Source organism: Pseudomonas sp. XK-1 (assembly GCF_038069885.1).
In the GTDB taxonomy this organism is placed as follows: Bacteria; Pseudomonadota; Gammaproteobacteria; order Pseudomonadales; family Pseudomonadaceae; genus Aquipseudomonas.
This window is the reverse complement of sequence record NZ_JBBPES010000002.1, coordinates 512,648-566,206: the sequence shown is the minus strand read 5'-3', so window position 1 is coordinate 566,206 and position 53,559 is coordinate 512,648. Positions and strand designations below refer to the sequence as shown.

The window sequence follows — 53,559 nt, the reverse complement described above, 5'->3', positions numbered from 1 at the left end:
CGAGGAACTGCTGCGTTATAGCCGGCAGATCCTTCTGCAACAGATCGATATCGCCGGCCAGCTACGGCTGAAACACAGCCGCGCGCTGATCATCGGCCTCGGCGGCCTGGGTTCGCCGGTGGCGCTGTATCTGGCGGCTGCCGGGGTTGGTGAACTGCATCTGGCGGATTTCGATACGGTTGATCTGACCAATCTGCAGCGGCAGATCGCCCACGACACTGCCAGCATCGGCCTGAGCAAGGTCGACTCGGCCAGCAAGCGCCTGCTGGCGATCAATCCGCAGCTACGTCTGCAGGCTCATCGCCAGGGCCTGGACAGCGATTCCCTGGCTGCAGCGGTTGCCGCGGTGGACCTGGTGCTGGATTGCTCGGACAACTTCGGCACCCGCGAGGCGGTCAACGCCGCTTGTGTGGCGGCCAAGGTGCCGCTGGTCAGCGGCGCGGCGATTCGCCTGGAAGGCCAGCTCTCGGTCTTCGATCCACGCCGCGCTGACAGCCCCTGCTACCACTGCATCTACGGTCATGGCAGCGAAGCCGAGCTGACCTGCAGCGAAGCCGGGGTGGTCGGCCCGCTGGTGGGCCTGGTCGGTAGCCTGCAGGCGCTGGAAGCCCTGAAGCTGCTGGCGCAGTTCGGCGAGCCGCTGGTCGGTCGCCTGTTGCTGATCGATGCTCTGGGCAGTCGTTTCCGTGAGCTACGGGTCAAGCGCGACCCGGGCTGCAGCGTCTGTGGCGGCCATGCCGAGTAACGTATCAAGAGGCGCGCCGATTGGCGTGTTCGACTCCGGCGTTGGCGGCCTGTCGGTGCTGGGCGAGATTCGCACGCTGCTGCCCAATGAGTCGTTGCTTTATGTGGCCGACAGCGGCCATGTGCCCTATGGCGAGAAGAGCCCGGAATTTATCCGCGAGCGCTGCCGGCTGCTGGCCGAGTTTCTCCTGGCCCGGGGGGCCAAGGCCCTGGTGCTGGCCTGTAATACCGCCACGGTGGCGGGGGTGGCCGAGTTGCGTGAGTTGTACCCGCAGCTGCCGATTATCGGCATGGAACCGGCGGTCAAGCCGGCGGCAGCGGCGACCCAAACGGGCGTGGTCGGCGTGCTGGCCACCACCGGCACGCTGAAAAGCGCCAAGTTCGCCGCACTGCTCGACCGTTTCGCCAGCGATGTACGGGTGATTACCCAGCCCTGCCCGGGATTGGTCGAGCGTATCGAGGCCGGTGAGCTGGACAGCGCCGCCACCCGCGAATTGCTCCAGGGCTTTGTCGCACCGCTGTTGGCCGAAGGCTGCGACACGCTGATCCTCGGTTGCACCCACTACCCCTTTATCAAGCCGCTGCTGCGCAGCCTGGTGCCCGAATCGATCAGTCTGATCGACACCGGCGCGGCAGTGGCCCGGCAACTGCAGCGGCTGCTCAGCGAGCGCGAGTTGCTGGCTACCGGGCCGGCCGAGGCTGCGCGCTTCTGGTCCAGCGGCGAACCCCGGCTGATGCAGGCGGTATTGCCGCGGCTTTGGGGCCAGGCGGCCGAGGTTCAGGCGCTGTAACGACTGCTGCATGCGATGCATGAGTCGCCTTTTATTTAGATCAAAGATTTCTATACTTCAGGCAACGCAACACGGACTTCTTCTGATTTCGCTAAAAACAAAAGGACGATGCCATGAGCAAGTTGTTTTATTTGGCCGCAGTGGCGGCCCTATCCATGGGGAGCGTGGCTGCCGTACAGGCCGCCGATGTGACGTTCGCGGTCGGCCAGTCCGGTGAGTCGACCATGGTCTATCGCCTGGGCACCCAGTTTGATTTCGGGACCTTGCGTCAGTACGACAGCGGTCGCCTCACTGGCTATTGGGACGCCGGCTACACCTACTGGCAGGGTGACGAGACGGCCAGCAACCATAGCCTGTCCTTCAGCCCGGTATTGGTCTACGAATTCGCCGGTGAGACGTTCAAACCCTATGTCGAGGCTGGTATCGGCGTGGCTCTGTTCGCCAGCACCGAGCTGGAGGACAACGACCTGGGCTCGTCCTTCCAGTTCGAGGATCGCCTCGGTTTCGGGGTGCGTTTCGCCGATCAGGAAATCGGCCTGCGGGCCGTGCACTATTCCAATGCCGGGCTTAAGCAGCCCAACGACGGCAGCGAGGCCTATACCCTGCATTACCGCCTGAGTTTCTAAGCCACGGCGAATCCAGAAAACCGGGCGTTGGCCCGGTTTTTTTATCCTCTGCAGCGGCACGCTCAGCGATAGATGCTGCTCATGCCGCGCCGCTCGTCCAGGCATTCGGCCGAGGCGGTTTCGAATTCGCGGCAGATCAGCGGACGCACCTCATAGATGGTGCAGCGCATGCTGTCGCGATCCAGTGCGGCGCACCAGCCGTCGTCCAGGCGCAGCATCACTTCGCCGCCCCAGTCATCGGTGTCGATATAGCGTGGTGGCACACCGGTGTCGGTGATCAGCATGACTTCCAGCTGGCAGCAGCAGGCCGCGCAGTTGCTGCAGCTGACCGCCGGTTCGTCCGCGAGTTGGGTGTGGGGGATGTTCTGACTCATGCCGCGCAGTGTACGCCATAGAGGTTATTGCGGCGTCTGCTGCCGACGTAGGGTGGATGGAGCTTTACCCATCCACCATGGTTAGGCGGGCGGCGCTGGTGGAAAACGCTTCGCGGTTTTTCCACGGGGTGGCCATCCACCCTACGCAGCTTGGCGTGTGCGCAGGCTTTGCTCGTACTGCGCACGATAGAGCCTGGCGAAGCCGTGCAGCACGGGCATCACCAGGGCCCAGGTCGCGCCGATCAGCAGCAAACTTTGCCAGGCTCCATGGGGTAGGCCGACGCCAGCGATCTGTGCGCCTGCGTAATAGGACAGCGGCGCGGCCACGGCCCCCAGCAGGCTGCCGCGCCACCAGGGTTGTGCGGTCCAGGCCAGGCAGTGGTTGAGGGTGGTGGCCAGCAGCAGCCACAGGCAGGCCAGCCACAGGGGAATCAGCGTGCGCGGCGCGCCAAAGTCGAACACCCCGAGGTTGAGCAGGAAGCTGTCCAGCGCGCTGCCGGCGAGAAACACCGTGATCAGCAGTTTGCCTTCCGCCGCCCAGCTGCTGGTCCACAGTAGATGCACCGCCAGCACCGCTGCGACAATCAGCAGCCACAGGCTGTCGCCGCCGAACACGCAGGCGAACCAGCCGAGCTGAAACAGCAGGGTGTTGACGATCAGTTTGGCCATCCAGGGATCCTCGGGTAACGGGTGCTCAGGGCAAGCGGCCTAGCAGCGGTTGGGGTTGGGCCGCCGATTTGGCCAGCAGCAGTTGCGCGGTGCCGATGGTGCGCTCGATAAAGCCGCCCTCGCAATAGCACAGGTAGAACTCCCACAGCCGATAGAAGTAGTCGTCGTAGCCGAGCTGTTCGAGTTTGTGCCGCGCCTGGCGCAGGTTGTCGTGCCACAGGCGCAGGGTGCGGGCGTAGTGCAGGCCGAAATCCTCCATATGGTGCAGGTTCATATCGGTTTTGTCGGTGACTATTTCCAGCATCTTCTGCACCGAGGGCAGCGCGCCGCCGGGGAAGATATAGCGCTGGATAAAGTCGACGCTGTTTTTCGCCTGTTCGTAGCGCTGGTCGCGGATGGTGATGGCTTGCAGCAGCATCAGGCCATCGGGCTTGAGCAACTGGGCGCACTGTTCGAAATAGTTGCTCAGGAAACGATGGCCGACGGCCTCGATCATCTCGATCGATACCAGCTTGTCGTACTGGCCGGTGAGGTCGCGGTAGTCTTCCAGCAGCAGGGTGATCTGACCTTGCAGGCCCAGCTCGGCAATGCGCTTTTCGGTGTAGGCGAACTGCTCGCGCGACAGGGTGGTGGTGGTGACCTTGCAGCCATGGTGTCGGGCGGCATAGATCGCCATGCTGCCCCAGCCGGTGCCGATTTCCAGCAGATGGTCGCCGGGTTTGAGGGCGAGCTTCTGGCAGATACGTTCGAGCTTGTTCAGCTGCGCCTGCTCCAGACTGTCGTCCGGGCCCTGGAACATGGCCGCCGAATACATCATGGTCGGATCGAGAAATTGCTCGAACAGCTCGTTACCCAGGTCGTAGTGGGCCGAGATGTTCTTGCGCGAACCCTTGCGGGTATTGCGGTTGAGCCAGTGCAGGGCCTGCACCAGAGGGCGGCCAAGGCGAGCCAGGCCACCTTCCATGGCATCCAGCACTTCCAGATTGCTGACGAATACACGGATCACCGCGGTCAGGTCCGGGGTGCTCCAGTAGCCGTGGATATAGGCCTCGCCGGCACCGATCGAACCGTTGCCGGCCACCAGGCCCCAGACCGCTGAGTCGAGCACCTGAATCTCGGCGCTGAGGCTGGAATGGGCGTCGCCGAACTCCAGGCGCTCATCACCTTCGACTATCACCAGGTGGCCATGACGCAGCTGTTTCAGCTGACGCAACACCGCGCGACGCAACAGGCTGGCACCGATGCCGCTGCCGGCGCGCACGCTATCTTTGGCGGAGACAAGGCTAGAGCTTTTCATGGTGGACTTCCTTCGATACGGGGCGAGCGACGCGCAAATCGCCTTCAGCGGCCCGGTGGCTGAACAGGGGGATGCGTTTGAGCAGCAGGCGCAGGGCCTGCCAGTAGATGGCAACGAGGGTCTTGCCGGTCATCCAGGGAAACTGCAGCAGGTAGCGGTGCAGGCTGGCGCGGTTCAGTTCGGTGCGCTGCAGGCTGAGGCTGGCGTCGAAGACTTTCTCCTCGCCGCTCCAGTCGGCCATATGCAGGCCCAGGCGCTCGCCAACCGGGCTGAAGCTCATGCGATATTCCAGCTCACGCGGCAGAAAGGGCGAAACGTGAAACGCCTTGGCCACGGCGACGTGTTGATGGCCCGTGCCCTCGGCCGGCACCACATAGTGGTAACGCTCGCGCCAGGGCGTGTTGCTCACCTCGCAGAGAATCGCCGCCAGCTGGCCATCGGCTTCATGGCAGTAGAAGAAACTTGCCGGATTGAAGGCCAGGCCCCAGCTGCGTGGCTGGGTTAGCAGGCAGATATGTCCCAGTGGTGTATGCCCCAGTGCCTCGCCCACCCGTTGGCGCACCGCATCGATCAGCTTGATGCCCGCGCCGGTGAACTGCGGCAGGTAGTCGCTTTCGCGGAACGAGAACGGGGCGAAACGCCCGCGCCCGGCCAGCGGCGACAGCGCCAGCACCGCGTCCTGCTCGCTCAGGTCGAGATAAAGCAGGCCCATGCGATAGCGGAAATTGTGCAGGCGTGGGGCAAAGCGTCGGTGCTGCACCCAGCCGCTGTACAGGGCGCTGTTCATCACAGTGCCTCACCGAATTCGCGGGCCACGCGCAGCGCGCTGACCACGCCGTCTTCATGGAAGCCATTGGCCCAGTACGCGCCGCAGAAGTAGCTGTGGTTGGCACCCAGCAGCTCTTCCCAGCGCGCCTGCGCCGCCATGCCGGACAGGCTGTATTGCGGGTGAGCGTAGGTGTAGCGCGCGAGAATCTTGCTCGGGTCGATGGCGGCGGTCTGGTTCAGGCTGACGCAGAAGGTGGTGGCGCTCTGAATGCCCTGCAGGATATTCATGTCATAGGTCACGGCAGCCGGCTGATCCACGGGGCCGCCCAGACGATAGTTCCAGCTGGCCCAGGCCAGTGGCCGTTTTGGTAGCAGTCGGGTATCGGTGTGCAGCACCACGTCGTTATCGGCATAGGGCAGCGCACCGAGGATGTCCTGCTCGCTGCGCGTGGGCTCGGCCAGCAGGGCCAGGGCCTGGTCGCTGTGGCAGGCGAAAATCACCTTGTCGAAGCGTTCGGTTCCGGCGGCGCTGTGCAGGGTCACACCGTCGGCATCACGCTCGACGCGGGTTACCGGGCAGTTGAGGCGGATATGCTGTTTGAATGATTCGGTCAGCGGCGCGACATAGCTGCTGGAGCCGCCCTCGACCACGCACCACTGCGGCCGGTCACTGACCGACAGCAGGCCGTGGTTCTTGAAGAAGCGCACGAAGAACTGCAGCGGAAAACCGAGCATATCGTGCAGCGACATCGACCAGATCGCCGCACCCATGGGCACGATGTAATGCTCGATAAAGCGCTCGCTGTAGCCATTGGCCTTGAGGTAGTCGCCCAGGGTCATATCGCTGGCGATGCGCTGCTGGTTGAGATCGTTCAGCGCCTCGCGGTTGAAGCGCAGGATGTCGCGCACCATGCCGATAAATTTCGGCGAGATGAGGTTACGGCGCTGGGCAAACAGGGTATTGAGGCTATGCCCGTTGTACTCCACCCCGCTTAGCGGGTCGCTGACCGAGAAGCTCATCTCGGTGGCCTTGAAGCCGACACCCAGCTTGCCCAGCAGGCGAATGAAGTTGGGGTAGGTCCAGTCATTGAACACGATAAAACCGGTGTCCACGGCATAACGCTGGCCATCGACCTGCACATCCACGGTGTGGGTGTGCCCGCCAATCCAGTCGCCAGCCTCGAATACGCGGATATCGTGGCTGCGGTTGAGCAGATAGGCGCTGGTCAAACCGGCGATACCGCTGCCAATAATGGCGATCTTCATGAGTTGTCCTTGGTCTTGGCTTCGGTGCGGGCCATACGGGCACCCATGGCCACCTGCAGGCGCTTGGGCAGATGGCCGAGCAGCTTGAGCATGGCAATAAAGGGGCCGGGGAAGTTGATCTCGAACGGCTGCCGGTGCACGCGTTCGGCGATATGCCGGGCGGCTTTATCCACCGGCCAGCGCATGGGCATGGGGAAGTCGTTCTGTTGCGTCAGCGGGGTGTCGACAAAGCCCGGGCTGACCAGGGTCACGGCGATGCCCTCGGCGGCCAGGTCGATGCGCAGGGCTTCGATCAGGTAGCGTAGCCCGGCCTTGGACGCGCCATAAGCTTCGGCGCGGGGCAGCGGCAGGTAGGTCACCGAGCTGCCGACGGCCACCAGATGCGGCTTGTGGCCCAGGCGCAGGAGGGGCAGGGCTGCCTCGATGCAATAACTGGCGGAAAACAGGTTGGCGCGGATCACCCGCTCGACCATCGCCGCCTCGAAGCGTTGCACCTCGACGTATTCGCAGGTGCCGGCATTGAGAATCACGCTGTCCAGCGCGCCCCAGACCTGACCTATATGTTCGCCGATGCTGCGTACCTGGGCGGCATCGCTGAGGTCACCGGTGACCACCAGCACTTGCCCCGGGTAACGCTTGGCCAGGGCCTGCAGGGGCTCGATGGTGCGGGCGCTGAGGGCCAGGCGATGGCCTTGTTCGAGCAGCTGTTCGGCCAGGGCCGCGCCGATGCCGCTGCTGGCACCTGTGAGCCAGATGCGTCGTGGGTTTGTGCTCATGCCAACCTCCGTTTCAGCCAGCGAATCGCCGCGCCGAGCAAGGGCAGGTGCTCATAGAGCAGGCTGCCGGCGTCGAAGTAGTCGCGGTGACGATAGACCTTGCTGTGCCACAGCAGGTGCGAGCAGCCCTCTACACGGATCAGCTGGCCGCCGGCCAGGCGTGGGTGGCGGTAGCTCATGGTCCAGCGCAGGTAGCCTTCGCCTTCGCGCACCTGGTCGAAGCCGTAGAAGTCGAAGCGCAGTTCACTGACGTTAGCGTACAGCTCGGCAAAGTAGCGCTGCATATTGCTCAGGCCGCGCACCTCGTGCAGCGGGTCGCAGAACAGGGCGTCGTCACTGTAGAGCTGGCCCAGGCTGTCGAGGTTGTCCTTGTTCAACCCGGCAAAGCGCTGGGCGAACTGGCGCAGAAAGTCGCTCATAGCGCTGCCTCGCCCGCCAGGTGTGGCAGGCGCTTGAAGGCGGCCAGGGCGCGCCCGCGGCTGGCGCTCAGGTCGACCATGGGGCGCGGGTAGTCCGCGCCGCCAAACAGCCCGCCGCCACTGAGCAGCGCGCCGCTCGGCTGGTGGATATGTTTCTTGCTCAAGCCCTCGAGCTCGGGCAGCCAGTGACGGATAAAGCGTCCGTCCGGGTCGAAGCGCTCGGACTGGCTGAGGGGGTTGAAGATGCGGAAATACGGCACCGAATCGGTGCCGGTGGAGGAGCTCCACTGCCAGCCGCCATTGTTCGCCGCCAGATCGCCGTCGATCAGGTGGCGCATAAAGAAGCGCTCGCCTTCGCGCCAGTCGATCAGCAGATTCTTGGTCAGAAACATCGCCACCACCATGCGTAGGCGGTTGTGCATCCAGCCGGTGGCCAGTAGCTGGCGCATGGCGGCATCGATGATCGGGAAGCCGGTGCGGCCTTGCTGCCAGGCTTTCAACTCCTGCGGAGCGTTGCGCCAGGCCAGCGCCTCGGTTTCCGGGCGAAAGGCGCGGTGCATGGAAACCCGCGGATAGCCGACCAGAATATGCTTGTAGAACTCGCGCCAGAGCAGCTCGTTGATCCAGGTGATGACCCCGGGATTGCCGCTGTCGAATTCGCCCTGGTTGACCTGCAACGCCGCATGCAGGCACTGACGCGGCGAGATCACCCCTGCGGCCAGGTAGGCCGAAAGCTGGCTGGTGCCGGGCTGCGCTGGGAAGTCGCGGGCACTCTGGTAGAAGTCGATCTGCTGCGTGGCGAAATCATCCAGACGCCGCTGCGCTTCGCTTTCACCAGCGGGCCACAGCTCACGCAGTTCGGCAGCGGGCAGGGCGAAGCCTGCAACTTGTTCAGGAATGGCATCGCTTTGGATCGCGAGCGGGGGCTGCGCCTTAGGTGTGGCGATCAGCGCCGGCAGGGCGGTATGCAGGCGCTGATAGCAGACCTTGCGGAACTGGCTGTAGACCTGAAAGTAGCCGCCGGATTTGGTCAGCACGCTGCCGGGTTTGAACAACAGCTGATCCAGATGACTGCGAAAATTTACCCCCAGACCATCCAGCGCCTTGGCTACGGCCTGATCGCGGCGGGTTTCATGCACGCCATACTCTTCGTTGACCTGCACGCTATCGATCTGCAGCTGCTGGCACAGTTCGCCGATCGCCCGCGGTGCGGCACTCCAGTTATCGACTTCGCGCACCAGCAGCGGCACATTGAGTTTGCCCAGCTCAGTGGCCAGTTCCTTGAGGTTGCGCAACCAGAAGTCGACCTTGCTCGGCGCGTCATCGTGGCTCAGCCACTGGCCGGGGCTGAGCAGGTACAGCGCCACGGTCGGACCGCTGCTCATGGCGGCGGCCAGGGCGCTGTTGTCCTGCACCCGCAGGTCGGTACGAAACCAGATCAATTGCAGCATGGTATGTCCCATCAGCTGTTCAGCAGGTTCAAGTCGGTAAGGATTTGCAGCGCGGCCAGCGGATCGGCGGCCAGGCTCAGATCGGGATTCTGGTCGGCCATGCCGCTTAGCTCCTGCTGATGAATCTGCACCGCCTGACCGGTGATGAGGCAGGGGCAGTCGTAGCCGGCCAGCAAGCGTTGCAGGTGATTGGTATTGAGCGCCTGGCTGGAATACAGCAGCACCGCGCGGGGCTGGATATGTTCCACCGCCAGGGCCAGTTCGGCCGGCGACAGCGGCCAGTCGAAGACATCCACCGGGCAGTTGGCGCTGCTCGCCAGCCAGGCGGTCAGCCACATGCCAGGGGCCATGGGCAGGTCGGAGACATTGATCAGCAGCAACGGCGCGCCGCTGTACTGACGGTTGTTGTGGTACAGGCGTGCGCCCAGCTTGCTGCGCAGCCAGGAGTAGAAGAACACCCGCTCGGCCTGGGCCCCGAACTGGTTGCGCCAGCGCAGTTCCAGTTCTTCCAGCAGCGGCATCAGCAGTTGCTGGCACAGGGTGTGCGGCGGATAGAGCGCCAGTTCGCTGTTGAAGCAGTCGTCCAGGCGGCGCTCGCTGAGGTTGCAGATGCTCTCCTGCAGGCGCTGGCGTTTTTCCTCCCACTGCGAGCTGGCCTCAGCGAACGCCGGCTGGCCGCTGCGCAGCAGCCCCTTGACCTGGCTGACCGAGACTCCGCGGCCGAGCCAGGTGAGGATCGCCTGGATCCGGGCCACATGCTCGGCGGAATACAGGCGATGGCCCTTGGGCGTGCGGTGCGGCACGATCAGGCCATAGCGGCGTTCCCAGGCGCGCAGGGTGACGGCGTTGACCCCGGTGATGCGCGCCACATCGCGGATCGGCATAAAGCCTTGGGCGATGGCGGTCTGGTAATCGTCGCCGGCGGGGGCGTGGCTGTGGGTGAGTTCGTCCATGATCAGAGGGCGTTGCGCAGGCTGAGGTTTTCCGGGTGCGGCTGCAGGTAGACCTGCTGCGCGATATAGCGGTCGGGGTGACGGCGAAAGTGATGCTTGAGCAGGGTCATGGGTACCACCAGCGGCACCACGCCCTGGCGGTATTGGCCGATCAGTTGCTGCATTTCCTGCTTCTCTGCGCTGCTCAGCGCTTGCTTGAGGTAGCCGCTGATGTGTTGCAGCACATTGCTGTGGGTGCTGCGGGTGGCGCAGCTTTTCAGCGCGCTCATCAGTTCGCTGAAATAGCGCGGAGCCAGCTCAGTGATGTCGTGCTGAGCGAGGTTGCCGAGCATGCGCCCCAGGCTCTTGTACTGCTGCGGATGAGTGGCCATCAGCAGGTACTTGTAGCGCGAGTGGAAGTCGATCAGGCGCTTGCGCGTCAGGCCCTCGCGCAGCAGTTGTTGCCACTCGGAGTAGGCAAACACGCGGGTGATGAAGTTCTCGCGCAGGATCGGATCGTTGAGGCGACCGTCTTCCTCGACCGGCAGGTCGGGATGGCGGGCGCAGAAGGCCTGGGCAAAGATGCCGCGGCCCTGAGGTTCACTGGGGCGACCGTTGTCCTGGTAGACCTTGACCCGGTGCAGGCCGCAGGACGGCGACTGCTGCATAAAGATATAGCCACAGATATCGCCCAGCTCGCCGGCCATGCGCTCGCCGTAGGCGGCCAGGGGGGCGGTCACGTCCACCTCGCGGTTGACCGTGCCCACTGCCCGGGGGGCCTGTGGATCGCCGACCAGACGGATAGGCTCGCGAGGAGTGCCCAGGCCAATCGCCACTTCGGGGCACAACGGGGCGAACTCGAAGTATTCGGCGAGGGTGCGGCTGCACAAACGCGATTCCTTATGGCCGCCGTTGTAGCGTACTTCGGCCCCTAGCAGGCAGGCGCTGATGGCGAGTCTGGGTTTGGTGGCGGTGATCTGGGGCGTGTTCATGGCGCGACCTCTGATGGCGTCTTGTACATGCTGTGATGCGTGTACAACTTGTGTTCATCATAGGTTTGTTGTTGTACAAGTCAAATGTTTTGTACAGCTTATGTACTGGAATCGGCCGGATGGCGCAGCGAAACACCCCCTACGCTTGGGCCTTGGCGTTCGAGGTGAGGGCAGACGGGAGGGGCTTTATGCGGCAGGGACCGGCCGCTGGGCGGTGGGGCTTACTTCCAGCCCATCAGCCAGTGCTGGGTATTTTCCAGGGCTTGCCAATCCAGGCGCTGGTTGCGCTGGCTGAGTACCGCCTGTAATTCGACCTGCAGCACAGTGCCTTCTTCATCACAGAAGAGTTCGGTGACCAGGAAATGTTTCTCACGATTCAGTGGCTGTGCTGCCGTCCATTTCGACAGCAGCAGCTTGCGCGGATTTAGTCGGCGCTTGGCTGGCGCAGTGCGCGCCTGAGTGCTCATTGCAGGTGCTCGAGCAGGCGCCGGGCGGCCTCCTGGCCGCTGAGCCAGGCGCCTTCGACGCGGCCCGACAGGCACCAGTCGCCGCAGGCATACAGGCCCAGACCGGCATCGGACAGGGCCCCCCATTGGTGCGCCGTGGCCGGGCGGGCATACAGCCAGCGATGGGCCAGGCTGAAAACCGGTGCCGGCACGGCGCAGCCAATCAGTTCGGCAAAGGCCCCATGCAGTTGCTCGATCACCTCTTCCTTGGGCATATCCAGATGCTGCTTGGTCCACTGGCTGCTGGCATGCAGCACCCAGGTGTCCTTGGCGGTGTCGCGCCCGGGTTTGCTGCGGTTGCGGGCCAGCCAGTCGAGCGGGTTGTCGCGTACAAAGCAGCCTTCGACCCTGGTTTCCAGCGGGCTGTCAAAAGCCAGGGCCACGGCCCAGGTCGGGTCCATGGCGACGCTGGCCGCCGCGCCGGCCAGCTTCGGTGCACTGGACAGCAGGGCGGTGGCCTGGGGAGCGGGGGCGGCCACTACCACATGGCTGAACGGACCGTGGTTGTTGCCTTCGGCATCCTGCAGGTGCCAGTGCTGTTCGCCGCGAAACACTTCGGTGATGCGGCAGGAGAAATGCACCGGCAAGGCCCCGAGCATGGCCCGGGTGATGGCGCTCATGCGCGGGCTGCCGACCCAGCGTGTCTGCTCGTCTGGCGAGGCACTGAGCTGGCCGTTGTCGAAGTGGTAGAGGCTGGGCGTCCACTCGCTGACCCAGCCGCGGGCCTGCCACTGTTGCACCACCTCGACGAAGCGGCGGTCACGGGCGGTGAAGTACTGTGCGCCCAGATCCAGTGCGCCAGCGTCGCTGCGCTTGCTGGCCATGCGGCCGCCGCTGCCACGGCTCTTGTCGAACAGTTGCACCGCATGTCCGGCGGCATGCAGAGCCTGGGCTGCGGACAGCCCGGCGATGCCGGTACCGATGATGGCGATGGGGTTGATGGCTGTCATGGCTTACCTCGTGCTCCAGACCATTTAGGCTACGCTTTAGACAGAAGCTATACAATATCGATTTTATGTATAGGATGTGTGGCTGCAATCGCGCCTACCTATAGTTAAGACAACTGGCTGCCGTAATAAAGGCACGCCGGTCATAAAACTTGATATTGCGCATATTCACTGCCAGGCCATGCGAGGACGATGCCATGCACATACTTCTAACCGGCGGTACCGGTCTGATCGGGCGCGCGCTGTGTCGGCACTGGGCACAGCAGGGCCATCAGCTGACGGTATGGAGCCGCACGCCGCAGCAGGTCGAGGCCCTGTGCGGGAGAGGAGTGCGCGGCATCGCGCGCCTTGAGGAACTGGCCGAGGAACCGCTGGATGCCGTGGTCAACCTGGCCGGTGCGCCGATTGCCGACCGGCCCTGGACGCGCAAGCGCAAGGCGTTGCTGTGGGCCAGCCGCATTACCCTGACCGAACAGTTGCTGGCCTGGTTGGCGAGCCGCGAGCAGAAACCCCGGGTGCTGTTGTCCGGCTCGGCGGTGGGCTGGTATGGCGACGGCGGCGAGCGTGAGCTGCATGAAGACTCGATTCAGGTCACCGACGATTTTGCCGCGCAACTGTGCGGTGCCTGGGAAGAAACCGCACTGCGCGCCGAAGAGCTGGGCATCCGTGTGGTGCTGCTGCGCACCGGGCTGGTGCTGGCCCGCGACGGTGGCTTTCTCAAGCGTCTGTTGCTGCCGTTCAAGCTGGGCCTGGGCGGCCCTCTGGGCAGTGGCCGGCAGTGGATGCCGTGGATCCATATCAGCGACCAAATCGCCCTGATTGATTTTCTCCTGCAGCAGGAGCAGGCCCGCGGTCCTTATAATGCCTGCGCGCCGCAGCCTGTACGCAACCGCGAGTTCAGCCAGGCCCTGGGCCGCGAGCTGCACCGTCCGGCGTTTATGCCGGCACCGGCATTTGCCTTGCGTCTGGCCCTGGGCGAGTTGTCCGAGCTGCTGCTCGGCGGCCAGCGCGCCTTGCCGACGCGCCTGCAGGCCGAAGGTTTCAGTTTTCGTTTCACTCATTTGGATGTGGCCCTGGCGGATCTGCTGGGCCAACCTGACTAGGATTGCGCATGACCGATAACGCATTGCTGCTGGTAAACCTGGGGTCGCCGGCCTCCACCGAAGTCGCCGATGTGCGCAGCTACCTCAACCAGTTTCTGATGGACCCTTATGTCGTCGATCTGCCCTGGCCGCTGCGGCGCTTGCTGGTGTCGCTGATCCTGATCAAGCGCCCGGCCGCTTCGGCCCACGCCTATGCCTCGATCTGGTGGGAGGAGGGCTCGCCCCTGGTGGTGTTGAGCAAGCGTCTGCAGGAAGCCATGAAGGCACAGTGGGGCCAGGGCCCGGTGGAGCTGGCCATGCGTTATGGCGAGCCGTCGATCGAGACGGTGCTCCAGCGTCTGGCCGCCCAGGGCATCAAGCAGGTGACCCTGGCACCGCTCTATCCGCAGTTTGCCGACAGCACCACCACCACGGTGATCGAGGAGGCGCGGCGGGTGGTGCGCGAGCACAAGCTGCCGATCCACTTTTCGATTCTGCCGCCTTTTTATGAGCAGCCCGAATACCTCGAGGCCCTGGCCGATAGCGCCCGACCTTACCTGGAGCAGGACTTCGATCACCTGCTGCTGAGCTTCCACGGCCTGCCGGAACGCCACCTGCGCAAGCTCGACCCGAGCAAGCACTGCCTCAAGGGCCCGGACTGCTGCATGAGCGCACCCCCCGAGGTGCTGGCCAGCTGTTATCGCGCCCAGTGCATGCGCAGTGCCCACGCCTTTGCCCAGCGTATGGGGCTGCGCCCGGAGCAGTGGTCGGTGTCCTTCCAGTCGCGCCTGGGCCGGGACAAATGGATCGAGCCCTATACCGAAAGCCGCCTGGAGGAGTTGGCCGGGCAGGGGGTGAAGAAGCTGCTGGTGATGTGCCCGGCCTTTGTCGCCGACTGCATCGAAACCCTGGAGGAGATCGGCGACCGTGGCCGCGAGCAGTTTATCGAGGCCGGTGGCGAAAGCCTGCAGCTGGTGCCCTGCCTGAACGACCACCCAAGCTGGGTGGCGGCGCTAAAAGTACTGAGCGAGCGGGCACCCTTGATGCTTTGAAGCGGGCAGGCATTAGCTCGAAAGGATGCCTTGCATTCGCCTGACTGATAACACCTACGGGCGATACTCATCGCCCTGTATATCGACCTAAGCTGGCAGTTCTTTCAACCGTCGTGCAGCGCACCTGTGCTGCCGAGGAGACTGCCAGTGCCTCACAACAACAATAACGGCTATCCCTCCAGTACCCGCGCCTGGGCCACTGTCGCCATTCTGATGGTGGCCTATGTGCTGTCCTTTATCGACCGGCAGATTCTCAACCTGCTGGTGGGGCCGATCCGCCGCGACCTGATGATCAGCGATACGCAGATGAGTCTGTTGATGGGCCTGTCCTTCGCGCTGTTCTACACCGTCTGCGGGATTCCCCTGGGGCGGCTGGCCGATACCAGGAGCCGTCGTGGCCTGATCACCCTCGGCGTGCTGTTCTGGAGCGCGGCCACCGCCGCCTGCGGCCTGGCCAAGCTGTACTGGCAGTTTCTGATCTGCCGCATCGGCGTTGGCGTGGGCGAGGCGGCGCTATCGCCGGCGGCCTACTCGCTGATCGCCGACAGCTTTCCCGCCGAGCGCCGCGCCACGGCGATCAGCGTCTATTCCATGGGGGTTTATCTGGGCTCGGGTCTGGCCTTTCTGCTCGGCGGTCTGGTGATCCAGTTCGCCTCGGCCCAGGGCGATGTACTGCTGCCAATCGTTGGCGAGGTGCGGCCCTGGCAGTTGATCTTCCTGATCCTCGGCGCGGCCGGGGTGCTGTTTACCCTGCTGATGCTGGCGGTCAAGGAGCCGACCCGGCGTGGCGTCGGTGCTGGCGTCGCGGTGCCGCTGGCCGATGTCGGCCGCTATATCCGCGCCAACAAGCGCACCGTGCTCTGCCATAACTTCGGCTTCGCCGGCCTGGCCTTTGCCGGCTATGGCAGTGCGGCCTGGATTCCGACCTTCTTTATCCGCACCTACGGCTGGGACGCCGGCCAGGTGGGCATCGTCTACGGCAGTATTGTTGCGGTGTTCGGCTGCCTGGGCATCGTCTTCGGCGGTCGCCTGGCCGACTGGATGGCCAAGCGGGGTAGCAGCGACGCCAATATGCGTGTCGGCCTGTACGCGGCCATCGGCGCTGTGCCTTGTGTGCTGGCTTTCCCGCTGATGGAAACGGCACTCTGGGCTGCGATCCTGACCGCGCCGGCAGTGTTTTTCCTGAGCATGCCGTTCGGCGTGGCTCCGGCGGCAATCCAGGAAATCATGCCCAACTCGATGCGCGGCCAGGCCTCGGCGATCTACCTGTTCGTGATCACCCTGATCGGCCTGGGCATAGGCCCGACCGCAGTGGCGCTGGTGACCGACTATGTGTTCGGCGACGACATGGCGCTGCGCTACTCGCTGCTGATCGTTACCAGCATCGCCGTGTTCAGCTCCATCGTGCTGCTGAGCATGAGCCTCAAACCCTATCGGGAGAGTGTGGTGCGCCTGCAGCAGTGGGCGGCCGCGCCGGCTTGAGGAGCGGCCATGGCCTCTGGTGCGCGGTGTGCACCAGAGGCCATGCAGGTATCAGACCTGCTCTTCGCTCAGGGCCTTGCTGCGCCAGCCCTTGCCGCCCGGCAGCAGCAGGTTGAGCGCGATGGCGATGATGCCGCACAGGGAGATGCCTTTCAGGCTAACGTCGCCCGCACCTATGACCATGCCGCCGATGCCGAACACCAGGGTGACCGCAACGATGACCAGGTTGCGCGCCTCGGACAGGTCAACCTGGTGGCGGATCAGGGTATTCAGGCCGACCACGGCGATGGAGCCGAACAGCAGGCAGAGAATGCCGCCCATCACCGGCACCGGGATGCTCTGCAGCACCGCGCCGAACTTGCCGATAAAGGCCAGGGTCATGGCGATCACCGCCGCCCAGAGCATCACCTTGGGGTTGAAGTTCTTGGTCAGCATCACCGCCCCGGTGACTTCCGAGTAGGTGGTATTGGGCGGTCCGCCGAGCAGGCCAGCGGCCGAGGTGGCCAGGCCGTCGCCGAGCAGGGTGCGGTGCAGACCCGGCTGTTTCAGGTAGTTCTTTCCGGTGACGGTGCCGATCGCCAGCACGTCGCCGATATGCTCGATGGCCGGGGCAATGGCCACCGGCAGGATAAACAGGATGGCCCCCCAGTGCAGTTCCGGGGCGATGAAATTCGGCACGGCCAGCCAGGGCGCGGCGGCCACCGGGCTGAAGTCGACCACACCGAGCAGCCAGGCCAGCCCATAGCCGACGAAGATCCCGCAGAGAATCGGGATCAGGCGGAAGATGCCGCGGCCGACCACCGCAACGATCAGGGTGGTGAGCAGCGCCGGCAGGGAAATCATCAGGGCGATGTCATAGGGCACCAGCTGCGCGCTGGCGTCGCCGGCCTTGCCCATGGCCATATTGGCCGCCACCGGGGCCAGGCCCAGGCCGATGGCCATGATCACCGGGCCGATCACCACTGGCGGCAACAGGCGGTCGATAAAGCCGGTGCCCTTGAGCTTCACCGCGCCGGCCAGGAGCATATAGGCAACACCGGCGGCTACCAGGCCGCCGAGGGTGGCGGGCAGGCCGAAGTCGGCCTTGGCGGCGAGGATAGGGGCAATAAAGGCGAAGCTGGAGGCGAGAAACACCGGCACCTGGTTCTTGGTCACCAGCTGGAAGATCAGGGTGCCGAGCCCCGCGGTAAACAGCGCCACGTTGGGATCCATGCCGGTGATCAGCGGCATCAGCACCAGCGCGCCGAAGGCTACGAAGAGCATCTGCGAGCCGGCCAGGGCCTGACGCCAGGTGGCGTCCTGCATATGATCCTGCATGTTCAGGCGTCCTTCTGCTTGGTGCCGAAGATCTTGTCACCGGCATCGCCGAGGCCGGGAATGATATAGCCGTGTGCATTCAGGCACTGGTCGATGGAGGCGGTGAAGATGGTCACGTCCGGATGTGCGTCGTTGACCACCTTGATGCCTTCCGGGGCGGCCACCAGGACCATGGCGCGGATTTCCTTGCAGCCGGCTTTTTTCAGCAGGTCGATGGTGGCGACCATGGAGCCGCCGGTGGCCAGCATGGGGTCGATGATCATCGCCAGGCGCTCGTCGATTTCCGGCACCAGTTTTTCCAGGTAGGTGTGCGCCTGCAGTGTTTCCTCGTTGCGCGCCACGCCCACGGCGCTGACCTTGGCCCCGGGAATCAGGCTGAGCACGCCTTCGAGCATGCCGATGCCGGCACGCAGGATCGGCACCACGGTGATCTTCTTGCCGGAGATCTTTTCCACCTGCACGGTGCCGCACCAGCCTTCTATCTCGCAGTTTTCCAGGGGCAGATCCTTGGTCGCCTCGTAGGTCAGCAGCGCACCGACTTCCTGGGCCAGTTCGCGAAAATTCTTCGTGCTGATATCGGCGCGGCGCATCAGGCCGAGCTTGTGGCGGATCAGCGGGTGGCGGATCTCGAGGATGGGCATGGCGGGGTCTCCGGCAGGACGGGTAGAAAACTGGCCTAGATTAAAGCATTGGCGATTCCAATTGCTGCCTCGGGGCCGGGTGAAATCGGCAATTAGCGTCTAAATTTCGTCTGTTGCCGACAATTTGCCCTGTTTGTCTATAAGCCCTTGCTCTGCCTGCCGCAGATGGGTACCTTTGCCGGCTTTTATTTTGACGCATCGATCAGCTTTTCTGCTGCGTGTCGTCCCGCTTCCAAGAGGAAACAGCATGTCCGTCGATCTCGCGCACATCCGCCAAGTCATGGCCGAAGCCGATTGCCTGTACAGCAATGCCGAGGTCGAGGTGGCTATCGACACCATGGCGGCGGCCATCAACAGCGAGATGGCTGAGAGCAATCCCGTGGTGTTCTGCGTGATGAATGGCGGGCTGATCTTCTCCGGCAAGCTGCTGCCCAAGCTCAGCTTTCCGCTGGAGTTGTCCTACCTGCACGCCACCCGGTATCGCAACGAGACCAGCGGCGGCGAGCTGTTCTGGAAGGCCAAGCCGGAAATCTCCTTTATCGACCGCGACGTGCTGATCATCGATGACATCCTCGATGAGGGGCACACCCTCGGTGCAATCATCGATTTTTGCCGGCATGCCGGTGCCAGGAACGTGCGCATCGCCGTGCTGGTAGACAAGACCCACGACCGCAAGGCGCGCCCCGACCTCAAGGCTGATTACGTCGGCATGTCCTGCGTCGATCGCTATGTGTTTGGCTACGGCATGGATTACAAAGGCTACTGGCGCAACGCGCCGGGGATCTACGCGGTAAAGGGCCTGTAAAAGCTGCTCGGTAGGGGGCTGCCTCTGTAGGGGGCGCTGTGCGCACCGAGTCTGCATACAGGCCTCGAATCTGCATTGTTCTATCGTCGCCCGGATGCAATACCGGGAGCGTTTTATGCCGCGCTAAATCTCCCTGGATTGCATCCGGGCTACACGACCTCTGATCCCTCATCGGCCTTGGGCGTCAGCCAGCGCAGGGCCTTTTCCCGGGCCTGGGCAAGGTCGTGCACATAGGCCAGATGGCCTTCGACGCGCTGGATGCCGGCACGCCTTAGTTGCAGGCGCACATGGGGCACCGGGCCACTCAGGATCAGGCCGACGCCCTGGGCGCGGTAGTCGCGCAGCACGTTGTCCAGCGCCGCCAGGGCGGTCATATCCAGCAGCGGTACAGCGCTGATATCGACGATCACCACCCTGACCCCCGGGGTAAAGCGGCGCAGCACGCTCAGGGCCTTTTCCGCCGCGCCGAAAAACAGCGGGCCGCGAATGGCGTACACCAGCACATGCTCAGGCAGATCACTCAGGGCCTGGTGAAAGTCCCGGGGCAGGCTCTCGGTGTCGGTGAGGTCGCTCATGCGCTTGATAAACAGCCCCGCCGCCAGCAGCAGACCGACCCCCACCGCCAGCACCATATCGAACAGTACGGTCAGGATCAGGCAGGTCAGCAGTACCAGCACGTCGCTGCGCGGGGCGATGCGCAGGGTGTGCTGCACATGCCGCACCTCGCTCATGTTCCACGCCACCATCAGCAGCAGGGCGGCCAGGGCGGCCATCGGCAGGTAGCTGAACAGCGGCGCGAGAAACAGGATGGCGACCAGTACCACGGCCGAATGGATAATCGCCGCCAGGGGCGAAAAGGCACCGGCGCGCACATTGGCGGCGCTGCGGGCAATCGCAGCGGTGGCGGTGATGCCGCCAAACAAGGGCGCGAGCAGATTGCCCAGGCCCTGGCCGATCAGTTCGCCGTTGGGGTCATGCTTGCTGCCGGTCATACCGTCGGCGACCACCGCGCACAGCAGCGACTCGATGGCACCGAGCATGGCGATGGCAAAGGCCGGGGCGAGCAGCTGGCGGAACAGTTCGAAGCTGATTGCCAGCGGTTGTCCGTCGGGGCCGGGCAGCAGCCAGGGCCAGGCGAAGCTGGGCAAAAAAGGCGGGATGCCCGGATACTCGACACCCTCCAGGCTGTAGCTGAAACGCTCGCCGATGGTCGCCACTGGAATCTGCAGGCTTTCCAGCAGCAGGCCGAGCAGGGCACCCAGCGCCAGCGCCGCCAGATGCCCCGGCACCCTGGGCACCCAGCGCGGCCAGATCAGCAGCACCGCCAGGCACACCAGGGCCACCAGGCTATCGCCCAGTTGCAGGCTGGGCAGGGCCTGCCACAGCCCCTGCAGCTGCTCGATATAGTTGCTCGGCTGACCGGCCAGGCTCAGGCCGAGCAGGTCCTTGAACTGCAGGGTGGCGATCACGATGCCGATCCCGGCGGTAAAGCCCAGGGTCACCGGGTAGGGGATAAATTCGATCAGGCGGCCAGCGCGCATCAGGCCCAGGGCAATCAGAATCAGCCCGGCCATCAGGGTGCACAGCAGCAGGCCGCCGAGGCCAAATTGCTGGGTGATCGGCAGCAGTATCACCACAAAGGCCGCGGTCGGGCCGCTGACATTGAAGCGCGAACCGCCAAACAGGGCGATCAGGCTGCCGGCCACCAGCACCGTATACAGCCCGTGTTGCGGCGGCACGCCCACGGCAATCGCCAGGGCCATGGCCAGGGGAATGGCAATGATGCCGACGGTGAGGCCGGCACCGAGGTCGCCGCGCAGAGCGCGCCAGGAGTAGCCGGCACGCAGGGTTTGACGCCAGGCAGCGAACAGCGGCGGTAAGGGCAGCGACATGATGACTCCGTGGTGGATAGGGGAAGTATAGGAGCTGCTGCGGCGGCTCAGAGGTGACCTAAGTCGGCTATTCCGAGCCCCGTGGCCATGCTAAAAAGTTTGGCTGGCTGGCGATGCGTTGAGCCCTGGCCCGCGCCGGGGGTAAACTGCCGGCCCCCGAGGCCCGGTATGTTGGAGTTGATGATGCGCAAAGACAAGAAACAGGTGATTGGCGAAGAAATCGGTGACGAGCCGATCAAGCTGTTCCTCAGCGTGGAGCCGGCCGATGCCACGCCGCCCTCGCTGCACAAGCTGGTCAAGGCCTACCGCGGCCTGCGCATCGACGACTTCGCACGCTTTGTCGACTTCTTCGTCGCCGCCGGTTACGACCTGAACGCCAAGGATGCCCAGGGCAACGACTTTATCGCCCTGATCCAGGACCAGCGTTTTGCCGAGCCCTATATTGAAGTGATCAAGGCCGCCCGCGGCTGATCCCCCTCCGCCAGGCCGCCCATTTGGCCAGGCTTCGCGTTTTGCTCCATATAGAGCGCTGCGCTCCATTCTGTTGTCGCTTCTCAGCTATCGCGGGCCTAGTTCCATGCCCGCGAAATCGTATGGTCGCCAAATTACCCGCCCAACTTCTTGCTACTAATCACGCAAATCAATAGTGCTGGGCGGGGGAGACGACCGGTCATATTCTGCCCGGCATGAACTCAAGCATCCGACTCGACAAGCGTGACCTGATCCTCGCCAAAGGTGCCGAGGTGATGACCCGTCGTGGTTATCACGGTGCTGGCGTGCAGGAGATCGTTCAGGCGGCGGGGGTGCCGAAAGGCTCCTTCTATCACTACTTCGCCAGCAAGGAAGACTTTGCCCTGCAGGCCCTGCAGCAGGTCTATCAGCCGCGTCTGGCGCGATATGCCGAAGCCCTGGCTAATCCGGTCTTGAGTCCGCGCGAGCGCATCCTCGGTTATTACGCCGAACTGGTGGAGCACTTCGCTCGCCAGGAACGTCTGGAATACCACTGCTTTATTGGCAGCCTGAGTTTCGAGATGGCCGAGCTGTCGCCGATCCTGGGCGCACAGGTCGATGCAATCCTGCAGCGCTCGGCGGACATCCTTCAGGGTTGCCTGGAACAGGCCCAGGCGGCCGGCGAACTACCGGCCGACGAGGATTGCCGCAACCTGGCGAGCTTTATTGCCAATGCCTGGCAGGGCGCGCTGACCCGGCTCAAGGTGTCGAGCAACACCCGGGTGCTGGAAGACTTTATCCAACGTCTGCAACTGCTGTTGCAGGCCTGACATTCAACCTTCGACTAACCATGACCGGCCGCCAGGCCGGCTAGAGGAACGATGATGACCGATCCCGTTAAAGCGCTGTTCCAACCCTTTACCCTGGGCAACCTGGAGCTGCCGACCCGTGTGGTCATGGCGCCGATGACCCGTTCCTTCTCCCCGGGTGGCGTACCCAACAGCAAGGTCATCGAGTACTACCGTCGCCGCGCTGCTGCTGGCGTTGGCCTGATCGTCACCGAAGGCACCACGGTTGGCCACAAGGCTGCCAACGGTTACCCGAACGTGCCGCGTTTCTACGGTGAAGACGCCCTGGCTGGCTGGAAGAAGGTGGTCGAGGCGGTGCACGCCGAGGGCGGCAAGATCGTTCCGCAGCTGTGGCACGTGGGCAATGTGCGCAAGCTGGGCACCGAGCCGGACGCCAGCGTCCCAGGCTATGGCCCGAGCGAGAAGATTAAAGAGGGCAACGTGGTTGTGCACGGCATGACCCAGGACGATATCAAGGAAGTGATCGCCGCCTTCGCCCAGGCCGCCAAGGATGCCAAAGCCATCGGCATGGACGGCGTGGAAATCCACGGTGCCCACGGCTACCTGGTCGACCAGTTCTTCTGGGCCGGCAGCAACCAGCGCACTGACGAATACGGTGGTGACCTGGCGCAGCGCTCGCGTTTTGCCATCGAGCTGATCCAGGCCGTGCGCGCCGCGGTGGGCCCGGACTTCCCGATCATCTTCCGCTTCTCGCAGTGGAAGCAGCAGGACTACAGCGCCCGTCTGGTGGAAACCCCGGAAGCGCTGGAAGCTTTCCTCAAGCCGCTGGCTGACGCCGGCGTGGATATCTTCCACTGTTCGACCCGGCGTTTCTGGGAGCCGGAATTTGACGGCTCCGAGCTGAACCTGGCGGGCTGGACGCGCAAGCTGACTGGCAAGCCAACCATCACCGTCGGCAGTGTCGGCCTGGATGGCGAGTTCCTCCAGTTTATGGTCAACACCGACAAGGTGGCCCAGCCGGCCAGCCTGGAAAACCTGCTGGAGCGCCTGAACAAGCAGGAGTTCGACCTGGTGGCCGTAGGCCGCGCGCTGCTGGTCGACCCGGATTGGGCAGTAAAAGTACGCGATGGCCGCGAGCAGGACATTCTGCCGTTTAGTCGTGAGGCGCTGACCAGCCTGGTCTGATTTCCCGCTTTATCGTACGCGCCGCAAAACGGCGCGTTACCTCTCAAGCCCCGGCACATCGGGGCTTTTTTTCGTCTGCACAATTGCCGCGGCTGGGTGGCGTAACGGCCGGGGGAGTTTTCCGCGGGCCACCGGCTGCGGCTGCTTATATGCAAACGAAGTAAAAAGTTCCCGTGTCATCAAATATTTATATATCGGCAACGGCGCTGAAATATCCCGCCGCCAAGATTCCCTCCAGCACGAACGAGCCCTCAGCGCTCGGGTGTTTTCAACACTAAAAGTTTATTAGAGGAATCTTCGATGATCCGTAAGCACAGCTTTCGTGGAGTAATGGCCGGCTTCGCAACCAGCGCTCTGGCTCTGGCCGTTTCCGCCCAGGCTTTCGCCGGCACCGTTACCACCGACGGTACCGATCTCGTGATCAAGACCAAGGGCGGCCTGGAAGTGGCCACCACCGACAAAGAATTCAGCTTCAAGCTGGGCGGCAAGCTGCAGTGGGATGCCACCAACTTCGATGGCCTGATGGCTGCTCGCCAGAACGAACCGTTCGACGACACCTTCAACACTTACATCCGTCGCGGTGAAATCGGTCTGGAAGGTGTGGCCTACAAGGACTGGGGCTGGGGCGTGCGTTTGTCCTATGACGGCTTCGCAGATGGTACCGATGTCGATCGTGCCTATGTCACCTACACTGGCCTGGAAGTGGTCGATGTGACCATTGGCCGCTTCGGTGTTGATTACGGCCTGGAGGGCACCACCAGCTCGTCGTGGATCACCGCCATCGAACGCCCATTTATGTACGACTTTCTCCACGGTGATGAAGACGCCCAGTTTGGTGTGAACGTCAAACACTCCGGCGACAACTACGGCCTCATGGCCCAGGTTGCGACCTACGATGAAAGCGACAACAACAACAACTACGAAACCGATGGCAACGACGAGCTGTTCGGTTACACCTTGCGCGCTCACTGGGCTCCGTATCTGAACGGTACTGACGTTGTCCACCTGGCTGCCAACTACCACGACAGCAGCTCGGACGACGACCGTGCCCGCGCTCGTACCCGTATGGGCATTCGCAGCGATGACGATATGCGTCTGACTTTCGCTGATGTGGATGTGGCAGACAAAGACAGCGAATGGCTGCTGGAGTCGGGTGTTCAGTTCGGTGGCCTTCGTGCTCAGGCTGAATACTTCCAGCGCAGCATCTCTGGTGAAACAGATCTCGGTGCTGATTCCGATGCGGATCTGAGCGGCTACACCGCGCAGGTTTCCTACATGTTCGGCGCAGCTCGTGGTTACAAAGGCAGCGATGGCAAGTGGGACAAGCCGACCGATATGAAAGGCACCTGGGAAGTCTTCGCTCGTTATGAGAACACCGAGGTTGACTCCGATGCGAACGCCATTCCAAGCAACCTGGGCCTGACTGGCATCGTGGCTGCAGATACCAGCGATGAGTTCGAAGCCAGCGCCATGGTCGTCGGTGTCAACTACTTCGCTACTCCTGCTGTACGCATGAGCCTGAACTACGTTGACTACGAAGTAGACAACGTCAATACCTCTGCCAGCCTGACCAAGAATGGCAAGACTTACAAAGTGGAAGACGACGGCCAGGCCATCGTAGGCCGCCTGCAGTACGTATTCTAAGCAACACCGCTTAATCGCTGCTCCTTACTTTGAGCCCCGCCTTGTGCGGGGCTTTTTTCGTCGCGATTTATCTCCCGCCTGGCCTGCGGCTCGATCTGCGCGCGTTCGCCCATAGCGTCATGCGGGCTCTCTGACGCTATAGTGCAGCCTTGCCCGACTCGCCGAGCTGACGATGTTGCCGACCCGCCTGAACTCCATCCATGAGATTGCCGCCAGCCAGTGGGATGGCCTGCTGACCGAGGTGCAACCTTTTTTGCGCCACGCTTTTCTCTCTGCGCTGGAGGACAGTGGCAGTGTTGGCGGACGCAGTGGCTGGCAGCCGGCTCATGCGGTGCTGCCGGGTGAGCAGGGCCAGCTGCTGGCCGCCATGCCGGCCTATGTGAAAAGCCATTCCTACGGCGAGTACGTGTTCGACCATGGCTGGGCCGATGCTTGCCACCGGGCCGGTATCGACTATTACCCCAAGCTGCTCGGGGCCATTCCCTTCTCCCCTGTGACCGGGCAGCGCCTGCTTGGCGAGCCGCTGGCCGCCGGGCAGTTGCTCGATAGGCTAAGTGAAAGTCTGGCAGCGCAGGGGCTGTCGAGCCTGCATATCAACTTCACCAGCCCGGCCGACGATGCCCTGCTGCAGGGCCGCGACGGCTGGTTACAGCGCCTCGGTTGCCAATATCACTGGCACAACCGCAGCTACCGGGATTTCCAGGACTTTCTCGACGCCCTCAGTTCGCGCAAGCGCAAGCAGATGCGCAAAGAGCGCGAGCAAGTGGCGGGGCAGGGCATCGAGTTTGACTGGCGTGAGGGCCATCAGCTCAGCGAGTTGGAATGGGATTTCGTCTACCTGTGCTACGCCAATACCTACCGCGTGCGCGGCCAGTCACCCTACCTGACGCGCGCCTTTTTCAGCCTGCTGGCCGAGCGCATGCCCGAGATGATTCGCGTAGTGCTGGCCCATCAGGCCGGCCGCCCGGTGGCCATGGCCTTTAGTCTGGTCGGTGGCGACAGCCTGTACGGGCGCTACTGGGGTTGCCTGGCCGAGTTCGATCGGCTGCACTTCGAAACCTGTTTCTACCAGGGCATGGACTATGCGATTGCCCAGGGACTGCAGCGTTTCGATGCCGGTGCCCAAGGCGAGCACAAGCTGATCCGCGGCTTTGAACCGGTGATCACCCACTCCTGGCATTACCTCTGCCATCCAGGCCTGCGCGATGCCGTGGCGAACTTCCTCGTCGAGGAACAGCACGGCATCCGCGCTTATGTCGAACAGGCCCGCGAGCTACTGCCGTACCGCCAGAACTGAGATTTTTCGCGGCCATGGGCCGCTCCTACAAAAACAGCGTGTTGTCAGTCTATCCTCGACGTAGGAGCGGGCCATGCCCGCGAATTTCTCAAGGAGAACGCTTATGGACGAGCGTTACAGCTACCGGAAACCAGGGCACGCAGCATTACGCAATGGCCGTGCATCTATCTGCAATACGGCTTATCTGATCACCACAACAACTCAAAATCGCGAACCGCTGTTCAGCCACTTTCCTGCGGCGTGCTCGGCCGCTCGTTGTTTCGAAGACGCCGCCTTGCTCAGAGGAAGCCGCATGCTGGCCTGGGTGTTGATGCCGGACCATGCGCACTGGTTGCTTCAGCTTGGCGAGGTCGACAACCTCGGCGATGTGATTGGCCGGCTCAAATCCGCCAGTTCCCGCCACACCAATCGCACCCTGAATCGAATGGGGTCGCTGTGGTCGCAAGCCTTTCACGATCATGCCCTGCGCGAAGAGGACGATCTGCAAGCCGTCGCCCGTTATATCGTGGCCAATCCGCTGCGAGCGGGGTTGGTCAAGCGGATCGGGGATTATCCGTTCTGGAATGCCATCTGGCTTTGATCCGGATCGGTGACGGTTGGTGTATTCAATATCGCTTCGCGGCCATGGAACTGGGCGTCCCCCCCGCTCCTACTGGGGGAGTGGCGTCTCGGCGACCAGGCGATCACTCCACCCCGACAAACCCCCCGGTCTGGTGCTGCCAGAGCCGCGCATAGAGGCCGCCTCGTTCGATCAGCTCAGTGTGGCTGCCGGTTTCGACGATGCGGCCCTGGTCGATCACCACCAGGCGGTCCATGCGGGCGATGGTCGATAAGCGGTGGGCGATGGCGATCACGGTCTTGCCTTGCATCAGGGTATCCAAGCTTTCCTGGATCGCCGCTTCGATTTCCGAGTCCAGCGCCGAGGTGGCTTCGTCGAGCACCAGGATCGGTGCGTCCTTGAGCAGCACGCGGGCGATGGCGATGCGTTGGCGCTGGCCGCCGGAGAGCTTGACCCCGCGTTCGCCGACCTGGGCGTCGAAGCCGCGGCCGCCCTGGCCGTCGTCGAGGCACGGGATAAAGCTGTCGGCGCGGGCCTTGCGCACGGCTTCAAGCAATTCATCCTCGCTCGCATCGGGCTTGCCATAGAGCAGGTTGTCGCGGATCGAGCGGTGCAGCAGCGAAGTGTCCTGGGTGACCATGCCAATCTGCGCGCGCAGGCTTTCCTGAGCCACCTCGGCGATGTTCTGGTCGTCGATCAGGATGCGCCCGCTCTCCAGGTCGTAGAGGCGCAGCAGCAGGTTGACCAGGGTCGATTTGCCCGCGCCGGAAGGGCCGACCAGGCCGATCTTCTCCCCGGGTGCCACCCTCAGGCTGAGGCCGCCGATCACTCCGTGGCTGTTGCCGTAGTGAAAGTGGATATCGTCGAACTGCACCTCGCCGCGGCTGACTTGCAGCGGCTTGGCCTGTTCCTGGTCGAGCACCTGGCGCGGCTGGACGATGGTTTTCATGCCGTCCTGCACGGTGCCGACGTTCTCGAAGATGCCGTTGACCACCCACATGATCCATTCGGCCATGCCGTTGATACGGATTACCAGGCCCAGCGCCAGGGCGATGGCACCAGTGCTGATCAGCGCCTGGCTCCATAGCCACAGGGCCAGCGCGCCGGTGCCGACGATCAGCATACCGTTGAGGCAGGTCACCAGAAAATCCAGGGTGGTGATGATGCGCGATTGCAGGAGCACCTTGCCGAGCAGCTCCTGGATGGCGTCGCGGGTGTAGTGCTCCTCGACCTGGGTGTGGGCGAACAGCTTGAGGGTGGCGATATTGCTGTAGCCGTCGACCACCCGACCCATGACTTTCGAGCGCGCCGCCGAGGCTTGCGCGGAGCGCTCCTTGATCCGCGGCACGAAGTACCAGAGCGCCGCGCAGTAGCCGATGATCCATAGCAGCAGGGGGGCAATCAGGCGCAGGTCGGCGGCGGCAAACAGGTAGAGCGCGCTGGCGGCATACACCGTCACGTGCCAGAGGGCGTCGACCACCTGCATGGCCGAGTCGCGCAGCGAAGGGCCGGTTTGCATGATGCGTTGGGCGATGCGCCCGGCGAAGTCGTTCTGGAAGAAGCCCAGGCTCTGCTTGAGCACATAGCGATGGTTCTGCCAGCGGATCAGGTTGGTCAGGCCGGGGTTGATGGTCTGGTGGGTCAGCAGGTTGTGCAGGCCGAACACCAGCGGGCGGATGACCAGCGCCACCAGCAGCATCCACAACAGGGTGCCCTGGTGTTGCTGGAAGAACTCGCCACTGGGGGTGGTCTGGGTCATGTCGATCAGCTGGCCGAGAAAGCTGAACAGCGCCACTTCGATCAGGGCGGCGACGAAACCGACCACCAGCACGGCGATCATCAGCGGCCAGACCTGGCGCAGGTAGTGGGCGTAGAAGGCCAGCATGCCGGCCGGCGGCTCAACGTCGGGGCTGGGTTTGAATACGTCGATCAGGCTTTCGAAGCGGCGAAACAGCATGTCAGGCATCCTGCCCAGGTCGAGGGGAAGAGCCTGATTCTAGCGAGTTTGCCGGGGCGGGTGTGGCGCGGATGAGGAGGGTGGGCATCTGCAACATGCCCACCCTGCGGGGTGGCTCAGAGGCGCTTGGCTTCGAGGATCAGTACCGGTTCGCGGGGCACATTCTGGTGGCCACCACGGTTGGCGGTAGGCACCTGGGCGATCTTGTCGACCACGTCCATGCCCTTCACCACCTTGCCGAATACCGCGTAACCGAAGTCGCGCGAACCGTGGTCGAGGAAGGCATTGTCCTGATGGTTGATAAAGAACTGGCTGGTGGCCGAGTCGCGCACCTGGGTGCGGGCCATGGCCAGGGTGCCGCGTACGTTGTGCAGGCCGTTGTCGGCTTCGTTCTTGATCGAGGGCTGGGTGTCCTTCTGCTGCATCTGCGCATCGAAACCGCCACCCTGCACCATAAAGCCCGGGATCACCCGGTGGAACTGGGTGCCGGCGTAATAGCCGCTGTCCACGTAGCCGAGGAAGTTGGCGGTGCTGATCGGAGCCTTGGTGGCTTCCAGTTCGATTTCGATTTCGCCCAGGCTGGTGGTCAGCAGCACTTTCGGGTTATCCGCGGCCAGCAGGCTGGTGGCGAACAACAGGGAGCAGGCGGCGAGGGTGAGGGTTTTCAACATGCGTGTGGGTCCTTATTGGGCAGTGGGGGCAGCCTGCTCGACTTCGCTGAGGAAGGCCAGCAGATTGCTGTTGAAGCGTTCGGGTTGGTCCAGCGGGGTGGCGTGGCGCGAGTCGTCGATCACCAGCAGACGGGCATTGGGCAGTTCATCGACATAGGCCTGCTTCTGCGCCACCGGGGTGTAATCGCGGTCGGCAGCAATCACCAGGGTAGGACAGGTGATGGCTGCCAGTCGTTCGCGTACGCCCCAGCCGATAATGGCGTCGAGGCTGGCGAGGTAGGCGCGCTTGTCGTTCTGCGGCCAACGCTCCTCGATCTTGCGCCGCAGATCGCCCTGCTCGGGCTTGGGAAACAGCAGGCGGCCCAGGCCCTTGGCGATGGTGTCGAGGCTGAGCAGGCGCGACAGGGTCCAGCGCTTGGCGATTTCCAGGTAGTCGCGCGGGCTTTTCGCTTTCACTTCCGGGCCGCTGTTGACGATGCACAGGCTTTTCAGCAGGTCGGGGCGTTCGACGCCGACCTGGAAGCCGATCATCCCGCCCATGGAAATACCCACCAGGTGCACCGGGCCGTAGTTCAGGTGTTCGATCAGGGCGATGGTGTCTTCGGCAAAACCGGCGATGCTGTAAGGCTCGCGCGGTTTGTCGGAACGGCCGTGGCCGCGTACATCGAGGGCGATCACCCGGTAGTGGGCCGCCAGGTCGGGGATCTGATACTCCCAGTCGCGGGTGCTTGAGCCCAGGCCGTGAACCAGCAGCACGGGCGCGCCGTGGCCGTACTCTTCGTAGTGCAGCTGGCAGCCATCGTGATTGAAATAGGACATCTGGCGAACTCCTTATCAGGCCGAGGGCAGGGGGGCGGCAAAGGCTGCATTCAACGGCGCGGCATCGAAGCGGCGGATCAAATCGACCAGGATCTGGGTCGCTGGGCCCAGGGGTTTGTCTTTGTTCGAATAAAGATAGAAGAGCGGGTTGCGGCTGCCACCCTGATCCAATGGCAGGGGTTTGAGCAACCCGTCCTGGAGTTCCCGTTCGATCAGGTGGCGCGGCAGCCAGGCGAAGCCCAGTCCGTTGCCGACGAAGGTCGCCGCGGTGGCCAGGCTGCCGACCGTCCAGCGCTGTTCCGCGCCGAGCCAGCCGACATCCCGTGGCTGCAGGCGGCCGGAGTCGCGGATCACCACCTGCATATGGGTTTCCAGGTCCTGAAAGGTCAGTTCGCGTTGCAGGCGATGCAGGGCGTGGTCGGGGTGGGCGACGGCGATAAACTCGACCGAACTCATCTCGGTGCCGAGAAAGCCCGGAAGGCTCAGGGCGCTGATGGCCAGGTCGGCGGTGCCTTCCCTGAGCACCTCCTCGACCCCGGACAGCACCTCCTCGCGCAGGCGCACCCGGCAGCCGCGGCTTTGCGGCATAAAAGCGGTCAGTGCGCGCACCAGGCGGGCGTTGGGGTAGGCGGCATCGACCACCAGGCGCACCTCCGCCTCCCAGCCCTGTTCCATATGGTGGGCCAGGTCTTCCAGCTGGCTGGCCTGCTTGACCAGTTGCCGCGAACGGCGCAGCAGCACGTCGCCGGCCTCGGTGAGCACCGCCTTGCGTCCGTCGATACGCAGCAACGGCACGCCGAGCTGCTCCTGCATGCGCGCCACCGTATAGCTGACCGAGGATTGCGAGCGGTGCAGCACTTCGGCCGCCTGGGCGAAACCGCCCTGGTCCACCACCGCCTGCAGGGTGCGCCATTGGTCGAGGGTCACGCGTGGGGCTTTCATCGATTTATCCTGTCCTCTAAGGTGCAAATGCCGGCTCAATCAACCTAAACTGGCCGTCTTTCGCTGGAGACTGCCCGCATGAAAAAATTCTGTTGCGCCTTGCTCGCCTGTTTGCCGCTGAGCGTTTTTGCCTACCCGATCGAACTGGAAAAACAGTTCAACGGTGCCGAAGTCTCGGCTTCCACCCAGGAAATCGACCACAACATGGGAGCCCTGATGCTGCACAACTATGGCAGCAGCGCCGCCCAGTGCACGGCGCTGTTTCGCAATGGCCCGGAAGCCCCGCGCACCCGCAAGGTCAGCCTGGCGGCAGGGGAAAGCAGCAATGTCACGGTCAAGTTCACCCGCAGCATTATTCGCCTGCGCATCCAGCTGACCTGCGGCCTGCAATAACCTGCCGGGGTTTTCCCGAGCCTAATCCCGGGGGTGGTATAAATCAACTTTATCGATAGCTTGGCGCAGGTATTTGCGCTTTTTTATCGGCTTGTGCCTCTCTACTCTGTGCCCATCGACGTTCATCACCCCCTACGCGATGGAGCACCCAACATGTCAAAGCTTCTGGTAATCGAAAGCAGCGCCCGCCAACAGGGTTCGGTATCGCGCCAGCTCACCGCGCAATTTATTGCCAACTGGCAGGCCGCCAACCCGAGTGATCAGATCAAGGTGCGCGACCTGGCCATCGATCAGGTGCCCCACCTGGATGCCAACCTGCTGGGTGGCTGGATGACTCCGGCCGCGCAGCAGAGCACCGCCGAACAAGCGGCGCTGGCCCTGTCCAATAGCCTCACAGACGAGCTGCTGGCCGCCGATGTGCTGGTGCTGGCCGCGCCCATGTACAACTTCACCATTCCCAGCACCCTCAAAGCCTGGCTCGACCATGTGCTGCGCGCCGGGGTGACCTTCAAGTACACGGAAAACGGCCCGCAAGGCTTGCTCAGCGGCAAGCGCGCCTTTGTCCTGACCGCCCGCGGCGGTATCTATGCCGGCAGCGCCATGGACCATCAGGAACCTTATCTGCGTCAGGCGCTGGCCTTTATCGGCATTCACGATGTCAGCTTTATCCATGCCGAAGGCCTCAACCTGGGCGGCGAGTTTATGGAAAAGGGCCTGAGCGAAGCCAAGGGGCAAATCGCCCAGGTCATCTGATCTAAGCGCTTATCGACTCTCCTGGCATCCGCAGCTCCCGGATGCCGTTCCCCGACCCGTTGCGCGAGCAGCGGGTCGGTTTTTTTTATCTGCCGTTGCCACGGTGGGTGGCGATTGTTCGGGGCGTCGCGACAGGCTAAGGTCGCCGCCTTGCAGAGAGGTGGCTATGCGTTATCTGGTGATCGTGACCCTGTTGTGGGCCTTTTCCTTCAGCCTGATCGGCGAATACCTGGCCGGCCAGGTCGACAGCTATTTTGCCGTGCTGACGCGCATCGTCATCGCCGGTCTGGTGTTTTTGCCCTTGACCCGCTGGCGCGGCGTGGCCCCCGGGTTTATGCGCGGCATGCTGGTGATCGGGGCGCTGCAGTTCGGCGTGACCTATGTCTGCCTGTACCTGAGTTTCAGCGTGCTGACGGTGCCCGAGGTGCTGCTCTTCACCATTCTCACGCCGCTGCACGTGACCCTGATCGAGGACGCCTTCAACCGCCGCTTCAATCCCTGGGCTCTGCTCGCCGCCCTGGTGGCGGTGGCGGGTGCGGCGGTGATTCGCTATGACCAGATCAGCGCCGACTTCTATTACGGCTTCTTTCTGCTGCAGATCGCCAATGCCACCTTCGCCGCCGGCCAGGTGTTCTACAAGCACCTGCTGGCGCGGTATCCGGCGAGCATGCCGGAGTACCGGCGCTTCGGTTATTTCTACCTGGGAGCCCTGGCCGTGGCGCTGCCTGCCTTTCTCGTATTCGGCAACGCCGCCCGCTTGCCCGCCAACGCCACTCAGTGGAGCGTATTGCTCTGGCTCGGCCTGGTTGCCTCTGGTCTTGGTCTTTACTGGTGGAACAAGGGCGCGAGCCTGGTTGATGGCGGCACCCTGGCGGTGATGAATAACGCCCTGGTGCCGGCGGGGTTGCTGGTCAACCTGCTGTTGTGGAACCGCGAGGCCGACCTGCTGCGCCTGGGCGTGGGCGGGCTGGTGATTGCGGGTTCCCTGTTGCTGACGCGGGTGGCCATGGCGCGCCGGCCCGCGCTTGAGGTGAGGCGATGAATCTATCGGGGCGGGGCGTGGCACTTTCAGTCGGGGCCTCGGTGCTGTTCGCCATGATCCCCGGCTATGTGCAGCAGCTGGCTCCTCTGGATGGCCTGCAGGTATTCGCCCAGCGGGTGCTCTGGTCGATTCCCGCGGTGCTGCTGCTGGTCGCCCTGTCGCGCCAGTGGGCCGTGCTGGGCCGGGCCTTTGTGCGCTTGCGTCACGAACCCCTGCTGCTGGCTGCGCTGCCGCTGGCCGCCGGGATGATGGCCATCCAGTGGGCGCTGTTTGTCTGGGCACCGTTGGCCGGGCGGATGCTCGAGGTGTCGCTGGGCTACTTTCTTCTGCCGCTGGCCATGGTGCTGACCGGGCGGGTGTTCTATGGCGAGCGGCTGCGGCCCTTGCAGCGCCTGGCGGTGATCTGTGCATTGCTCGGTGTGGCCCACGAACTCTGGCTGACCCAGGCGTTTTCCTGGATCGTGCTGGTCACGGTGCTGGGTTATCCGCCCTATTTTATGCTGCGCCGCTGGATGCGCCTGGATGCACTGTCCGGCTTTGTTCTGGAAATGCTGATGATGGCACCGGTGGCGATCTGGATGATCGTCGCCTGGGGGCCGCCGCAGGTGTTTGTCCAGGCACCACAGCTGTGGTGGCTGTTGCCGGGGCTGGGCCTGCTCAGCGCCCTGGCGTTTGCCGCGATGATGGCTGCCAGTCGCCTGTTGCCGATGGGGCTGTTCGGCATTCTCAGTTATGTCGAGCCGGTATTGCTGTTTCTGGTGGCCCTGGTGTTTCTCGGCGAGCGCTTCAATGTTGCGCAGTGGCTGACCTACCTGCCGATCTGGCTAGCGGTGCTGCTGGTTGCCTGGGACAGTACGCGGGTGCTGCTCAAGCAGCGCCGCGCCTTTGCGGTTGAGTAAGGTAGATAGCTGCGTGCACCGCTAGAGCGGCCTCGGCGCGAAGCGACCGCCCGGCATTTGTGTGTCGCGCCAGCACTGCCTAGGAATTGTCCGAAATGATGAGGTGACCCCTACTGCGTCACCTCATGGCGCGGCCTCTCAGTCCAGTATGTTTCTCAGCACTTCGTAGACGATTCCGCTGGCTATGGCCACCAGCACCACGTCGGTGCCGACCTGCTTCCACTCGTAACCTTCGTAGCGCGGCAGCTGGCTGGCCACGCGGCTGTCGAAGTTCTTCGCGATACCTGGCGGGAGCGGCTTGCCGCGGGCCAGGTTCTTGGCAACTCCTGGCGGCAAGGCGCTGCTCGGACCAATCAGGCTGCGGTTCTCGCCCAGGACGATGCGCACCTGGCCGATATCGATCGACGGGCCCTGGATGCTGACGCCGACATCCTGTCCTCGTTGGTCGTGACTGCCGCCCGACTTGCCCGGATGATCGGCCTTGGGGGCGGCGAGGGCACTCTGGGTGGCCAGTGTGGCGGTGAGCGTGCAGGCGATCAGCAGGGCGTTGGGAAGACGGCGCATAGGGTGCTCCAAGGTGATTGTTCTGTGCGATTTGAACCCTTGAGCAGGGCTTCGTTCAAGGGCGGCCGTCGCTTTGTTTGCCAACAAGTGCAAAGAAACTCGGCCGCAAGGCCGGAAAGCGTTAGGCTATGCGGCTGATTTTTTTGTTTTTCGTCGAGGTTGCCCCGTGTTTGCCCAATTCGCCCTGCATGAACGCCTGCTTAAAGCCGTGGCCGCGCTGAACTTTGTCGAGCCTACCCCGGTGCAGGTGGCGGCTATTCCGCTGGCGCTGCAAGGCAAGGACCTGCGGGTAATCGCACAAACCGGCAGCGGCAAGACTGCCGCCTTCGTGCTGCCGATGCTTAACCGTCTGCTCGGCGATGGTGCATCCTCGCCGCGCATGAGCGTGCGCGCGATGATCATGCTGCCCACCCGCGAGCTGGCCCAGCAGACCCTCAAGGAAGTCGAGCGGTTCGCCCAGTTCACCTTCCTCAAGGCCGGCCTGATCACCGGCGGCGAAGACTTCAAGGTGCAGGCCGCCATGCTGCGCCGCGTCGACATCCTGATCGGCACCCCGGGGCGGCTGATCGAACACGCCAACGCCGGCAACCTGCTGCTCGATGAAGTGGAAGTGCTGGTGCTCGACGAAGCCGACCGCATGCTCGACATGGGCTTTGCCGAAGACGTGCAGCGCCTCGGCGAGCTGTGCAACGCCCAGCGTCAGACCCTGCTGTTCTCCGCCACCAGTGGCGGCGCAGCCCTGCGCGAGGTGGTCGCCAAGGTCCTGAAAGACCCCGAACACCTGCAGCTCAACCGGGTTAGCCAGCTTAACGAGGGCACTCGCCAGCAGATCATCACCGCCGACCACAACCACCATAAAGAGCGCCTGGTCGAGTGGCTGCTGAAGAACGAGACCTACGACAAGGCGATTATCTTCACCAATACCCGGGTTCAGGCTGACCGCCTGTATGGCAAGTTGGTCGCCCACGACTTCAAGACCTTTGTGTTGCACGGCGAGAAGGACCAGAAGGATCGCAAGCTGGCCATCGACCGCCTCAAGCAGGGCGCGGTGAAGATCCTGGTGGCCACCGACGTGGCCGCCCGCGGCCTGGATGTCGACGGCCTGGATCTGGTGATCAACTTCGATATGCCGCGCTCCGGCGACGAGTACGTACACCGTATCGGTCGTACCGGCCGCGCCGGTGCCGAGGGCCTGGCCATCTCGCTGATCTGCCACAACGACTGGGCGCTGATGTCGAGCATCGAGCGTTACCTCAAGCAGCGTTTCGAGCGGCGCAATATCAAGGATCTCAAGGGCATCTATCAGGGCCCGAAAAACCTCAAGGCCTCGGGCAAGGCCGCGGGGCCGAAAAAGAAGAAGGTCGACCCCAAGACCGGCAAGAAACTCGCCAGCAAAAAGCCCGTGGCCAAGCCGAGCAAGCGCAACACCATCAACCGGCCGAAACCCGATGCCCCGGTGCTGGTCAGCCAGGACGGCCTGGCCCCGCTGAAGCGCCGCGCACCCGCGGCCGAGTAAGGCGATGGTCGGGCGGCGTGGTTGCGGGCTGGCGCTGATGTTCTGCGCCGGCCTGGCCCAGGCGCAGGGCGCTATTCACAAATGCCTGCAGCCCGACGGGGTGATGCTTTACAGCGATCAGCCCTGCGCCGTGGCGCACAGCAATCTGGCCTTGAGTGTCAGCGGATACGCCAGTTATCCGCCGATGCTGCAGGGCGTCGCCGCCTTCTGGCACGAACGGGTTCAGCCGCTGCTGGTTGGCTTCGATCTCGATTTCGATCCCCTGGTGTTGCTGGCGCTGGTCTACGGACTGATGAGCCTGATCTGCTTTATCGCCTATTACCGCGACAAACAATTCGCCATTCAGGGCCTGCAGCGCACCCCCGAGGCGCGCCTGCATCTGTATGAATTGCTGGGCGGCTGGCCAGGCGGTTTGCTGGCTCAGCGGCTGATCCGTCACAAGAACCGCAAGCTGAGTCATCAGCTGATGTTCTGGTTGATCGTGCTGCTGCACCTGTCCCTGGCGGGGTTGGTGCTATGGCTGATGAAAACGCCTGCAGGCGGCTGAACGACGGCAGGTTATCCGCCGTCGTTCGCTTGACGCTTACTTCGGTACGATCAGGATCTTGCCATCGCGTTCGCCGCTGGCGGCTGCGGCGACGGCCTGCTTGATCTCGCTGACGTCATAGGTGGCGGCCACACGGGTGTGCAGCTTGCCGCTGGCGACCAGTTGTACCAGTTCGCCGAATACCTTCATCTGCTCGGCCTGGCTGGCGGTCTGGAACCATTTGGCCAGCCAGAAACCGCGCAGGCTGACGTCGCGGAACACGAAGGAGGACGGGGACACCTGGCACGGCTGACGGCTCATCATGCCGTAGTTGACCAGCACACCGCCTTCGCTGAGGCTCGCCGCCAGATGGTCGGTAGATTCGCCGCCCACCGCATCGATGCCCAGGCGCACGGCTGCACCACCTGTAGCGGCGCGCACGCGCTTGGCCAGGTCGGGCCCATCGACCAGCACCACATCGCCGCCCTCGGCTTCAACCCCGGCCACCGCCGACTCACGGCGCACCACGTTGATGGTCTTGAAGCCGCGCAGCTTGGCCAGCTGGATCAGGTAGCTGCCGACCCCCGAGTTGGCGGCGTTCTGGATCACCCAGTCGCCGGGCTGGAGGTCGACGAACTGGCTGAGCATCAGGGAGGCGGTCGGCGGATTTACGGTCAGCATTGCCAGTTGCTGCGGGTCGGCTTCCGGCAGGGGAATAAGTTTGTTGGCCGGTGCATTCAAATGGCTGACCCAGGTGCCGCAACCCACCGGCAGCAGCACCATCTGGCCGACCTTCAGGTTGCCGACCTCGGCACCCAGCGCCTCTACTCGGCCGACCCCCTCATTGCCGCCAATGGCTGGCAGCGGCGGCAACATGCCGTATTCGCCGGTGAGGGTGAGTACATCGGAGGGGTTGATCGGCGCGGCCAGCACCTTGACCCGCGCCTGGCCGGCGGCAGGCTCCGGTAGCTGCAGGGCAACTGCCTCGATTGCTTCCTGGGGAACGGGGCCGCGGGTTTGATACTCGGCTTTAAGCATGGCAATTCTCCGGTTGAGGCTGAACAACGTCGCAGAAGTCTAGACCGGAGTGGCCAAGGTGCGACGAATCCTGCGTCATCGATCCGGGTGATCGGCAGCTGTTAAGCAAACCGAGTGACGGTTAGCTTGGGCTGTCTTCCATCTCATCGCCGGCTTCGTCCAGTTCCTTGAGGCGCTGGTCGTAGCCTTCGCAAGCGTTTTCCAGCTTGTCGGCGGAGGTTTCCGGCGAGGTTTCCTTGAGCTCTGCGCGCAGCTGGGCGGCACGGGCTGGGTCTTTCTGCGTGATTTCTTCGACTTTCGCCGCAAGTTGCCCGGCCTTGGCGATCTCCTCCTCGGAGCTGCAGGAGGCATAGGCCGTGCTCTGGGCAAATAGGGAGAAGGCGGCGCAAAGGCCCAGAGCGGTTTTGCTGCGCAGAGTGGTTTTCATGGCAATGACCTCGGGGTGAACAGGCTGACGTGCTTGGTTGAGTACCTCTAGCCGGGGAAAGTTCAGGCTGTTTACCCGCTGCGCTGAAGCGACCGTTGGCTCTAGCGCACGCGGTCGCGGCTTGTACCGCCAGGTTGAGGAGCCGACCAACAGGGTGAAGGCTTACCGAGGCAGAACAGTTGCTGGCGCTCGTCGAACACCAGGCAAAGCGGCACCACCGTGCATGGTTCTATGCCGGGTCGAACCTAAGTGGCTATGGGCGGGTCGGACATTAAGAGGGCCGTATACAGCTTAAGGCCTTCGCGCTTGCCACTGGGATGGGCGCAACGCGGATGGGAGAGGAAGAGATGGCTTATAACTGGGATCTGATCGAGCGCTTGCTGCATGAAGTGCAAAACTCCGCCGATAAAAATTTCGCGCCCCGTGCATATGCCGCGGAGCTGGCGCAGGAGCTTGAACGCGCAGGTGAGCACACCAACAACCTGGATGCGCTGAAAGCAGAGGCGGCGGATTACGAGTCGCAGCTACTCGGCGCGGGCTTTATCGAGCCGCGGCCGGAAGACGAGGGCGGTAACGGCGAGAATTTTGTACTGACCCCGCGCGGCCTGCAACTGCTCAGCATGATCGATAGCAGCATTCCCGGGGGCGAGCACTCCCGTGAATTGCTTGACGAGCAGGGCACGGCGGCATTGGCACCTGAGGTGTTTGACGCGACGGCGGCCCGAGCCAATCTGGTTTAACGCCCCAGGGTAACTCTTGCTCACCGGCCCGGTCGTGGCCGGTTTGTCAGCGTACCGAGGGCTCAGCAATAGACATCGACTGACTGGGGGGAGTCTGGTTGTGGCCCGGACCACTTATTCGCAATAAGCGCTCTCAGTAATAGGGCAATGCAGAGCCATGCCATAGCCGGCTATGCTGGGTACTGGTTCAACTCGGGTGTCCCTATGAAGTGGTTGTGGGTCTGTTGTTTGCTTTCATGCAGCCTGACGGTGTCGGCGCAAGCCCTGCGCGTAGGCTTTGGCACGCACAAACCGCCCTATATCTTCGAGAATGAAGCCCGCGGCCTGGAGCACGATATCGTGATGACCGCCGCGCGGCGCGGCGGGCTGGAGCCGGTGGCGTACTACGCGCCGATGGAACGTTTGAATCTGATGCTGAGCAAGGACCAGATCGACGTTATTGCCACCACCAATGAGCGCAGTGGCGGCCCTATTTTTTATTCGGATGCCTATATCCGCTACCAGAATGTTGCCGTGGCCTTGCGCTCGCGCAACCTGGATATCCAGCGCATCAGTGATCTGGTTGGCTACTCGGTGAATGCCTTTCAGCGCGCGCGCTTTCTGCTGGGCAGTGAGTACCAGGCCATGGCTGAAAACAACCCGCGCTACCGTGAGGAGGCGTTCCAGATTGCCCGCAATCGCATGCTCTACAGCGGTCGGGTGGAGGTGGTAGTAACGGATATGCGGATCCTGCGCTACTTCAACCGTGAGGTGTACGCCCAGGTTGATGTGTCTCAGCCGCTGGCCCTGTTTCCGATTTTTGCGGCCACCGACTACAAGCTGGGTTGTCGTCAGCAGGCCCATTGCGAGCGCTTCAATCAGGGTTTGGCGATGATTCGGGAAAATGGCGAGTACAGCGCCATCGAGCGCCGCTACGCCATGCACTGACGGCCCGGCCGTAATCTAAGGAAATGTTCGCAAGGCTGCAGGCGTGGCGGCGGCGATGCATGATTGGAACCCGGATCGCACGAGGACATCGCCATGCCGCGCCTATCGTTGTTCGCCTGTTTGTCACTGCTTATCGCCTGGCCATTGCCGTTGCTCGCCCAGGCCGCGGAGTCTCCGGGCGAGCAGGGTGTGCTCAGCGTGACGGTAGTGCTCAAGGGTCTGCAGCACCCCTGGAGCATGGCCTTTCTGCCCGCCCAGCAGGGCCTGCTGATTACCGAACGGCCCGGGCGGCTGCGTCTGCTGGATGCCCAGGGCATGCTGTCCGCGCCGCTGAGCGGTGTGCCGTCGGTTTATGGTCAGGGCCAGGGCGGTTTGTTCGACGTGGTGCTGTCGCCTGATTTCGCCCAGGATCGCTGGGTGTACCTGGCCTATGCCGAGGCCGGCGAAGATGGCCAGGCCGGTACGGCCGTCGGGCGTGGTCGACTGGCCGCGGATAACAGCGGCCTGGAGGATTTCGCGGTGATCTTTCGCCAGCAGCCCAAGCTCTCCAGTGGCGCGCATTTCGGTGGGCGGCTGGTATTCGATGGCGATGGCTACCTGTTTATCACCCTGGGGGATAACAACCAGCGCCCGACCGCCCAGGACCTCGACAAGCTGCAGGGCAAGGTGGTGCGTCTGCATGCCGATGGTCGCGTGCCGGCGGATAACCCCTTTGTCGGCCAGGCCGGCGCGCGCCAGGAAATCTGGTCCTACGGCCATCGCAACCCCCAGGGCGCGGCGCTCAACCCCAGAACCGGGCAACTGTGGACCCATGAACACGGCCCCCGCGGCGGCGATGAGATCAATATCCCCCTGGCCGGCAAGAACTATGGCTGGCCCCTGGCGACCCATGGGGTGAACTACTCCCTGCTGGCGATTCCCGAGGCCAAGGGCAAGACGGTCGAAGGCACCGAGCCGCCCCATCATGTCTGGGCCAAGTCGCCGGCGATCAGCGGCATGGCCTTCTATGACGCCGAACGCTTTGCCCCGTGGCAGAACAGTCTGTTTATCGGCGCGTTGGCCGGCCAGGCTTTGCTGCGTCTGCAGCTCGACGGCGACCGGGTGGTGCAGGAGGAACGCCTGCTGCAAGAGCGCAACGCGCGGATCCGCGATGTGCGCCAAGGCCCGGACGGGTATCTCTACGTGCTGACGGACGCGGCCAATGGTCAGCTGCTGCGGCTGGGTTTGCAGGCACAGTAAGACCTGGCGCGGGGCCGTGAATCAGTGATGGGGGAATGCTAGGCGGGGTGATGCGGGAGGGGAACTAGCCAGCGCTTTGTCGCAGTTGAGCAAAGCGCTGCTTGGCCAGCTACAGCTATCAGCAGCTATTTCTTGCCGATGGTGATCTGCTTGGTAGTGCCGTAAACCTGGCCGCTGACACCCTTGGCGATTTGCTGAATTTCGCCACCGGCTTTGATAAAGGCGGCGATTTGCGCGTCGATCGAAGCGCTGGTTTCAACGGCCGGGGCCGCCTTGGGTTTGCTGTTGGATGCTTTTACGCGCATGACGGCCATTAACCTATTTAAAAATTAATTTGGCCGCACATTGTACCAGAGATACTTGACAATTGCTTGATAAATAAATGCCGAATGACAATAAACGTACTCGGGCATATATCCGCGAGCCTCGGATAATTCTCTGAATAATTAACCAAGCCGTTGTTTTATTAGCAGTAAAGGTGTCGGCACCTGGTGTTTAGATGCTCGTTCTGAGTCGCTCAGGGCGCGCGTTTGTGCCGGCAGCCGGCTGCCGATGGACTGCGCGTGGGCTGAGAATCCGGCGCGCAACTCGGGTAGAATGCCCGGCTGAAATCGAGGGTAGGGCATCATGGCTGTAATTGGACGAATGAATAGTTTGCAGGTCGTGAAGCACACCGACTTCGGCCTGTACCTGGACGGTGGCGCGGATGGCGAAATATTGCTGCCCAAACGCTATATCCCGAGCGATACGCCGAGCGAAGTGGAAGACTGGCTGAATGTTTTTATTTATCTGGACAGCGACGACAAACTGATCGCCACCACGGAAAAACCGAAAGTGCAGGTGGGTGAATTCGCCAGCCTGAAAGTGGTGGATATCAACCGGGTCGGTCTATTTCTCAACTGGGGCTTGCCGAAAGACCTGCTGTTGCCCCATTCCGAAGAAAAGCGCCCGCTGCAGGTGGGCGATTACTGCGTGGTGCATGTCTTCCTCGACAAGCGCAGCAAGCGCATCACCGCCACGGCCCGGCTGGATCGCTACCTGGACGTGCTGCCAGCCAACTACAAGGTGGGCCAGGAAGTCGATCTGCTGGTGGTCGAAGCCACCGATATGGGCTTCAAGGCGATCATCAATGGCAAGCATTGGGGCCTGATCCACAAGAACGAACTGTTCAAGTTCGTCCGCGGCGGCATGCAGGAAAAGGGCTTTATCAAGGAAGTGCGCAGCGACGGCAAGATCAGCCTGAGCCTGCAACCGGTAGGCCAGGAAGCCGCCAGCAGCCTGGCCGAGCAGATCCTGAGCAAGTTGCGCGAAGAGGGTGGCGTGCTCCACCTCAACGACAAGAGCTCGCCCGAGGCCATTACGGCGCTGTTCCGCGCCAGCAAGGGCAACTTCAAGAAGGCCATCGGCGGCCTGTACAAGCAGGGACGCATCCTGATTCACGAAGACCGCATCGAGCTGGTCGACAAGTAGCGCCAGTGCCGTCGACCCTGCCCAGGTCGACGGCTGCCTGCGGCCGGCGTCGCCAGCAAAACCTGCTTGAACGTGCGCCGACTCCATTGAATACTGCTCAAGCCACGCGCCGTTGTAGCTCAGTCGGTAGAGCACGTCATTCGTAATGATGGGGTCGGGGGTTCGATTCCTCTCAACGGCACCAACTTTCCCGTCGGTCGAGGCCGCCATGTCTGGATGCAGAGTTGCGCTAAGCCTGGGCACGCTGTTGCTGGCAACTTCGCTTCAGGCCGAGCCCGAAAACCCGCCGAGTATCCGGGTCATCCCCAAGAGCTATATAAGCCCCGGTGCCAGTGGCAGCATCGGCACCTCCCAGCAGTCTGAACGTTATGACCTGTATGGCGGGCAGCGCCTGCCGGGCGCTGGTTTGCGGCAGCAGCACAACTACCAGGGCAGCCAGTCGGTGGAGAGCCGCGGGGTTATCCGGCAAAGCATTGAATACCCGGGCGGCCTCAGGGTTGAACAACTCCCGGGGCAGAGCACTGAGTCCTACGAGCGCAGCCGTTAGGCCGCCACGGCGAACCCCCAGCGCAGTGCCAGAAATGCCAGCAGGCCCAGGGGGCCGAACATCAGGGTCAGCACATAGCAGGGCAGCAAGGCCCAGTGGCTGATGCCGGCGATGGCCCCTTCACTGCGGATATACAGGCCCACCATCAGATCGAACGCCAGGATATGCACCCAGGCGGCTAGCGCGGCGGTGGGTTGGCGCAGCAGGGAGAGCACTCCGGCGAGGCTGAAGAAACCGGGTCTGCCGCTGCCGGGTTCAGGGCGCTGGCGCATGGCGGAAAACAGTAGCCAGCTATAGATTATGGCCAGCAGGGTCACGCCAAGGCCCAGTACCAGTTCGTCGGTATAGGACCAGAACGGCAGGCAGACCAGCATCAGCCAAGCGCCGAGTGCGATCAGCGTAGTCAGTTTGAACAAGGGCTTCAGCGGGGCCATGGGCTGCTCTCGATATAACAGGGGCAGCCCAGGGTAGTCCTCGCAGGCGGGGCTTAAACAACAAATCAGTCGCTGAATAGGGTGCCATTAGCCGTCATTGCTGCTTGCCCCATAACTGTTCCAGGCGTTTGTCGCGGCCGCAGCCGTTGCGGTAGTAGGCGTAGCGCAGCGGATTACGCTGGTAGTAATCCTGGTGATAGTCCTCGGCCGGGTAGAAACGGGTGGCGGGCAGCACTTCGGTGACCACCGGGCCCGGCAGCTTGCCGGAGGCTTGCAGGGCGTCCCTGGAGGCTTCGGCCTGAGCCTTTTCCTCTGCATTGGCATAGAAGATGGCGCTGCGGTATTGCGTGCCGCGGTCGCAGAACTGGGCGTTGGGCGTGATCGGGTCGATGGTGGGCCAGAAGGCTTCGAGCAGTTTGGCATAGCTGGTCTTGCTGGGGTCGAAGCGCACCTGCACCGCCTCGATATGGCCGCTGGTACCCGCCGAGACCTGCTCGTAGCTGGGGTTGTCGAGATGTCCGCCGATATAGCCGGAGGTGGTTTCGAGCACCCCCGGCAGCTTGTCGAAGTCGGCCTCGGTGCACCAGAAGCAGCCGCCGGCAAAGATCGCCACGCCGCTGTCGCTCGCAGTGCCGGCATTGTCACTGGGCTTGGCGGGTTGCGGGGCCTGGGCCGCGCTGGGTTCGCAGGCCGCCAGCAGGCCGGCCATGAGCAGGGTGATGCTGCGCAGAAGGGGTTGATGCCAGGTGGATGTGCTGCTCATGTTCAGCTCCGCAGTTCGGGCAGGCTTTCGCCTTGGGGAATAAAGCGCAGGGCCACGCCGTTGTTGCACCAGCGTTCGCCACGGGGTTTGGGGCCGTCGTCGAACACATGGCCCTGATGCCCGCCGCAGCGCGCGCAGTGGTATTCGGTGCGGGGAAAGATCAGCTTGAAGTCGCGCTTCTGGCCAACATGGCCGGCTATCGGCTGAGTAAAGCTCGGCCAGCCGGTGCCGCTCTCATACTTGTCCTGGCTGTTGAACAGCGGCAGGTAGCAGGCCGCGCAGATATAGGTGCCCTCGCGCTTCTCCTGATTCAGCGGGCTGCTGCCCGGGCGTTCGGTGTCTTCCTCGAACAGCACCGCATAGGCTTGCTCCGAGAGCAGTTCGCGCCAGGCGCTGTGGGGTTTGTCCAGGGGCTGCACGGTGGCGGCCGCGGTAATGGCCTCGGCCAGACTGAGTGGGGCCTGGCCGAGTAGGGGCAGGGCGGGCAGCAGGGCCAGGCCCTTGAGTAAGGCGCGTCTTTTCATGGCTGTGTCTCGCGTGATGTCTGGCTCAATAGACAGAGCAGCCTAGGCGTTGTTACAGCCATAGAGGGATTTTGTCCGCTGCTACTTGTAAGCAAGTATTAGCGACTGCGTGGCTCAGCTGATCGGCAGCTCTTGCCGATTGTGCGGCACATCGTCGTCGTCGACGATAACGCGGTTGCGCCCGGCGTTCTTGGCGCGATAGAGGCGCTGGTCGGCGCGCTTGAGCATGCCTTCCCAGTGTTCGGCGTTGCGCAGGGTGGCTCCGCCGACCGACATGGTCACCTTACCGCCCGGGCTCATGAGGTGTTCCGCCAGCTGTTGCTGCAGGTGCTGCGCGGCGGCCTGCAGCCCGGCCCTCTCGGTATTGGGCAGAAGCAGGAGAAACTCCTCGCCGCCGAAGCGGAACAGCCGGTCTTCTTCGCGCGAGGAGCGCTTGATCAGTTCGACAAAGTCCACCAGCACCTGATCGCCGGCCTGATGGCCGAAGCTGTCGTTGATGCGCTTGAAGTGGTCCAGGTCCATCACCAGCACGCCGTAGCTGTTGCCATGACGCCGGCGTATGGAGGCGGCGATGCGCAGCTCCTCGTTCATCGCCCGGCGGTTGCGCGCTCCGGTCAGGGGGTCCTGGATGGCCAGTTGCTGCAGCTGGTCGCGCTGGCTGCGGGTGCGGTAGGCGAAGATATAGGTCAGGGTGCTGGCCATCATGCTGGTGACCAGAAAAGAGACCATCTGGTAGTTGCTCTCGAAGACGCGCCCAAGATGCAGTTGCCCGTAACCGACCATGGTCGCCAGTACCAGGGTGGTGGCGATCAGGGCCTTGCCCGGCGACACCATAAAGAAGTTGAAGAGGATCAGCGGGTAGATCCAGAACAGCCCGTTCACCCCCAGATTGATGGCGATCAGGGTGGCTCCGATCGAGAAGATGGCGGCCAGGTAGATGCCCGGCTTGACCGTGTCACCTGTTCGCCAGGCATAGAGCACGGCCAGTACGGTCGAGAGGACGATGGTGGTGTCGGCAGCGGCCACCAGATAATTCCCTGTGGCCAGGCGATAGACGGCATAGGGTGAAATACCGATCACGCCAAACAGCCCCATCAAGGTGATGATGGACAGCTGGAAGTCGTTACGCAGACGCCTGAGCAACCGCGGTATACGCATGTTTTTAGCCATTCTTGTCGTTTTTATGGGCCAAGCATGCAGAGCTTAGCTCGAATAAGGCAACTGTAAAAACAGCGTGGATGTGCCAGGTTCGCCGGCTATCTGCCACGTGGGTCTTTAATCGGCGGGTTTTCCGGGTTTGCACCACCATCACGGACCATCGCCAGCAGGCTTTTACTGCGGCTATAGCGGGCCAGACGTTCGGCCAACGGCGCAGGCAGGCGCGTGCATTCGGCAAAACCCAGGCGCTGGTAGAAACCCTGCAGCTGTGGCTGACAGAACAGCCAGACCGGCTCATCGCAGCCATCGAGCGCCTGTGCGATCAGTTGCCGCGCCAGGCCCTGGCGGCGTCGTGTCGGAGCCACCAGCAGGCTGGTCAGCCATTGGCCAGAAGCCACCGGACGCAGGCACAGCGCCGCGATGACCTCGCCCTGCTGGGCTACCCACAACTGATCGGCCTGGCTGGCCCGCATGGGGCTGCGATGGGCGCGGTAGAACTTGTCCGCGAGGGGCTTGAGCGGAGGGGGCAGGGCGCGAAAATGCAGGTCAGTCATGGCTGTTGATGGCCGCATGGGTGGCTGGCGGGTTTGCAGTTTAGCGCCCACGGCCGGTCAGGCCGGCAGACGCCGCCGCTCGGCGCTGATTTCCGGTAGATCCTGGCGGCGCATGTACACCCGCAAGGGTTCGCCGATATTCAGGCGGTCGTCAATATTCTGCTCGAACAGCAGCTGCAGGCGGCTCCGGTCGAGGTGCATCAGATTGCCTTCATAGGCCCGCCAGACAAATTCGCAGGCGGGGGTGATGCTCTGTTCCTGCACATCGAGGCCGAAGGAGTCTTCGGAAAAACGCACGATATGCCGGCCGGTCTTGCCGTTAAAGCCGACAAAACCCTGCAACTGGTCGGCGGCGGCGCAGATGCTGGCGGAGGTGATGCTCATGGAAACCTCGTCGATAACGGTTGATGGGGCGTACCCCGGGAAACAACCGTCATAGGCTAAGGCGTAGCCGGCAACGCACCTTGCTCAGGATCAATAAGCGGGCAGACATTCGCGCGGCGGTACCGCGGCAGAGTGCGGCCACCGCCAAGGGCGCGTGGGCTCAGTTCTGCCGTGGCGAGGAGAAGGCGCTGATTTTGCCGAAGGGCGCGCTGTGCATGTCGACCTTGACCGCCATCAGCGGCGAGTTGTTGACCCAGATATCGTCGATCACGATGGTTTCGCCCAGGTCGTCGTTGTCCGCGGCCACCAACAGGTAGTAGGTGCCGTCTTCCGGGGCTTCGCCCTCCCAGCTCAGGCTGATCTGGCCGACCACGGCCGAGGCCCGTGAAGGGTTGGCGGCGATCACCGTGCCATAGGCATCCAGCAGCAGGGCGCGCGGCTTGAGAGCCAGCTTGTTGAAGCTGATGCAGGGCTTCTGGCACAGCGAATTGACATTGAGGCTGTAGGGCTCGCCCTTTTTCAGCTCCAGGGAAAATACCCGGTAGTTGGAAATCGAACTGCCGAAGTCCAGGCGCGGCTCGTTGGCGCTGATCGGCCATTGCCGGGCCAGCAGGCCGGTGTCGAACGGCAGGGGAATGGCCTGGGTGTTGTGGATGGCTTCCAGGGTGGTCTTGGCCACCGGGCCGCTGCCGCTCTGGACCGCGTCCTGGTATACCGCCTGCTGATTGCTGGCGCAGGCTGTCAGCAGTACGCAGGCAGCCAGGGTGAGAAACTTGTGCACGGTAAAACTCCTGTGTGACAACGTCCTTGTGTACACGCCGGGCACTCTAGGCGCGGCGGCCGGCGATTCTACTCGCTTTGGCTGTTGCTGACTGTGATTGATGTCCCTGGCTCACAGCCCCCGGCAAGCGCGGCACCGCCCTGGAGGCAGTGACTGCACGCTTGCCGGTGTCTGGCGCTTAGCCGGAAAGCCCGACGTAGACATTCTGCACGTCATCGTGGGCGTCGATCGCTTCGAGGAAGGCTTCGACTTCTTCGAGCTGCTCGGCGCTCAGGCCGGTCACCGGATTCTTCGGGCGATAGCCCAGTTGCGCCGAATGCACGGTGAAACCCTGCTCGGGCAGGGAGCGGCACACGGCGTCCAGGTCGGTGAGTTCGGTGATAAACAGGGTATTGCCTTCGTCGGCGGGCTCGAAGTCCTGGGCCCCGGCTTCAATCGCCGCCAGCTCAGGGTCTGCGCCTTCATCCGAGGACGCCTCGATCAGGCCGACATGGTCGAAGTCCCAGGTCACCGAGCCGGATGCGCCCATCTGACCCTTGCGGAACAGTACGCGGATCTCGGCCACGGTGCGGTTGACGTTGTCGGTCAGGCACTCGACGATCAGCGGCACCTGATGCGGCGCAAAGCCCTCATAGGTGGTGCGTTCGAAGTTGACGGTTTCGCCGCTCAGACCGGCCCCTTTCTTGATCGCCCGCTCCAGGGTGTCCTTGGGCATCGAGGCTTTTTTCGCCTGATGCACGGCCAGGCGCAGCTTGGGGTTCATGTCCGGATCGGCACCGTTGCGTGCGGCGATCATGATTTCCTTGACCAGGCGGCCGAAGATCTTGCCTCTGGCGTTGGCGGCGGCTTCTTTAGGTTTGGCTTTCCACTGGGCGCCCATGCTGTTCTCTTGGTCTGTGCGGATGGAGGAGGTCGTCTGCCTGGCCGGGCGAGCGCCAGCCCTCTGGCTGAGCGGCGGCACAGTGGCCGGCGACGCATGCAGGGAGCGATTTTAGTCCCTCCAGCGGCCGCTGGCACCCTGCAATTTTGCCTGGCGGGTCGGCCGGGGCGACTTCGTGCCGGCGACTGCTTGCAACCAGGCGCTTGGAGCGCTGGTCTATGCTTAGACCAGACTTGGAAAAGGAGACTGACAATGCGCAAGGTATTGATTGCATATGACGGTTCGGCTCCGGCCAAACGCGCCCTGGAATACGTGATCAATTTCGCCCGCGATCATGCCGCGACGCTGCATGTGTGCCTGCTCAATGTGCAGCAGGAGCCCATGCTCTATGGCGAGTACGTGACCGGCGAGATCATCAGCCAGTTGCAGCAGTCGATGACCGCCGCGGCGGTTCAGGAGCTGGAATGGCCGGCGGACCAGTTGAAGGCCGCAGGCCTGGCCTATACCACCTACACCGCGCTGGGCAATGTCGCCGAGCAGGTCGCTGCGCTGGTTCAGCAGCAGGGTTGCGACACGGTGGTGATGGGCACCCGTGGCCTGGGCAGCTTTACCGGGATGTTGCTGGGCTCGGTGGCCACGCGGGTGATCCATGAGGTCTCGGTGCCGGTGCTGCTGGTGAAATAGTCCGGCGGCAGGCGAGGATTAACGGACAGACGTTACCGCGCCTGCCCGCTGGGCAGCAGCAGGTCCAGTGCCGGCACTGTGCGGCCGGTTTGTTCCCCGACTGTATAGGCCCGTGCCCGGCAGCGCCTGCTCTAATGGCGGCTTGCCTATGCTGAGGGGGCCGCTATGTCGCCCAAGGATTTATTGCTGGCCCTGGTGGTGATAGTCGTCTGGGGCATGAATTTCGTGGTGATCAAGGTCGGTCTGGACGATATGCCGCCGATGCTGCTGGGAGCGCTGCGTTTTCTGTTGGCGGCCTTTCCGGCGATCCTTTTTATCAAGCGGCCGCAGATCCCGCTGCGCTGGTTGCTGGCCTACGGGCTGACGATCTCGTTCGGCCAGTTCGCCTTTCTGTTTTCCGCCATGTCGCTGGGCATGCCGGCTGGCCTGGCTTCGCTGGTGCTGCAGTCGCAGGCGTTCTTCACCCTGCTGTTCGCCGTCTTGCTGCTCGGCGAGCGCCTGCGCCGGACCAACCTGTTCGGTTTGCTGGTGGCCGCGGCGGGTTTGCTGCTGATCGGCCTGCAGGGCGACCGCATCATGACCCTGGCCGGTTTCGCGCTGACCATCGGCGCGGCGGCCATGTGGGCGCTGGGCAATATCATCACGCGCAAACTCGGCAAGGTGAATCTGGTTGGCCTGGTGGTCTGGGGCAGCCTGATTCCACCCTTGCCGTTTCTGGCGCTGTCCTGGCTGCTGGAAGGGCCGCAGGCGATGGAAAGTGCGCTGCGCGGGCTCGGCCTGAGCTCGATCCTGGTGCTGATCTACCTGGCTTTCGGTGCGACCATCCTGGGCTATGGCCTGTGGAGTCGGCTGCTGTCGCGTTATCCGGCCAGCCAGGTGGCCCCCTTTTCGCTGCTGGTGCCGGTGGTCGGGCTGAGCTCGGCGGCGCTGCTGCTCGATGAGCACCTGAGCGGCCTGCAACTGCTGGGGGCGTTGCTGGTGATGTGCGGGCTGTTGCTGAACGTCTGCGGCGGCTGGTTATACGACCGCCTGCGCCTGGCTCGGGTGCCAGGCTGATTCAGTCGCTCAGGCCGGGGGCGGCGCGAGCCAATCACCCCGCTAGCAGGAGCCTTGGCCTTGCCTGGCTACGCGGGATAGAGCTCGCGGGCAAGGACTAGGCACCCCCGCCGTTCCTACAGAAGCGCCTGCCTCGGTCAGCAGGTGGTTGGCTTAGCGTTTGCCCATGGAGCGGCGGGTACCGCTGGGGGCTGGGCCGATCTTCTTCTCATGGGCGGACTTGTTGCCCTTCTGGTGCCAGGGCTGGTCGTCCTGTTTGGCGGAGGCGGCCTTGGCTGCGCCGAACAGCGAGGCAAACCCGGCCTTTTTCGCAACCACCGGCTCGCTGCCGGTTGGTGGGGTGTTGCTGGGCTGTGGGTCAGGCAATTGAGTGCTGGTCATGGAAGGTCCGCGGCTGCCGAGGTCATAAAGTGGGGCGCGAGTATACCCCTCTATTGGCGCGGGGCACCTGCTCAACCGCCGTGTGGTTTGCACGGTCCGGCGGTCCGGCGGCCCGGCGCTCCGGCTGACGGACACAAAAAAGGCGCAGTGGTGGGAGCCACTGCGCCTTTTTCTGGCAGTACCCCTTGGGCACCAACCGTGGGGCGTAAATCAGTCCTGGCGGCTGGTGACTTCCAGCAGGTGGTAGCCGAACTGGGTCTTGACCGGGCCCTGCACCACATTGATCGGCGCGCTGAATACCACGGTGTCGAACTCCTTGACCATCTGGCCAGGGCCAAAGGAACCGAGGTCGCCACCGCTGCGGCTGGAAGGGCAGGTGGAGTTGTCTTTGGCCACCTGGGCAAAGTCGGCACCGCCTTCGATAGCGGCTTTCAGTTCGTTGCACTTGTCTTCGGTGGCAACCAGGATGTGACGGGCAGTGGCGCGGGCCATGGGAGATACTCCTTTGAAATAAGCGCTAAAGCCTACCGGAATCGGCCGGCTATTCAAGCGTCGGCGATGCACCTGCGACGCTTGAATAGCCTCGCAGCAGGTGCTCGATTGTTTCAGTCTGCGACAAATGTCTTAGGGCTTGCCTAAACCAGGGGGAAATGGCGTAGGCTGGTGCTGTCGCCTCGGGAGGCGACGCTATTCGCGAACGGTTGAAGAAGGAAAGCTTTATGCAAATCCAAGTTCACAGCGATAACCACATTGAAGGTAGTGCCCGCCTGGTTGAATGGGTGAGTGCCAGTGTTGCCAGCAAGCTGGAACGCTTCGACGATGAGTTGACCCGCGTCGTCGTTCACCTGCACGACGACAATGGCCAGAAGGCCGGCGCACATGACAAGCGCTGTCAGATCGAGGCCCGGCCCAAAGGGCTGCAGCCGCTATCCGTTACCCACAAGGCCGAATCCCTTGAGCAGGCCATAGAGGGGGCCGTGGAAAAACTGCATCACGCCCTCGACCACCAGTTCGGCAAACTGCGCAGCAAGCGCGCCACCCCACTGCAGAACGACGAGGCCGTGGATATCCCCGGTCAGGACGCGCTTCTGCATGAAGACTTCCTCGCCGAGCAACAGCTGCGCGCGTTGTAAGTCCACGCCCAGGGCAGCAGGCCATGGCCCGCTGCCAACCCCTCCATTCTGTGCGCCCCGCAGGCCTGCCTGCGGGGCGCTTGCGTATGCGCGGCGCTTACAGGTTGCTGTAGATCAGCTGCCCACCCGCCAGCAGCATGCCGAGCCGGGCAATCCGATAGAACCACAGGTGGTTGACCCGCGACTGCAGCCACAAGCCGCTCCAGACCCCTAGCGGCACTATGGGGGCCAGGGCCAGGCTGAGCAGCAGGTTGTCCTGGCTGAACTGGCCAAGGGCGGTGTAGGGGATCAGCTTCAGGGCATTGGTCAGCAGAAAGAACACATTGATGGTGGCCACATAACGCACCTTGTCCAGTTGCTGCGGCAACAGGTGCATCATCACCGGCGGGCCGCCGGCGTGGGCGACGAAACTGGTGAAGCCGGCCAGGCTCGAGAGCAGGGTGCCGCGGCCTTTGTGCAGTGGGCGCGGGGCCTGGTTGCCGTGTATCAGGCCGAGCAGCACGAAGGACACGGCGATCAACCCGATCAGCAGGCCCACCAGGTTGTCGTCCAGCAGCTCGAAGGTCAGCGAGCCGATGATGATGCCGATCAGTGCACCGGGCAGCATGACCTTGAGGTTGGCCGTGTCCCATTTGCCGAAGTAGGCCTTGAGCCCCACCAAATCGGCCAGGCAGAGAATCGGCAGCATCACCGCCGCCGCCTGTTTTGGCGACAGACTCAGCGCCAGCAAGGGCACGGCGATGCCGCCCAGGGCACCGCCAAAGCCACCTTTGGACAGTCCGGTGAGAAACACCGCGGGCAGGGCGAACAGCAGAAAATCGGGCAGAGTCATGGCCAGCGCCACCGGCAAAGCGCGCAGGGTAGCAAGCGCCGTGGACGCTCGTCCCGCAGATTTTCGCCGGCGTGGTGCCGCGCCGCGGAACCGCTTGCAGCGGGCAATGGAGATCGACGCGTGGCTTGTTGCCTAAAATCAGACTGTCGGGCGTAAAGCGCCCGAGGGGCCGCGTTCTAGGAGGCTTCGCCATTAACTCCCTGGAGTTGAACACGCCGCCCGAGTGCGGGCCGCTGTCCGACTGCCGGTTGCGCGGCTACCTGAGCGAAGACTATCAGTGCGGCCAGTTCCACCTGGTCAGCCATTGGGCCAGCGATGGCAGCCTGATCGACACCAATGCAGTGATGGTCGTGACCACCCACGGCCCGGGCCTGGGGTGGATTGTGGCGCTACTCCTGCAGCCAGGCTTCTGCTTGCGCTTCCTCCATCGAGTCGAAAGCCTTGAGCGTCAGGCCTGGAATCAGCGAGCCCTCGATTGTGCTGATGCGCCTTACCCATTCCTGATCGGCCACCACCGCCACACGCTCGAAGCGGCGGATAAAGCGCAATAGTTGCGGGATACGCGACAGCTCGACGCCTATGGCCCCCAGGGTGGGCAATTCGAAGGTGCCGATGCGGTACATCATGCGGCCCTGTTCGATGCCTTCGGCGTGCTGGGTCAACTGATTGAGCGCGATACGCATGTCGATGCTGTCGAGTTTGCCGGTAAAGTCCACGTCAATGCGGTTTTTGCCGTTGCGGGTTACCTGAAA

61 protein-coding genes, 1 tRNA gene and 1 pseudogene (2 of these 63 only partly in view) are annotated in these 53,559 nt (G+C 63.2%); 28 read left to right on the top strand and 35 right to left on the bottom strand.

Translation table 11 applies throughout. The features are described 5' to 3' along the window. From WMW70_RS08285 to WMW70_RS08275, 3 genes are all read left to right on the top strand, one after another. Window positions 1-745: the 3' portion of a molybdopterin-synthase adenylyltransferase MoeB gene (locus WMW70_RS08285; protein ID WP_341437053.1), read on the top strand. Its footprint begins 11 nt before the window's first position; the window shows 745 of its 756 coding nt (coding positions 12-756); the start codon falls outside the window, past its left edge; its stop codon occupies window positions 743-745. After that, window positions 735-1,535 (top strand): glutamate racemase, encoded by an 801-nt coding sequence (gene murI, locus WMW70_RS08280; protein WP_341437025.1) that lies wholly within the window; start codon window positions 735-737, stop codon window positions 1,533-1,535. The genes WMW70_RS08285 and murI overlap by 11 nt, the downstream gene beginning before the upstream one ends. Before the next feature lie 113 nt (window positions 1,536-1,648). Further along, window positions 1,649-2,161, top strand: a complete 513-nt coding sequence (locus tag WMW70_RS08275; RefSeq protein WP_341437024.1) for an acyloxyacyl hydrolase — start codon at window positions 1,649-1,651, stop codon at window positions 2,159-2,161. A 62-nt stretch (window positions 2,162-2,223) separates the two neighbouring features. Here the strand turns inward: WMW70_RS08275 and WMW70_RS08270 are convergent, their stop codons facing one another. From WMW70_RS08270 to WMW70_RS08215, 12 genes are all read right to left on the bottom strand, one after another. Further along, complete coding sequence (locus WMW70_RS08270; RefSeq protein WP_341437023.1) at window positions 2,224-2,535, bottom strand: YkgJ family cysteine cluster protein; 312 nt, start codon at window positions 2,533-2,535, stop codon at window positions 2,224-2,226. A gap of 141 nt (window positions 2,536-2,676) precedes the next feature. Continuing rightward, a complete protein-coding gene (locus WMW70_RS08265; RefSeq protein WP_341437022.1) occupies window positions 2,677-3,204 on the bottom strand; it encodes a DUF2878 domain-containing protein in 528 nt (175 codons plus the stop codon). A 25-nt stretch (window positions 3,205-3,229) separates the two neighbouring features. Then, window positions 3,230-4,501 (bottom strand): cyclopropane-fatty-acyl-phospholipid synthase family protein, encoded by a 1,272-nt coding sequence (locus WMW70_RS08260; protein WP_341437021.1) that lies wholly within the window; start codon window positions 4,499-4,501, stop codon window positions 3,230-3,232. After that, window positions 4,488-5,288, bottom strand: coding sequence for a DUF1365 domain-containing protein (locus WMW70_RS08255; protein WP_341437020.1), 801 nt, complete (start codon window positions 5,286-5,288; stop codon window positions 4,488-4,490). The genes WMW70_RS08260 and WMW70_RS08255 overlap by 14 nt, the downstream gene beginning before the upstream one ends. Further along, window positions 5,288-6,535, bottom strand: a complete 1,248-nt coding sequence (locus WMW70_RS08250; RefSeq protein WP_341437019.1) for an NAD(P)/FAD-dependent oxidoreductase — start codon at window positions 6,533-6,535, stop codon at window positions 5,288-5,290. Before WMW70_RS08250 ends, WMW70_RS08255 begins: the two co-directional genes overlap by 1 nt. After that, entirely contained in the window at window positions 6,532-7,311 is a 780-nt protein-coding gene (locus tag WMW70_RS08245; RefSeq protein WP_341437017.1) for an SDR family NAD(P)-dependent oxidoreductase, read from the bottom strand. Before WMW70_RS08245 ends, WMW70_RS08250 begins: the two co-directional genes overlap by 4 nt. Continuing rightward, window positions 7,308-7,730, bottom strand: coding sequence for a nuclear transport factor 2 family protein (locus WMW70_RS08240; protein ID WP_341437016.1), 423 nt, complete (start codon window positions 7,728-7,730; stop codon window positions 7,308-7,310). Before WMW70_RS08240 ends, WMW70_RS08245 begins: the two co-directional genes overlap by 4 nt. After that, on the bottom strand, window positions 7,727-9,178 hold the full coding sequence (gene phrB / locus WMW70_RS08235) for a deoxyribodipyrimidine photo-lyase (protein ID WP_341437052.1): 1,452 nt from the start codon (window positions 9,176-9,178) through the stop codon (window positions 7,727-7,729). Before phrB ends, WMW70_RS08240 begins: the two co-directional genes overlap by 4 nt. A 14-nt stretch (window positions 9,179-9,192) precedes the next feature. Then, a complete protein-coding gene (locus WMW70_RS08230; protein WP_341437015.1) occupies window positions 9,193-10,134 on the bottom strand; it encodes a MerR family transcriptional regulator in 942 nt (313 codons plus the stop codon). A 2-nt stretch (window positions 10,135-10,136) separates the two neighbouring features. Further along, window positions 10,137-11,105, bottom strand: coding sequence for a YbgA family protein (locus WMW70_RS08225; RefSeq protein WP_341437014.1), 969 nt, complete (start codon window positions 11,103-11,105; stop codon window positions 10,137-10,139). Between the two features lie 221 nt (window positions 11,106-11,326). Continuing rightward, the gene (locus tag WMW70_RS08220; protein WP_341437013.1) at window positions 11,327-11,572 is read right to left on the bottom strand and encodes a TIGR02450 family Trp-rich protein; all 246 of its coding nucleotides are present in this window, start codon (window positions 11,570-11,572) and stop codon (window positions 11,327-11,329) included. Further along, window positions 11,569-12,561, bottom strand: coding sequence for an NAD(P)/FAD-dependent oxidoreductase (locus tag WMW70_RS08215; protein ID WP_341437012.1), 993 nt, complete (start codon window positions 12,559-12,561; stop codon window positions 11,569-11,571). Before WMW70_RS08215 ends, WMW70_RS08220 begins: the two co-directional genes overlap by 4 nt. A 194-nt stretch (window positions 12,562-12,755) precedes the next feature. On the opposite strand from WMW70_RS08215, the gene WMW70_RS08210 reads away from it, so the two are divergent. The 3 genes from WMW70_RS08210 to WMW70_RS08200 all read left to right on the top strand — a co-directional run bounded on the left by WMW70_RS08210 (window position 12,756) and on the right by WMW70_RS08200 (window position 16,174). Next, a complete protein-coding gene (locus tag WMW70_RS08210) occupies window positions 12,756-13,661 on the top strand; it encodes a TIGR01777 family oxidoreductase (protein WP_341437011.1) in 906 nt (301 codons plus the stop codon). 8 nt (window positions 13,662-13,669) lie between these two features. After that, complete coding sequence (hemH, locus tag WMW70_RS08205; protein ID WP_341437010.1) at window positions 13,670-14,692, top strand: ferrochelatase; 1,023 nt, start codon at window positions 13,670-13,672, stop codon at window positions 14,690-14,692. Between the two features lie 147 nt (window positions 14,693-14,839). Next, window positions 14,840-16,174 carry a spinster family MFS transporter gene (locus WMW70_RS08200; protein ID WP_341437009.1) on the top strand — a complete coding sequence of 445 codons (1,335 nt, stop codon included), beginning with the start codon at window positions 14,840-14,842 and terminating at the stop codon, window positions 16,172-16,174. A gap of 51 nt (window positions 16,175-16,225) precedes the next feature. On the opposite strand, the gene WMW70_RS08195 is transcribed toward WMW70_RS08200, so the two are convergent. Then, window positions 16,226-17,491: a uracil-xanthine permease family protein gene (locus tag WMW70_RS08195; protein WP_341437008.1), complete on the bottom strand. Its 1,266-nt coding sequence runs from the start codon at window positions 17,489-17,491 to the stop codon at window positions 16,226-16,228. 2 nt (window positions 17,492-17,493) lie between these two features. Then, complete coding sequence (gene upp / locus WMW70_RS08190) at window positions 17,494-18,132, bottom strand: uracil phosphoribosyltransferase (RefSeq protein ID WP_341437007.1); 639 nt, start codon at window positions 18,130-18,132, stop codon at window positions 17,494-17,496. A gap of 247 nt (window positions 18,133-18,379) precedes the next feature. Here upp and WMW70_RS08185 point away from each other — a divergent pair, with 247 nt between their 5' ends. Beyond that, entirely contained in the window at window positions 18,380-18,937 is a 558-nt protein-coding gene (locus tag WMW70_RS08185; protein ID WP_341437006.1) for a hypoxanthine-guanine phosphoribosyltransferase, read from the top strand. 149 nt (window positions 18,938-19,086) lie between these two features. Here the strand turns inward: WMW70_RS08185 and dauA are convergent, their stop codons facing one another. Beyond that, entirely contained in the window at window positions 19,087-20,829 is a 1,743-nt protein-coding gene (gene dauA, locus WMW70_RS08180; RefSeq protein WP_341437005.1) for a C4-dicarboxylic acid transporter DauA, read from the bottom strand. Between the two features lie 183 nt (window positions 20,830-21,012). On the opposite strand from dauA, the gene WMW70_RS08175 reads away from it, so the two are divergent. From WMW70_RS08175 to WMW70_RS08150, 6 genes are all read left to right on the top strand, one after another. Next, window positions 21,013-21,300 (top strand): PA4642 family protein, encoded by a 288-nt coding sequence (locus WMW70_RS08175; RefSeq protein ID WP_339462283.1) that lies wholly within the window; start codon window positions 21,013-21,015, stop codon window positions 21,298-21,300. Between the two features lie 215 nt (window positions 21,301-21,515). Continuing rightward, the gene (locus tag WMW70_RS08170) at window positions 21,516-22,109 is read left to right on the top strand and encodes a TetR/AcrR family transcriptional regulator (RefSeq protein WP_341437004.1); all 594 of its coding nucleotides are present in this window, start codon (window positions 21,516-21,518) and stop codon (window positions 22,107-22,109) included. Window positions 22,110-22,163: 54 nt separating this feature from the next. Continuing rightward, window positions 22,164-23,273, top strand: a complete 1,110-nt coding sequence (locus tag WMW70_RS08165) for an NADH:flavin oxidoreductase (protein WP_341437003.1) — start codon at window positions 22,164-22,166, stop codon at window positions 23,271-23,273. A gap of 300 nt (window positions 23,274-23,573) precedes the next feature. Further along, window positions 23,574-24,917 (top strand): OprO/OprP family phosphate-selective porin, encoded by a 1,344-nt coding sequence (locus WMW70_RS08160; protein WP_341437002.1) that lies wholly within the window; start codon window positions 23,574-23,576, stop codon window positions 24,915-24,917. A gap of 172 nt (window positions 24,918-25,089) precedes the next feature. Beyond that, window positions 25,090-26,214 (top strand): GNAT family N-acetyltransferase, encoded by a 1,125-nt coding sequence (locus WMW70_RS08155; RefSeq protein WP_341437001.1) that lies wholly within the window; start codon window positions 25,090-25,092, stop codon window positions 26,212-26,214. Between the two features lie 103 nt (window positions 26,215-26,317). Next, window positions 26,318-26,794 (top strand): REP-associated tyrosine transposase, encoded by a 477-nt coding sequence (locus WMW70_RS08150; RefSeq protein ID WP_341437000.1) that lies wholly within the window; start codon window positions 26,318-26,320, stop codon window positions 26,792-26,794. A 103-nt stretch (window positions 26,795-26,897) separates the two neighbouring features. Here WMW70_RS08150 and WMW70_RS08145 read toward each other — a convergent pair whose 3' ends face one another. The 4 genes from WMW70_RS08145 to WMW70_RS08130 all read right to left on the bottom strand — a co-directional run bounded on the left by WMW70_RS08145 (window position 26,898) and on the right by WMW70_RS08130 (window position 31,162). Further along, entirely contained in the window at window positions 26,898-28,730 is a 1,833-nt protein-coding gene (locus WMW70_RS08145) for an ABC transporter ATP-binding protein (protein WP_341436999.1), read from the bottom strand. 116 nt (window positions 28,731-28,846) lie between these two features. After that, window positions 28,847-29,401, bottom strand: coding sequence for a peptidylprolyl isomerase (locus tag WMW70_RS08140; RefSeq protein ID WP_341436998.1), 555 nt, complete (start codon window positions 29,399-29,401; stop codon window positions 28,847-28,849). Window positions 29,402-29,413: 12 nt separating this feature from the next. Further along, window positions 29,414-30,220, bottom strand: a complete 807-nt coding sequence (locus WMW70_RS08135; RefSeq protein WP_341436997.1) for an alpha/beta fold hydrolase — start codon at window positions 30,218-30,220, stop codon at window positions 29,414-29,416. A 15-nt stretch (window positions 30,221-30,235) separates the two neighbouring features. Next, window positions 30,236-31,162: a LysR family transcriptional regulator gene (locus tag WMW70_RS08130; protein ID WP_341436996.1), complete on the bottom strand. Its 927-nt coding sequence runs from the start codon at window positions 31,160-31,162 to the stop codon at window positions 30,236-30,238. A gap of 78 nt (window positions 31,163-31,240) precedes the next feature. Between WMW70_RS08130 and WMW70_RS08125 the strand changes: the two genes are divergently transcribed. The 4 genes from WMW70_RS08125 to rarD all read left to right on the top strand — a co-directional run bounded on the left by WMW70_RS08125 (window position 31,241) and on the right by rarD (window position 34,249). Further along, a complete protein-coding gene (locus WMW70_RS08125; RefSeq protein WP_341436995.1) occupies window positions 31,241-31,555 on the top strand; it encodes a 3-phosphoglycerate kinase in 315 nt (104 codons plus the stop codon). A gap of 153 nt (window positions 31,556-31,708) precedes the next feature. Further along, on the top strand, window positions 31,709-32,308 hold the full coding sequence (locus tag WMW70_RS08120) for an FMN-dependent NADH-azoreductase (protein ID WP_341436994.1): 600 nt from the start codon (window positions 31,709-31,711) through the stop codon (window positions 32,306-32,308). A gap of 166 nt (window positions 32,309-32,474) precedes the next feature. After that, entirely contained in the window at window positions 32,475-33,350 is an 876-nt protein-coding gene (locus tag WMW70_RS08115) for a carboxylate/amino acid/amine transporter (RefSeq protein WP_341436993.1), read from the top strand. Then, on the top strand, window positions 33,347-34,249 hold the full coding sequence (gene rarD / locus WMW70_RS08110; RefSeq protein WP_341436992.1) for an EamA family transporter RarD: 903 nt from the start codon (window positions 33,347-33,349) through the stop codon (window positions 34,247-34,249). Before WMW70_RS08115 ends, rarD begins: the two co-directional genes overlap by 4 nt. Window positions 34,250-34,387: 138 nt before the next feature. Here the strand turns inward: rarD and WMW70_RS08105 are convergent, their stop codons facing one another. Then, the gene (locus WMW70_RS08105; RefSeq protein ID WP_341436991.1) at window positions 34,388-34,813 is read right to left on the bottom strand and encodes an anti-virulence regulator CigR family protein; all 426 of its coding nucleotides are present in this window, start codon (window positions 34,811-34,813) and stop codon (window positions 34,388-34,390) included. A gap of 166 nt (window positions 34,814-34,979) precedes the next feature. Here WMW70_RS08105 and WMW70_RS08100 point away from each other — a divergent pair, with 166 nt between their 5' ends. Together WMW70_RS08100 and WMW70_RS08095 are read left to right on the top strand one after the other, a co-directional pair. After that, on the top strand, window positions 34,980-36,329 hold the full coding sequence (locus WMW70_RS08100) for a DEAD/DEAH box helicase (RefSeq protein WP_341436990.1): 1,350 nt from the start codon (window positions 34,980-34,982) through the stop codon (window positions 36,327-36,329). A gap of 277 nt (window positions 36,330-36,606) precedes the next feature. Beyond that, window positions 36,607-36,876 (top strand): annotated as a pseudogene (locus WMW70_RS08095) (DUF1294 domain-containing protein); the annotation flags it as partial. A gap of 36 nt (window positions 36,877-36,912) precedes the next feature. Here the strand turns inward: WMW70_RS08095 and WMW70_RS08090 are convergent. Together WMW70_RS08090 and WMW70_RS08085 are read right to left on the bottom strand one after the other, a co-directional pair. Continuing rightward, window positions 36,913-37,893 (bottom strand): zinc-dependent alcohol dehydrogenase family protein, encoded by a 981-nt coding sequence (locus WMW70_RS08090; RefSeq protein WP_341436989.1) that lies wholly within the window; start codon window positions 37,891-37,893, stop codon window positions 36,913-36,915. A 121-nt stretch (window positions 37,894-38,014) separates the two neighbouring features. Next, on the bottom strand, window positions 38,015-38,320 hold the full coding sequence (locus tag WMW70_RS08085; protein WP_341436988.1) for a hypothetical protein: 306 nt from the start codon (window positions 38,318-38,320) through the stop codon (window positions 38,015-38,017). Between the two features lie 347 nt (window positions 38,321-38,667). Here WMW70_RS08085 and WMW70_RS08080 point away from each other — a divergent pair, with 347 nt between their 5' ends. The 3 genes from WMW70_RS08080 (at window position 38,668) to WMW70_RS08070 (ending at window position 41,226) form a co-directional block, all read left to right on the top strand. After that, window positions 38,668-39,060 carry a transcriptional regulator gene (locus tag WMW70_RS08080; protein WP_341437051.1) on the top strand — a complete coding sequence of 131 codons (393 nt, stop codon included), beginning with the start codon at window positions 38,668-38,670 and terminating at the stop codon, window positions 39,058-39,060. 249 nt (window positions 39,061-39,309) lie between these two features. After that, window positions 39,310-39,987 carry a substrate-binding periplasmic protein gene (locus WMW70_RS08075; protein ID WP_341436987.1) on the top strand — a complete coding sequence of 226 codons (678 nt, stop codon included), beginning with the start codon at window positions 39,310-39,312 and terminating at the stop codon, window positions 39,985-39,987. A gap of 93 nt (window positions 39,988-40,080) precedes the next feature. Next, on the top strand, window positions 40,081-41,226 hold the full coding sequence (locus WMW70_RS08070; RefSeq protein ID WP_341436986.1) for a PQQ-dependent sugar dehydrogenase: 1,146 nt from the start codon (window positions 40,081-40,083) through the stop codon (window positions 41,224-41,226). Between the two features lie 125 nt (window positions 41,227-41,351). Here WMW70_RS08070 and WMW70_RS08065 read toward each other — a convergent pair whose 3' ends face one another. After that, entirely contained in the window at window positions 41,352-41,540 is a 189-nt protein-coding gene (locus WMW70_RS08065) for a hypothetical protein (RefSeq protein WP_325508144.1), read from the bottom strand. Between the two features lie 313 nt (window positions 41,541-41,853). Here WMW70_RS08065 and WMW70_RS08060 point away from each other — a divergent pair, with 313 nt between their 5' ends. From WMW70_RS08060 to WMW70_RS08050, 3 genes are all read left to right on the top strand, one after another. Continuing rightward, a complete protein-coding gene (locus tag WMW70_RS08060) occupies window positions 41,854-42,696 on the top strand; it encodes a CvfB family protein (protein ID WP_341436985.1) in 843 nt (280 codons plus the stop codon). Between the two features lie 108 nt (window positions 42,697-42,804). Next, window positions 42,805-42,880: transfer RNA gene (locus WMW70_RS08055), tRNA-Thr, on the top strand. A 24-nt stretch (window positions 42,881-42,904) separates the two neighbouring features. Beyond that, a complete protein-coding gene (locus WMW70_RS08050; protein WP_341436984.1) occupies window positions 42,905-43,243 on the top strand; it encodes a hypothetical protein in 339 nt (112 codons plus the stop codon). Here WMW70_RS08050 and WMW70_RS08045 read toward each other — a convergent pair. The 8 genes from WMW70_RS08045 to WMW70_RS08010 form a co-directional block, all read right to left on the bottom strand. Next, window positions 43,240-43,677, bottom strand: a complete 438-nt coding sequence (locus tag WMW70_RS08045; protein ID WP_341436983.1) for an abscisic acid-deficient protein Aba4 family protein — start codon at window positions 43,675-43,677, stop codon at window positions 43,240-43,242. The genes WMW70_RS08050 and WMW70_RS08045 overlap by 4 nt on opposite strands. Window positions 43,678-43,771: 94 nt before the next feature. Beyond that, a complete protein-coding gene (msrA, locus tag WMW70_RS08040) occupies window positions 43,772-44,440 on the bottom strand; it encodes a peptide-methionine (S)-S-oxide reductase MsrA (protein WP_341436982.1) in 669 nt (222 codons plus the stop codon). A 2-nt stretch (window positions 44,441-44,442) separates the two neighbouring features. Further along, window positions 44,443-44,964, bottom strand: coding sequence for a peptide-methionine (R)-S-oxide reductase MsrB (gene msrB, locus WMW70_RS08035; RefSeq protein WP_341436981.1), 522 nt, complete (start codon window positions 44,962-44,964; stop codon window positions 44,443-44,445). A gap of 114 nt (window positions 44,965-45,078) precedes the next feature. Continuing rightward, window positions 45,079-46,122: a GGDEF domain-containing protein gene (locus tag WMW70_RS08030; RefSeq protein WP_341436980.1), complete on the bottom strand. Its 1,044-nt coding sequence runs from the start codon at window positions 46,120-46,122 to the stop codon at window positions 45,079-45,081. A 98-nt stretch (window positions 46,123-46,220) separates the two neighbouring features. Continuing rightward, window positions 46,221-46,676, bottom strand: coding sequence for a GNAT family N-acetyltransferase (locus WMW70_RS08025; RefSeq protein ID WP_341436979.1), 456 nt, complete (start codon window positions 46,674-46,676; stop codon window positions 46,221-46,223). Between the two features lie 57 nt (window positions 46,677-46,733). Then, complete coding sequence (locus WMW70_RS08020) at window positions 46,734-47,060, bottom strand: DUF2025 family protein (protein WP_341436977.1); 327 nt, start codon at window positions 47,058-47,060, stop codon at window positions 46,734-46,736. A 160-nt stretch (window positions 47,061-47,220) separates the two neighbouring features. Then, entirely contained in the window at window positions 47,221-47,841 is a 621-nt protein-coding gene (locus WMW70_RS08015) for a hypothetical protein (RefSeq protein ID WP_341436976.1), read from the bottom strand. A 178-nt stretch (window positions 47,842-48,019) separates the two neighbouring features. Next, complete coding sequence (locus WMW70_RS08010; RefSeq protein WP_341436975.1) at window positions 48,020-48,721, bottom strand: YebC/PmpR family DNA-binding transcriptional regulator; 702 nt, start codon at window positions 48,719-48,721, stop codon at window positions 48,020-48,022. A 252-nt stretch (window positions 48,722-48,973) separates the two neighbouring features. On the opposite strand from WMW70_RS08010, the gene WMW70_RS08005 reads away from it, so the two are divergent. Together WMW70_RS08005 and WMW70_RS08000 are read left to right on the top strand one after the other, a co-directional pair. Then, window positions 48,974-49,405 (top strand): universal stress protein, encoded by a 432-nt coding sequence (locus tag WMW70_RS08005; protein ID WP_341436974.1) that lies wholly within the window; start codon window positions 48,974-48,976, stop codon window positions 49,403-49,405. Window positions 49,406-49,570: 165 nt separating this feature from the next. Next, window positions 49,571-50,461: an EamA family transporter gene (locus WMW70_RS08000; protein WP_341436973.1), complete on the top strand. Its 891-nt coding sequence runs from the start codon at window positions 49,571-49,573 to the stop codon at window positions 50,459-50,461. A gap of 153 nt (window positions 50,462-50,614) precedes the next feature. On the opposite strand, the gene WMW70_RS07995 is transcribed toward WMW70_RS08000, so the two are convergent. Both WMW70_RS07995 and WMW70_RS07990 read right to left on the bottom strand, forming a co-directional pair. Beyond that, a complete protein-coding gene (locus tag WMW70_RS07995) occupies window positions 50,615-50,842 on the bottom strand; it encodes a hypothetical protein (protein ID WP_341436972.1) in 228 nt (75 codons plus the stop codon). 210 nt (window positions 50,843-51,052) lie between these two features. Beyond that, window positions 51,053-51,334, bottom strand: a complete 282-nt coding sequence (locus WMW70_RS07990; RefSeq protein WP_339462254.1) for a peptidylprolyl isomerase — start codon at window positions 51,332-51,334, stop codon at window positions 51,053-51,055. A 227-nt stretch (window positions 51,335-51,561) separates the two neighbouring features. Here WMW70_RS07990 and WMW70_RS07985 point away from each other — a divergent pair, with 227 nt between their 5' ends. Then, window positions 51,562-51,975 carry an HPF/RaiA family ribosome-associated protein gene (locus tag WMW70_RS07985; RefSeq protein ID WP_341436971.1) on the top strand — a complete coding sequence of 138 codons (414 nt, stop codon included), beginning with the start codon at window positions 51,562-51,564 and terminating at the stop codon, window positions 51,973-51,975. A 97-nt stretch (window positions 51,976-52,072) separates the two neighbouring features. Here the strand turns inward: WMW70_RS07985 and WMW70_RS07980 are convergent, their stop codons facing one another. Together WMW70_RS07980 and WMW70_RS07975 are read right to left on the bottom strand one after the other, a co-directional pair. Beyond that, a complete protein-coding gene (locus WMW70_RS07980; RefSeq protein WP_341436970.1) occupies window positions 52,073-52,807 on the bottom strand; it encodes a sulfite exporter TauE/SafE family protein in 735 nt (244 codons plus the stop codon). Between the two features lie 389 nt (window positions 52,808-53,196). Then, on the bottom strand, window positions 53,197-53,559 hold the 3' portion of the coding sequence (locus tag WMW70_RS07975; protein WP_341436969.1) for an STAS/SEC14 domain-containing protein. The gene runs 3 nt beyond the window's last position; the window shows 363 of its 366 coding nt (coding positions 4-366); its start codon lies beyond the right edge, outside the window; its stop codon occupies window positions 53,197-53,199.

Coding starts and splice junctions, on each gene's coding strand:
- murI (WP_341437025.1), top strand. CDS start 735: ATGCCGAGTAACGTATCAAGAGGCGCGCCGATTGGCGTGTTCGACTCC.
- WMW70_RS08275 (WP_341437024.1), top strand. CDS start 1,649: ATGAGCAAGTTGTTTTATTTGGCCGCAGTGGCGGCCCTATCCATGGGG.
- WMW70_RS08270 (WP_341437023.1), bottom strand. CDS start 2,535: ATGAGTCAGAACATCCCCCACACCCAACTCGCGGACGAACCGGCGGTC.
- WMW70_RS08265 (WP_341437022.1), bottom strand. CDS start 3,204: ATGGCCAAACTGATCGTCAACACCCTGCTGTTTCAGCTCGGCTGGTTC.
- WMW70_RS08260 (WP_341437021.1), bottom strand. CDS start 4,501: ATGAAAAGCTCTAGCCTTGTCTCCGCCAAAGATAGCGTGCGCGCCGGC.
- WMW70_RS08255 (WP_341437020.1), bottom strand. CDS start 5,288: ATGAACAGCGCCCTGTACAGCGGCTGGGTGCAGCACCGACGCTTTGCC.
- WMW70_RS08250 (WP_341437019.1), bottom strand. CDS start 6,535: ATGAAGATCGCCATTATTGGCAGCGGTATCGCCGGTTTGACCAGCGCC.
- WMW70_RS08245 (WP_341437017.1), bottom strand. CDS start 7,311: ATGAGCACAAACCCACGACGCATCTGGCTCACAGGTGCCAGCAGCGGC.
- WMW70_RS08240 (WP_341437016.1), bottom strand. CDS start 7,730: ATGAGCGACTTTCTGCGCCAGTTCGCCCAGCGCTTTGCCGGGTTGAAC.
- WMW70_RS08230 (WP_341437015.1), bottom strand. CDS start 10,134: ATGGACGAACTCACCCACAGCCACGCCCCCGCCGGCGACGATTACCAG.
- WMW70_RS08225 (WP_341437014.1), bottom strand. CDS start 11,105: ATGAACACGCCCCAGATCACCGCCACCAAACCCAGACTCGCCATCAGC.
- WMW70_RS08220 (WP_341437013.1), bottom strand. CDS start 11,572: ATGAGCACTCAGGCGCGCACTGCGCCAGCCAAGCGCCGACTAAATCCG.
- WMW70_RS08215 (WP_341437012.1), bottom strand. CDS start 12,561: ATGACAGCCATCAACCCCATCGCCATCATCGGTACCGGCATCGCCGGG.
- WMW70_RS08210 (WP_341437011.1), top strand. CDS start 12,756: ATGCACATACTTCTAACCGGCGGTACCGGTCTGATCGGGCGCGCGCTG.
- hemH (WP_341437010.1), top strand. CDS start 13,670: ATGACCGATAACGCATTGCTGCTGGTAAACCTGGGGTCGCCGGCCTCC.
- WMW70_RS08195 (WP_341437008.1), bottom strand. CDS start 17,491: ATGCAGGATCATATGCAGGACGCCACCTGGCGTCAGGCCCTGGCCGGC.
- upp (WP_341437007.1), bottom strand. CDS start 18,132: ATGCCCATCCTCGAGATCCGCCACCCGCTGATCCGCCACAAGCTCGGC.
- WMW70_RS08185 (WP_341437006.1), top strand. CDS start 18,380: ATGTCCGTCGATCTCGCGCACATCCGCCAAGTCATGGCCGAAGCCGAT.
- dauA (WP_341437005.1), bottom strand. CDS start 20,829: ATGTCGCTGCCCTTACCGCCGCTGTTCGCTGCCTGGCGTCAAACCCTG.
- WMW70_RS08175 (WP_339462283.1), top strand. CDS start 21,013: ATGCGCAAAGACAAGAAACAGGTGATTGGCGAAGAAATCGGTGACGAG.
- WMW70_RS08170 (WP_341437004.1), top strand. CDS start 21,516: ATGAACTCAAGCATCCGACTCGACAAGCGTGACCTGATCCTCGCCAAA.
- WMW70_RS08165 (WP_341437003.1), top strand. CDS start 22,164: ATGACCGATCCCGTTAAAGCGCTGTTCCAACCCTTTACCCTGGGCAAC.
- WMW70_RS08160 (WP_341437002.1), top strand. CDS start 23,574: ATGATCCGTAAGCACAGCTTTCGTGGAGTAATGGCCGGCTTCGCAACC.
- WMW70_RS08155 (WP_341437001.1), top strand. CDS start 25,090: ATGTTGCCGACCCGCCTGAACTCCATCCATGAGATTGCCGCCAGCCAG.
- WMW70_RS08150 (WP_341437000.1), top strand. CDS start 26,318: ATGGACGAGCGTTACAGCTACCGGAAACCAGGGCACGCAGCATTACGC.
- WMW70_RS08145 (WP_341436999.1), bottom strand. CDS start 28,730: ATGCTGTTTCGCCGCTTCGAAAGCCTGATCGACGTATTCAAACCCAGC.
- WMW70_RS08140 (WP_341436998.1), bottom strand. CDS start 29,401: ATGTTGAAAACCCTCACCCTCGCCGCCTGCTCCCTGTTGTTCGCCACC.
- WMW70_RS08135 (WP_341436997.1), bottom strand. CDS start 30,220: ATGTCCTATTTCAATCACGATGGCTGCCAGCTGCACTACGAAGAGTAC.
- WMW70_RS08130 (WP_341436996.1), bottom strand. CDS start 31,162: ATGAAAGCCCCACGCGTGACCCTCGACCAATGGCGCACCCTGCAGGCG.
- WMW70_RS08125 (WP_341436995.1), top strand. CDS start 31,241: ATGAAAAAATTCTGTTGCGCCTTGCTCGCCTGTTTGCCGCTGAGCGTT.
- WMW70_RS08120 (WP_341436994.1), top strand. CDS start 31,709: ATGTCAAAGCTTCTGGTAATCGAAAGCAGCGCCCGCCAACAGGGTTCG.
- WMW70_RS08115 (WP_341436993.1), top strand. CDS start 32,475: ATGCGTTATCTGGTGATCGTGACCCTGTTGTGGGCCTTTTCCTTCAGC.
- rarD (WP_341436992.1), top strand. CDS start 33,347: ATGAATCTATCGGGGCGGGGCGTGGCACTTTCAGTCGGGGCCTCGGTG.
- WMW70_RS08105 (WP_341436991.1), bottom strand. CDS start 34,813: ATGCGCCGTCTTCCCAACGCCCTGCTGATCGCCTGCACGCTCACCGCC.
- WMW70_RS08090 (WP_341436989.1), bottom strand. CDS start 37,893: ATGCTTAAAGCCGAGTATCAAACCCGCGGCCCCGTTCCCCAGGAAGCA.
- WMW70_RS08085 (WP_341436988.1), bottom strand. CDS start 38,320: ATGAAAACCACTCTGCGCAGCAAAACCGCTCTGGGCCTTTGCGCCGCC.
- WMW70_RS08080 (WP_341437051.1), top strand. CDS start 38,668: ATGGCTTATAACTGGGATCTGATCGAGCGCTTGCTGCATGAAGTGCAA.
- WMW70_RS08070 (WP_341436986.1), top strand. CDS start 40,081: ATGCCGCGCCTATCGTTGTTCGCCTGTTTGTCACTGCTTATCGCCTGG.
- WMW70_RS08065 (WP_325508144.1), bottom strand. CDS start 41,540: ATGGCCGTCATGCGCGTAAAAGCATCCAACAGCAAACCCAAGGCGGCC.
- WMW70_RS08060 (WP_341436985.1), top strand. CDS start 41,854: ATGGCTGTAATTGGACGAATGAATAGTTTGCAGGTCGTGAAGCACACC.
- WMW70_RS08050 (WP_341436984.1), top strand. CDS start 42,905: ATGTCTGGATGCAGAGTTGCGCTAAGCCTGGGCACGCTGTTGCTGGCA.
- WMW70_RS08045 (WP_341436983.1), bottom strand. CDS start 43,677: ATGGCCCCGCTGAAGCCCTTGTTCAAACTGACTACGCTGATCGCACTC.
- msrA (WP_341436982.1), bottom strand. CDS start 44,440: ATGAGCAGCACATCCACCTGGCATCAACCCCTTCTGCGCAGCATCACC.
- msrB (WP_341436981.1), bottom strand. CDS start 44,964: ATGAAAAGACGCGCCTTACTCAAGGGCCTGGCCCTGCTGCCCGCCCTG.
- WMW70_RS08030 (WP_341436980.1), bottom strand. CDS start 46,122: ATGCGTATACCGCGGTTGCTCAGGCGTCTGCGTAACGACTTCCAGCTG.
- WMW70_RS08025 (WP_341436979.1), bottom strand. CDS start 46,676: ATGACTGACCTGCATTTTCGCGCCCTGCCCCCTCCGCTCAAGCCCCTC.
- WMW70_RS08020 (WP_341436977.1), bottom strand. CDS start 47,060: ATGAGCATCACCTCCGCCAGCATCTGCGCCGCCGCCGACCAGTTGCAG.
- WMW70_RS08010 (WP_341436975.1), bottom strand. CDS start 48,721: ATGGGCGCCCAGTGGAAAGCCAAACCTAAAGAAGCCGCCGCCAACGCC.
- WMW70_RS08005 (WP_341436974.1), top strand. CDS start 48,974: ATGCGCAAGGTATTGATTGCATATGACGGTTCGGCTCCGGCCAAACGC.
- WMW70_RS08000 (WP_341436973.1), top strand. CDS start 49,571: ATGTCGCCCAAGGATTTATTGCTGGCCCTGGTGGTGATAGTCGTCTGG.
- WMW70_RS07995 (WP_341436972.1), bottom strand. CDS start 50,842: ATGACCAGCACTCAATTGCCTGACCCACAGCCCAGCAACACCCCACCA.
- WMW70_RS07990 (WP_339462254.1), bottom strand. CDS start 51,334: ATGGCCCGCGCCACTGCCCGTCACATCCTGGTTGCCACCGAAGACAAG.
- WMW70_RS07985 (WP_341436971.1), top strand. CDS start 51,562: ATGCAAATCCAAGTTCACAGCGATAACCACATTGAAGGTAGTGCCCGC.
- WMW70_RS07980 (WP_341436970.1), bottom strand. CDS start 52,807: ATGACTCTGCCCGATTTTCTGCTGTTCGCCCTGCCCGCGGTGTTTCTC.